General features: G+C 65.3%; 59 protein-coding genes and 1 pseudogene (2 of these 60 running past the window's edge). 41 read left to right on the forward strand and 19 right to left on the reverse strand.

Annotation, left to right across the window (positions count from 1 at the left end):
- Positions 1-418: the 3' portion of a response regulator gene (locus ACI48D_RS01845; protein WP_435569503.1), read on the forward strand. 1,184 nt of this gene lie to the left of the window's left edge; the window shows 418 of its 1,602 coding nt (coding positions 1,185-1,602); the start codon falls outside the window, past its left edge; its stop codon occupies positions 416-418.
- Between the two features lie 3 nt (positions 419-421).
- Here the strand turns inward: ACI48D_RS01845 and ACI48D_RS01850 are convergent, their stop codons facing one another.
- Together ACI48D_RS01850 and ACI48D_RS01855 are read right to left on the reverse strand one after the other, a co-directional pair.
- On the reverse strand, positions 422-880 hold the full coding sequence (locus ACI48D_RS01850; protein WP_435569504.1) for a response regulator: 459 nt from the start codon (positions 878-880) through the stop codon (positions 422-424).
- Positions 873-3,137 (reverse strand): ATP-binding protein, encoded by a 2,265-nt coding sequence (locus ACI48D_RS01855; RefSeq protein WP_435569505.1) that lies wholly within the window; start codon positions 3,135-3,137, stop codon positions 873-875. Before ACI48D_RS01855 ends, ACI48D_RS01850 begins: the two co-directional genes overlap by 8 nt.
- 230 nt (positions 3,138-3,367) lie before the next feature.
- Here ACI48D_RS01855 and ACI48D_RS01860 point away from each other — a divergent pair, with 230 nt between their 5' ends.
- Both ACI48D_RS01860 and ACI48D_RS01865 read left to right on the forward strand, forming a co-directional pair.
- The gene (locus ACI48D_RS01860; protein WP_435569506.1) at positions 3,368-5,287 is read left to right on the forward strand and encodes a PAS domain S-box protein; all 1,920 of its coding nucleotides are present in this window, start codon (positions 3,368-3,370) and stop codon (positions 5,285-5,287) included.
- Positions 5,288-5,297: 10 nt separating this feature from the next.
- Complete coding sequence (locus tag ACI48D_RS01865; RefSeq protein WP_435569507.1) at positions 5,298-6,218, forward strand: pyridoxal-phosphate dependent enzyme; 921 nt, start codon at positions 5,298-5,300, stop codon at positions 6,216-6,218.
- Between the two features lie 44 nt (positions 6,219-6,262).
- Here ACI48D_RS01865 and ACI48D_RS01870 read toward each other — a convergent pair whose 3' ends face one another.
- Entirely contained in the window at positions 6,263-7,462 is a 1,200-nt protein-coding gene (locus tag ACI48D_RS01870) for an esterase/lipase family protein (RefSeq protein WP_435569508.1), read from the reverse strand.
- Between the two features lie 107 nt (positions 7,463-7,569).
- Complete coding sequence (locus ACI48D_RS01875) at positions 7,570-8,814, reverse strand: dienelactone hydrolase family protein (RefSeq protein WP_435569509.1); 1,245 nt, start codon at positions 8,812-8,814, stop codon at positions 7,570-7,572.
- A 193-nt stretch (positions 8,815-9,007) separates the two neighbouring features.
- Here ACI48D_RS01875 and ACI48D_RS01880 point away from each other — a divergent pair, with 193 nt between their 5' ends.
- The 10 genes from ACI48D_RS01880 to ACI48D_RS01925 all read left to right on the forward strand — a co-directional run bounded on the left by ACI48D_RS01880 (position 9,008) and on the right by ACI48D_RS01925 (position 19,164).
- Positions 9,008-9,475 (forward strand): MarR family winged helix-turn-helix transcriptional regulator, encoded by a 468-nt coding sequence (locus tag ACI48D_RS01880; RefSeq protein ID WP_435569510.1) that lies wholly within the window; start codon positions 9,008-9,010, stop codon positions 9,473-9,475.
- Positions 9,472-11,238, forward strand: coding sequence for an MFS transporter (locus ACI48D_RS01885; RefSeq protein ID WP_435569511.1), 1,767 nt, complete (start codon positions 9,472-9,474; stop codon positions 11,236-11,238). Before ACI48D_RS01880 ends, ACI48D_RS01885 begins: the two co-directional genes overlap by 4 nt.
- A 28-nt stretch (positions 11,239-11,266) precedes the next feature.
- Positions 11,267-12,361, forward strand: a complete 1,095-nt coding sequence (locus ACI48D_RS01890) for an HlyD family secretion protein (protein WP_435569512.1) — start codon at positions 11,267-11,269, stop codon at positions 12,359-12,361.
- 8 nt (positions 12,362-12,369) lie between these two features.
- On the forward strand, positions 12,370-13,761 hold the full coding sequence (locus tag ACI48D_RS01895) for an efflux transporter outer membrane subunit (protein WP_435569513.1): 1,392 nt from the start codon (positions 12,370-12,372) through the stop codon (positions 13,759-13,761).
- Positions 13,762-13,835: 74 nt separating this feature from the next.
- Positions 13,836-14,459, forward strand: a complete 624-nt coding sequence (locus tag ACI48D_RS01900; RefSeq protein ID WP_435569514.1) for an NADPH-dependent FMN reductase — start codon at positions 13,836-13,838, stop codon at positions 14,457-14,459.
- 37 nt (positions 14,460-14,496) lie between these two features.
- Entirely contained in the window at positions 14,497-15,117 is a 621-nt protein-coding gene (locus tag ACI48D_RS01905) for a tRNA-uridine aminocarboxypropyltransferase (RefSeq protein WP_435569515.1), read from the forward strand.
- Between the two features lie 110 nt (positions 15,118-15,227).
- Positions 15,228-16,442 (forward strand): PA0069 family radical SAM protein, encoded by a 1,215-nt coding sequence (locus ACI48D_RS01910; protein ID WP_435569516.1) that lies wholly within the window; start codon positions 15,228-15,230, stop codon positions 16,440-16,442.
- Positions 16,443-16,593: 151 nt separating this feature from the next.
- Entirely contained in the window at positions 16,594-17,148 is a 555-nt protein-coding gene (locus ACI48D_RS01915) for an AAA family ATPase (protein ID WP_435569517.1), read from the forward strand.
- A 6-nt stretch (positions 17,149-17,154) separates the two neighbouring features.
- On the forward strand, positions 17,155-17,721 hold the full coding sequence (locus ACI48D_RS01920; RefSeq protein ID WP_435569518.1) for an RNA 2'-phosphotransferase: 567 nt from the start codon (positions 17,155-17,157) through the stop codon (positions 17,719-17,721).
- A gap of 123 nt (positions 17,722-17,844) precedes the next feature.
- Positions 17,845-19,164 carry a diguanylate cyclase gene (locus ACI48D_RS01925; protein ID WP_435569519.1) on the forward strand — a complete coding sequence of 440 codons (1,320 nt, stop codon included), beginning with the start codon at positions 17,845-17,847 and terminating at the stop codon, positions 19,162-19,164.
- Between the two features lie 4 nt (positions 19,165-19,168).
- Here the strand turns inward: ACI48D_RS01925 and ACI48D_RS01930 are convergent, their stop codons facing one another.
- The 3 genes from ACI48D_RS01930 to ACI48D_RS01940 all read right to left on the reverse strand — a co-directional run bounded on the left by ACI48D_RS01930 (position 19,169) and on the right by ACI48D_RS01940 (position 21,269).
- Entirely contained in the window at positions 19,169-19,708 is a 540-nt protein-coding gene (locus tag ACI48D_RS01930; RefSeq protein WP_435569520.1) for an ankyrin repeat domain-containing protein, read from the reverse strand.
- 75 nt (positions 19,709-19,783) lie between these two features.
- Positions 19,784-20,350 carry a gamma-glutamylcyclotransferase gene (locus ACI48D_RS01935; RefSeq protein ID WP_435569521.1) on the reverse strand — a complete coding sequence of 189 codons (567 nt, stop codon included), beginning with the start codon at positions 20,348-20,350 and terminating at the stop codon, positions 19,784-19,786.
- Positions 20,351-20,354: 4 nt separating this feature from the next.
- Complete coding sequence (locus ACI48D_RS01940) at positions 20,355-21,269, reverse strand: LysR family transcriptional regulator (protein ID WP_435569522.1); 915 nt, start codon at positions 21,267-21,269, stop codon at positions 20,355-20,357.
- 93 nt (positions 21,270-21,362) lie between these two features.
- On the opposite strand from ACI48D_RS01940, the gene ACI48D_RS01945 reads away from it, so the two are divergent.
- The gene (locus ACI48D_RS01945) at positions 21,363-22,388 is read left to right on the forward strand and encodes a fumarylacetoacetate hydrolase family protein (RefSeq protein WP_435569523.1); all 1,026 of its coding nucleotides are present in this window, start codon (positions 21,363-21,365) and stop codon (positions 22,386-22,388) included.
- On the forward strand, positions 22,385-23,029 hold the full coding sequence (maiA, locus tag ACI48D_RS01950) for a maleylacetoacetate isomerase (protein WP_435569524.1): 645 nt from the start codon (positions 22,385-22,387) through the stop codon (positions 23,027-23,029). Before ACI48D_RS01945 ends, maiA begins: the two co-directional genes overlap by 4 nt.
- 26 nt (positions 23,030-23,055) lie before the next feature.
- On the opposite strand, the gene ACI48D_RS01955 is transcribed toward maiA, so the two are convergent.
- A complete protein-coding gene (locus tag ACI48D_RS01955) occupies positions 23,056-23,751 on the reverse strand; it encodes a PEP-CTERM sorting domain-containing protein (RefSeq protein WP_435569525.1) in 696 nt (231 codons plus the stop codon).
- A gap of 210 nt (positions 23,752-23,961) precedes the next feature.
- Positions 23,962-24,420: a CBS domain-containing protein gene (locus tag ACI48D_RS01960; RefSeq protein ID WP_435569526.1), complete on the reverse strand. Its 459-nt coding sequence runs from the start codon at positions 24,418-24,420 to the stop codon at positions 23,962-23,964.
- Between the two features lie 185 nt (positions 24,421-24,605).
- Between ACI48D_RS01960 and ACI48D_RS01965 the strand changes: the two genes are divergently transcribed.
- The 12 genes from ACI48D_RS01965 (at position 24,606) to ACI48D_RS02020 (ending at position 33,929) form a co-directional block, all read left to right on the forward strand.
- Positions 24,606-25,376 (forward strand): uracil-DNA glycosylase, encoded by a 771-nt coding sequence (locus tag ACI48D_RS01965; RefSeq protein ID WP_435569527.1) that lies wholly within the window; start codon positions 24,606-24,608, stop codon positions 25,374-25,376.
- A 259-nt stretch (positions 25,377-25,635) separates the two neighbouring features.
- Positions 25,636-26,151, forward strand: coding sequence for a Fe-S cluster assembly transcriptional regulator IscR (gene iscR, locus ACI48D_RS01970; protein ID WP_435569528.1), 516 nt, complete (start codon positions 25,636-25,638; stop codon positions 26,149-26,151).
- A complete protein-coding gene (locus ACI48D_RS01975) occupies positions 26,151-27,407 on the forward strand; it encodes an IscS subfamily cysteine desulfurase (RefSeq protein ID WP_435569529.1) in 1,257 nt (418 codons plus the stop codon). The genes iscR and ACI48D_RS01975 overlap by 1 nt, the downstream gene beginning before the upstream one ends.
- A gap of 45 nt (positions 27,408-27,452) precedes the next feature.
- Positions 27,453-27,845: a Fe-S cluster assembly scaffold IscU gene (iscU, locus tag ACI48D_RS01980; protein WP_435569530.1), complete on the forward strand. Its 393-nt coding sequence runs from the start codon at positions 27,453-27,455 to the stop codon at positions 27,843-27,845.
- A 5-nt stretch (positions 27,846-27,850) separates the two neighbouring features.
- On the forward strand, positions 27,851-28,174 hold the full coding sequence (gene iscA, locus ACI48D_RS01985; RefSeq protein WP_435569531.1) for an iron-sulfur cluster assembly protein IscA: 324 nt from the start codon (positions 27,851-27,853) through the stop codon (positions 28,172-28,174).
- Positions 28,175-28,192: 18 nt separating this feature from the next.
- Complete coding sequence (gene hscB, locus ACI48D_RS01990) at positions 28,193-28,708, forward strand: Fe-S protein assembly co-chaperone HscB (RefSeq protein ID WP_435569532.1); 516 nt, start codon at positions 28,193-28,195, stop codon at positions 28,706-28,708.
- A 35-nt stretch (positions 28,709-28,743) separates the two neighbouring features.
- Complete coding sequence (gene hscA / locus ACI48D_RS01995; RefSeq protein ID WP_435569533.1) at positions 28,744-30,648, forward strand: Fe-S protein assembly chaperone HscA; 1,905 nt, start codon at positions 28,744-28,746, stop codon at positions 30,646-30,648.
- A 105-nt stretch (positions 30,649-30,753) separates the two neighbouring features.
- Positions 30,754-31,092, forward strand: coding sequence for an ISC system 2Fe-2S type ferredoxin (gene fdx / locus ACI48D_RS02000; RefSeq protein WP_435569534.1), 339 nt, complete (start codon positions 30,754-30,756; stop codon positions 31,090-31,092).
- A 29-nt stretch (positions 31,093-31,121) separates the two neighbouring features.
- Positions 31,122-31,316: a Fe-S cluster assembly protein IscX gene (gene iscX, locus ACI48D_RS02005; RefSeq protein WP_435569535.1), complete on the forward strand. Its 195-nt coding sequence runs from the start codon at positions 31,122-31,124 to the stop codon at positions 31,314-31,316.
- Positions 31,303-32,196 carry a class I SAM-dependent methyltransferase gene (locus ACI48D_RS02010; RefSeq protein WP_435569536.1) on the forward strand — a complete coding sequence of 298 codons (894 nt, stop codon included), beginning with the start codon at positions 31,303-31,305 and terminating at the stop codon, positions 32,194-32,196. The genes iscX and ACI48D_RS02010 overlap by 14 nt, the downstream gene beginning before the upstream one ends.
- A 12-nt stretch (positions 32,197-32,208) precedes the next feature.
- Complete coding sequence (gene ltaE / locus ACI48D_RS02015; protein WP_435569537.1) at positions 32,209-33,231, forward strand: low-specificity L-threonine aldolase; 1,023 nt, start codon at positions 32,209-32,211, stop codon at positions 33,229-33,231.
- A complete protein-coding gene (locus tag ACI48D_RS02020; RefSeq protein ID WP_435569538.1) occupies positions 33,228-33,929 on the forward strand; it encodes an RNA pseudouridine synthase in 702 nt (233 codons plus the stop codon). Before ltaE ends, ACI48D_RS02020 begins: the two co-directional genes overlap by 4 nt.
- 15 nt (positions 33,930-33,944) lie before the next feature.
- On the opposite strand, the gene ACI48D_RS02025 is transcribed toward ACI48D_RS02020, so the two are convergent.
- The 4 genes from ACI48D_RS02025 to ACI48D_RS02040 are packed head-to-tail and all read right to left on the reverse strand — an operon-like array spanning position 33,945 to position 36,298.
- On the reverse strand, positions 33,945-34,499 hold the full coding sequence (locus ACI48D_RS02025; protein WP_435569539.1) for an RDD family protein: 555 nt from the start codon (positions 34,497-34,499) through the stop codon (positions 33,945-33,947).
- Between the two features lie 16 nt (positions 34,500-34,515).
- Positions 34,516-35,307, reverse strand: coding sequence for a DUF3106 domain-containing protein (locus ACI48D_RS02030; RefSeq protein WP_435569540.1), 792 nt, complete (start codon positions 35,305-35,307; stop codon positions 34,516-34,518).
- Positions 35,308-35,318: 11 nt separating this feature from the next.
- On the reverse strand, positions 35,319-35,732 hold the full coding sequence (locus tag ACI48D_RS02035; protein WP_435569541.1) for a DUF3619 family protein: 414 nt from the start codon (positions 35,730-35,732) through the stop codon (positions 35,319-35,321).
- A complete protein-coding gene (locus ACI48D_RS02040; protein WP_435569542.1) occupies positions 35,729-36,298 on the reverse strand; it encodes an RNA polymerase sigma factor in 570 nt (189 codons plus the stop codon). The genes ACI48D_RS02035 and ACI48D_RS02040 overlap by 4 nt, the downstream gene beginning before the upstream one ends.
- 122 nt (positions 36,299-36,420) lie before the next feature.
- On the opposite strand from ACI48D_RS02040, the gene ACI48D_RS02045 reads away from it, so the two are divergent.
- The 7 genes from ACI48D_RS02045 (at position 36,421) to ACI48D_RS02075 (ending at position 43,096) form a co-directional block, all read left to right on the forward strand.
- The gene (locus tag ACI48D_RS02045) at positions 36,421-37,023 is read left to right on the forward strand and encodes a glutathione S-transferase family protein (protein ID WP_435569543.1); all 603 of its coding nucleotides are present in this window, start codon (positions 36,421-36,423) and stop codon (positions 37,021-37,023) included.
- 483 nt (positions 37,024-37,506) lie between these two features.
- Entirely contained in the window at positions 37,507-39,249 is a 1,743-nt protein-coding gene (locus ACI48D_RS02050) for an acetolactate synthase 3 catalytic subunit (RefSeq protein WP_435569544.1), read from the forward strand.
- Positions 39,249-39,740 carry an acetolactate synthase small subunit gene (gene ilvN / locus ACI48D_RS02055; protein ID WP_435569545.1) on the forward strand — a complete coding sequence of 164 codons (492 nt, stop codon included), beginning with the start codon at positions 39,249-39,251 and terminating at the stop codon, positions 39,738-39,740. Before ACI48D_RS02050 ends, ilvN begins: the two co-directional genes overlap by 1 nt.
- 99 nt (positions 39,741-39,839) lie before the next feature.
- Positions 39,840-40,856: a ketol-acid reductoisomerase gene (ilvC, locus tag ACI48D_RS02060; protein ID WP_435569546.1), complete on the forward strand. Its 1,017-nt coding sequence runs from the start codon at positions 39,840-39,842 to the stop codon at positions 40,854-40,856.
- Between the two features lie 117 nt (positions 40,857-40,973).
- The gene (locus ACI48D_RS02065) at positions 40,974-41,756 is read left to right on the forward strand and encodes an SIMPL domain-containing protein (protein WP_435569547.1); all 783 of its coding nucleotides are present in this window, start codon (positions 40,974-40,976) and stop codon (positions 41,754-41,756) included.
- An 85-nt stretch (positions 41,757-41,841) separates the two neighbouring features.
- A complete protein-coding gene (pssA, locus tag ACI48D_RS02070) occupies positions 41,842-42,720 on the forward strand; it encodes a CDP-diacylglycerol--serine O-phosphatidyltransferase (RefSeq protein ID WP_435569548.1) in 879 nt (292 codons plus the stop codon).
- 28 nt (positions 42,721-42,748) lie between these two features.
- Positions 42,749-43,096 carry a hypothetical protein gene (locus ACI48D_RS02075; protein ID WP_435569549.1) on the forward strand — a complete coding sequence of 116 codons (348 nt, stop codon included), beginning with the start codon at positions 42,749-42,751 and terminating at the stop codon, positions 43,094-43,096.
- Positions 43,097-43,100: 4 nt separating this feature from the next.
- On the opposite strand, the gene ACI48D_RS02080 is transcribed toward ACI48D_RS02075, so the two are convergent.
- Positions 43,101-43,862, reverse strand: a complete 762-nt coding sequence (locus ACI48D_RS02080; protein WP_435569550.1) for a hypothetical protein — start codon at positions 43,860-43,862, stop codon at positions 43,101-43,103.
- A 124-nt stretch (positions 43,863-43,986) separates the two neighbouring features.
- Here ACI48D_RS02080 and ACI48D_RS02085 point away from each other — a divergent pair.
- A pseudogene (locus ACI48D_RS02085) lies at positions 43,987-45,137 on the forward strand (IS5 family transposase).
- Positions 45,138-45,263: 126 nt separating this feature from the next.
- On the opposite strand, the gene ACI48D_RS02090 reads toward ACI48D_RS02085, so the two are convergent.
- The 3 genes from ACI48D_RS02090 to ACI48D_RS02100 all read right to left on the reverse strand — a co-directional run bounded on the left by ACI48D_RS02090 (position 45,264) and on the right by ACI48D_RS02100 (position 48,173).
- Complete coding sequence (locus ACI48D_RS02090) at positions 45,264-46,178, reverse strand: MBL fold metallo-hydrolase (protein WP_435569551.1); 915 nt, start codon at positions 46,176-46,178, stop codon at positions 45,264-45,266.
- Between the two features lie 956 nt (positions 46,179-47,134).
- Entirely contained in the window at positions 47,135-47,653 is a 519-nt protein-coding gene (locus tag ACI48D_RS02095) for a hypothetical protein (RefSeq protein ID WP_435569552.1), read from the reverse strand.
- 4 nt (positions 47,654-47,657) lie between these two features.
- A complete protein-coding gene (locus ACI48D_RS02100; protein ID WP_435569553.1) occupies positions 47,658-48,173 on the reverse strand; it encodes a hypothetical protein in 516 nt (171 codons plus the stop codon).
- Between the two features lie 186 nt (positions 48,174-48,359).
- Between ACI48D_RS02100 and rpsO the strand changes: the two genes are divergently transcribed.
- Entirely contained in the window at positions 48,360-48,629 is a 270-nt protein-coding gene (rpsO, locus tag ACI48D_RS02105; protein ID WP_435569554.1) for a 30S ribosomal protein S15, read from the forward strand.
- A gap of 203 nt (positions 48,630-48,832) precedes the next feature.
- Entirely contained in the window at positions 48,833-50,944 is a 2,112-nt protein-coding gene (gene pnp / locus ACI48D_RS02110) for a polyribonucleotide nucleotidyltransferase (RefSeq protein ID WP_435569555.1), read from the forward strand.
- Positions 50,945-51,035: 91 nt separating this feature from the next.
- Here pnp and ACI48D_RS02115 read toward each other — a convergent pair whose 3' ends face one another.
- Entirely contained in the window at positions 51,036-51,230 is a 195-nt protein-coding gene (locus ACI48D_RS02115; protein WP_435569556.1) for a hypothetical protein, read from the reverse strand.
- Between the two features lie 170 nt (positions 51,231-51,400).
- Positions 51,401-51,841, reverse strand: a complete 441-nt coding sequence (locus tag ACI48D_RS02120) for a DNA-binding protein (protein WP_435569557.1) — start codon at positions 51,839-51,841, stop codon at positions 51,401-51,403.
- Between the two features lie 172 nt (positions 51,842-52,013).
- Here ACI48D_RS02120 and ACI48D_RS02125 point away from each other — a divergent pair, with 172 nt between their 5' ends.
- The 4 genes in view from ACI48D_RS02125 to ACI48D_RS02140 are tightly spaced (at most 7 nt apart) and all read left to right on the forward strand, a layout consistent with a single transcriptional unit that may run on beyond the window.
- Entirely contained in the window at positions 52,014-52,874 is an 861-nt protein-coding gene (locus ACI48D_RS02125; RefSeq protein WP_435569558.1) for an STAS domain-containing protein, read from the forward strand.
- Between the two features lie 7 nt (positions 52,875-52,881).
- The gene (locus ACI48D_RS02130; protein WP_230029853.1) at positions 52,882-53,238 is read left to right on the forward strand and encodes an STAS domain-containing protein; all 357 of its coding nucleotides are present in this window, start codon (positions 52,882-52,884) and stop codon (positions 53,236-53,238) included.
- Complete coding sequence (locus ACI48D_RS02135; RefSeq protein WP_435569559.1) at positions 53,238-53,705, forward strand: anti-sigma regulatory factor; 468 nt, start codon at positions 53,238-53,240, stop codon at positions 53,703-53,705. The genes ACI48D_RS02130 and ACI48D_RS02135 overlap by 1 nt, the downstream gene beginning before the upstream one ends.
- Positions 53,693-54,073, forward strand: partial view of a SpoIIE family protein phosphatase gene (locus tag ACI48D_RS02140; RefSeq protein ID WP_435569560.1) — the start only. Its footprint extends 654 nt past the window's final position; 381 of the gene's 1,035 nt are visible here — the first part of the coding sequence; its start codon is at positions 53,693-53,695; its stop codon lies off the right edge, out of view. The genes ACI48D_RS02135 and ACI48D_RS02140 overlap by 13 nt, the downstream gene beginning before the upstream one ends.

The raw sequence follows: 54,073 nt of genomic DNA on the forward strand, positions 1-54,073 counted from the left end.
GGCCGCCTTTGACGACGTGGCGGCGGCGCCGCTGCTGGGCGGGCCGGAAACCATCCTGGTGATCGAGGACGAAGAGGACGTGCGCAGCGCCACCTGCGGGATCCTGTCGGCGCTCGGCTACCGGGTACTGGAGGCGCCGGATGCGGCAGTGGCGAAGTCGATCGTGGAAAGCGGCGAGCAGGTCGACCTGGTGTTCAGCGACGTCATCATGCCGGGACCGGTCAGCAGCCTGCAACTGGGGGAGACGGTGCGCGCGCGGCTGCCGCGGGCGCAAATCCTGTACACCTCGGGCTATGCCGAAGGCGTGCTGGCGCACGAAGGCAAGGTGGAGGCGAACATCAACCTGCTGCAGAAACCCTACCATCCGGATGCGCTCAGTGCGCGCATCCGGCACCTGCTGCGGCGCCGGTCGGCGTAACGCTTACTTGTTGGGTTTGATGTAGCGCTGCGAGCCTGGCGGCGGTTCGTTCAGCACCGCCCAGAAGATGCCCAGATCGGCGATCGCGCGCACGAATTCCGTGAAGTCCACCGGCTTGACCACGTAGGCGTTCACGCCCAGCTCGTAGCTGCGGACCAGGTCCTGTTCTTCCTTCGACGAGGTCAGCATCACCACCGGCACCGCCCGGGTCGGGTCGCTTTCGCGGATGTCCTTCAGCACTTCGAGGCCGTCGACCTTCGGCAGCTTGAGGTCGAGCAGGACCACGGCCGGGTTGCCGGCCGGGCGCTCGGCGTAGTCGCCGCGGCGGTGCAGGTAGTCGAGCGCTTCGGCACCGTCGCGAACGACGATGACCTGGTTGGCGAGCTGGCTCTTCGACAGCGCGATCAAGGTCAGCTCCAGGTCGTTGGGATTGTCTTCGACGAGCAGGATGGGCTTAAGCATGCGTACTTTCGGAATTGGATTTCGGGATTGCAAAGGAGAAGGTCGCGCCTTCGCCCTGGACTGACTCGGCCCACACGCGGCCGTTGTGGCGCTCGACGATGCGGCGCACGTTGGCAAGGCCGATGCCGGTGCCCTGGAAGTCTTCCATGCGATGCAGGCGCTGGAATACGCCGAACAGCTTGTGCACGTAATCCATGTTGAAGCCGGCGCCATTGTCGGCCACGTGGAACACGAATTCGTCGGGTTTGTCCTCGACGCTGACGCGGATGATGGCCGGGTCGCGCTGGCCGGTGAACTTCACGGCATTCGACAGCAGGTTGAACATCGCCAGGTGCAGGAAGTTCGGGTCGGCGTAGACCGTCGGCAGCGGGGCGATGTCCCATTCGATGCGGCGGCCGCGCGTTTCCAGCGCCAGCTTGTCGATGCAGGCGGCCACCAGGTCGCCCATGTCGACCGTGGTCGGGCGCAGCGAGGCGCGGCCCATCTGCGAGAACGACAGCAGGTCGTCGACCAGCTTGCCGGCCAGGCGCGCGGCATCCTTGATGTTCTTGAGGAAGCGCATGCGCTGCTCGCCGTCCTCGCTGCCGCTCGATTCGATCAGCAGGTCGGCGAATCCGACGATGTGGCGCAGCGGCGCGCGCAGGTCGTGCGACACCGAGTAGGAGAAGGCTTCCAGTTCCTTGTTAGAACGGGTCAGCTCTTCGGCCAATTCGGCCATCTGCTCGGCGCGCTCGAGGGCGATGCCCAGCAGCGCGGTGCGGAATTCCAGCGCCAGCTCGATCTCGCCGGCGTGCCAGGGCAGGCTGGTGCCGTGGATGGTCTCGCGCCAGGCGGCGAAGCTGGTGCGCGGTGTCAGCTGGGTTGGCGCGTTCGGATCGGGCGCCTTGTCATGCGGATTGCCCGCCCACTCGATCGTGTGCACGTACTCGGGCCGGAACCACAGCAGGTAGTGCTTGTGGATGCGCGAGATCGGCATCGCCAGCAGGCCGCTGGCGTTGCGGATGATCTTCGCCGCCTCCGGCCAGGCATCGGACAGCTTGTCGGTGTGGTAGATGTCGCCATGGTCGTGCACCGCCAGCCAGTCGACCAGGGCCAGGATGTCGTCCTTGCCGGGAGCGTCGCCGAAGGGCAGCACGCGGTCGTCGACCACGATCGCGGCCCCGGATGCGCGTGCGAAGCGCAGCAGCTCGGGGAACACGCTCGACAGGTTCTCGATGAAGTCGCTGCCCTGGGTCAGGCCGGCCAGCATCGACACCATGATGCGGCGCACATCAAGGCGGAACTGCAGCTCCTGCGCATCTTCGCGCGATTCGATGCACAGCGCCAGGATCTGGCCCAGCTGCTCGCAGGCGGTGCGCTTCTCGAACGAGACCACGGCCGGATCGGCGTTGTGGCAGGAGATCAGCCCCCACAGCTTGCCCTTGACCATCAGCGACACCGACATCGAGGCCAGCGTGTGCATGTTGCGCATGTACTGCAGGTGCACCGGCGAGACGCTGCGCAGGGCTGCGAACGACAGGTCGTTCGGCTTGGCCGTAAGCGGGTTCAGGGCCGGGACCAGCGGCGCCGGCGTGTAGTTGGCGTCCTGGATCAGGCGGATGCGCGACAGCGCGTACAGCTCGCGCGCCTGGGCCGGGATGTCGGAAGCCGGGAAGTGCTGCCCGAGGTAGGAATGGTAGCCCTCGTCCTTCGATTCCGCCCTCACGTGGCCGTGGCCGTCGGCGTCGAACTGGTAGACCATCACGCGGCCGAAGCCGGTCACCGAGCGGATGTGCTGGCAGGCCAGCTGGGCCAGCGCCTCGATGCCGGTGGCGTCGTTGACCTTCAGCAGGAAGTCGCCGAGCAGTGGGTACAGGTGGCGGAAGTCGGCCGGCTCGGCCCGCGCCACGCCCTCGAATTCGAGGATGGTCAGGCCGTCCCACAGGTGTCCGAGCACGTCGAAATGGCGGCCGGGAGCGAGCGTGACGGTGCCGACGTAATACGGACGGCCGCCCAGTTTCGACCCCGGTCCCGGCGCCAGTTCGGGCCCCAGGCGCAGGGCGGCCGCTTCGCCGATCACCTCGGCGAGCGGGCGCCCGACCGCGGCCTGGGCCGGGCAGCCGGTCCAGTCGCCGAGGTTGGCGCTGGCCTGCACGACTTCCAGCCCGGCCGAGAGGGTCAGCAGGAAGCCGTGCGGCTGGATGCTCCCGGGTGTGCGGATCGGCTCCCTGTCGCAAGCCGACAGGTCGAGAACGGGAACGGAGGAGGCCGAAGTCATGTAGCGGTCAATGGCAAACGTGAATTGCAAGTCCTCCATTTTACAATGAAAGGAAGCTGGCGCTTTCATTAGGGATTTTGGCAAGATTGCCGGTGCGGCGATAACACAACGGTATTTACAATGCATGTTTGGCCCCATTGGCGCGTGCGCGGGCGTGGCGGGCGGCGTGGGTGTATCATTAAGTGGATTTGAATCAATGAATTCGTGCATCTGGACACGAGTGCTTAGCCATGAGCGAACACATGCAGCAGAAAAAAGTCCTGTCGGATGAACGGCGCTACCAATACCTGATCTCCGGCATCAACGACTACGCGATCTACATGCTCGATCCGCAGGGTCACGTCAGCAGCTGGAACGCGGGCGCCAACCGTTTCAAGGGCTACGTGGCGCAGGAGATCCTGGGCGAGCATTTTTCGCGCTTCTATACCGACGAAGACCGCGTCACCGGCCTGCCGGCGCGCGCGCTCGCGACCGCCCTCCGCGAAGGCAAGTACGAGTCCGAAGGCTGGCGCGTGCGCAAGGACGGCACCCGCTTCTGGGCCCACGTGGTGATCGACCCGATCTACAACGAGGACGGGGTCCTGCTCGGCTTTGCCAAGGTGACCCGCGACGTCACCGAGCGCAAAGAGGCCGAGGACAAGCTGCGCGAGAGCGAGCAGCGCTTCCGCCTGCTGGTGCAGGGCGTGACCGACTATGCGATCTACATGTTGTCGCCGGAAGGCACGGTCACGAACTGGAACTCGGGCGCCGAGCGCATCAAGGGCTATTCCCAGGACGAGATCGTCGGCAGCCACTTCTCGCGCTTCTACACCGCCGAGGATCAGGCTGCGGACATGCCCAAGCATGCGCTGTCCACCGCCGCCACGACCGGGCGTTTCGAGGCCGAGAGCTGGCGCGTGCGCAAGGACGGCACGCGGTTCTGGGCCCATGTGATCATCGACGCCATCCGCGACAACGACGGCAAGCTGGTCGGCTTCGCCAAGATCACGCGCGACCTGACCGAGAAGAAACGTGCCGCCGAGGCCCTGGAAGCCGCGAACGCCGCGCTGTACCAGGCCCAGAAGATGGAATCGATCGGCCAGCTCACGGGCGGCGTCGCGCACGACTTCAACAACCTGCTGTCGGTGCTCTCGAGCGGCCTCGAAGTGCTGGCGATGCAGCGCGGCGAAGGCGGAGACAGCCGCGACAGCCGCACCATCGAGAGCATGCGGCGCGCGGTCGACCGCGGCGCGCGCCTGACCCAGCAGCTGCTGGCGTTCGCGCGCCAGCAGCCGCTGCAGGCCGAAACCCGCAACCTGAACCGCATCATCACCAGTTTCGAGCCGGTGCTGCGGCGCGCCGGCAATTCGAATATCGAGTTCGAGATCGATCTCGACCGCAAGGCGCACAGCGCGGTGATCGACAGCGCGCGCCTCGAATCGGCTCTGCTGAACCTGGTGGTGAACGCGCGCGACGCCATGCCGGACGGCGGCGGCATCGTCATCGCCACGCGCAACGTCACGCTCGGCCACCACGAGGCGGGCAGCCTGCCGGCCGGCGACTACGTGCGGATCACGGTCAGCGACACCGGCACCGGCATGCCGCCCGAGGTGGTGTCGCGCGCCTTCGAACCCTTCTTCACGACCAAGGAAGTGGGCAAGGGCACCGGCCTCGGCCTGTCCCAGGTGTACGGCTTCATCAAGCAGTCGGATGGCGAGGTCGTCATCGACAGCAAGGCGGGCGAGGGCACCACGATCTCGATCTACCTGCCGGCGGTGTCGTCCGAGGCGCAGGAAGACCGCCGTTCGCACGTCGAGCGCGTGCTGATCGTCGAGGACGAACCGGACCTGATGGACGTTGCCGCCTCGCTGTTTACCAGCATGGGCTACGACGTGGTGACGGCGTCCAGCGGGCGCGAGGCGATCGACCTGCTGGAGCAGCGCGAGGTCGACATCCTGTTCACCGACGTCGTCATGCCGAACGGGATGGACGGGTTCGAACTGGCCAGCTACACGCGCACCCATTATCCGGACACCAAGATCATGCTGGCCTCCGGCTACCCGCTGCCGGCGCTCAAGCAGCGCCATGGCGGGTCGCTGAGCGAGTTCGCCTTCGTCAACAAGCCCTACCGGCTGTCCGACCTGGCGCGCACGCTACGCTCGACGGCATAGGGGCGGTCCGATGACGCTGCATATCGAGACCCCGCTGCTCGCTTCCGGCGCGATGCCGGTACGCCCGGGCCAATCGGTGTGGCTGAAGATGGAGGCGCTGCAGCCGTCCGGCTCGTTCAAGCTGCGCGGCATCGGCCACGCCTGCGAACAGTATGCGTTGCGCGGCGCCCGTCGCTTCCTCTCGTCCTCGGGCGGGAACGCCGGCATCGCCGCGGCCCACGCCGGCCGCCGCCTGGGGATCCCGGTGACCGTCGTGGTGCCGGAGACTGCAAGCAGCCGGGCGCGCGAGCTGATCGGCCGTGAAGGCGCCGAGATCGTCGTCCACGGCGCCTCGTTCCAGGAAGCGAACGCGCTGGCCCAGTCGATGCTGGGCGAGCACGATGCCTTCATCCACCCCTTCGACGACCCGCTGCTGTGGGAAGGCCACGCCGGCATGATCGACGAGGTGGCGCAAGCGGGGCTCCAGCCCGATGCGGTGGTGTTGTCGGTCGGCGGCGGCGGACTGCTGTGCGGCGTGGTGGAAGGACTGCAGCGCAATGGCTGGGACAGGGTGCCGGTGATCGCGGTCGAAACCGCGGGCGCCGATTCCTATGCGCGCTCGCTGCGGGCCGGTACGCTCCTCGAACTGCCGGCCATTACTAGCATCGCCACCTCGCTGGGCGCGCGCAAGGTGTCGCAGCAGGCTGCCGCATTGGCGCGCCGCCATCCGGTGGTGCCGGTGGTGGTCAGCGACCGCGAGGCGGTCGAGGCCTGCCTGCGCTTCATGGATGACCACCGCGTGGTGGTGGAGCCGGCCTGCGGCGCTTCGCTGGCCCTGGCCTACCGTGGCGGCGAGGTGCTGGCCGACTACGCGCGCGTGCTGGTGATCGTCTGCGGCGGCGTGACCGCGACTGTTGAACAGCTCCAGCGGTGGGGAAGGGATCTGCCGTAATGTCGTGGGGTGGGCAGCACGTGCCCGCGCGTGAGGTTTGCACCCTACAGGTCGAAGATGACGTCGCAGATGCGATCGTAGACCGGATCCGCCGACGGCCCCGGGTTCGGCCAGTTCAGGATGTCGAAGTGGTCGTAGCCGTCGTAGGTGCCGAGGAAATTCCAGCTGCCCTGGACGGCGCGGCCGTCGTAGTCGCGCACGGGATGGCCGTCGGGCGCGCGCATGCTGACGGTGTTCACCACGCCGTCGCTGGCGAACCAGCTGCTGTCGATGCGCACCCGCCCCGGGGCCGACTGGGTGTACGAACCCATGCCCGGCTGCGCCAGCGAACCCGCGATGAATTCCCCCGCGAACAGCTTGAAGTAGGGGATCATGTCGTCGCGCGGATACTGGAACCGGCTGCTCTGGATGGGTGCCAGCACGCGGTCGCTGCCGTTGCAGCACCAGGCGCCGGCCACCGTCGCCCGCGTCGCCACCGAAAAATAGTAAACCGAGGGCGAGGTGAGCGCCCAGCGGTTGAACTCGCGTGCGCCGTCCGGCGCCAGTTCCCAATGCGCCAGGCGCTGGTCGAGGATGTCGCGCAGCGGGCTGCGTGAATTCGGCAGCACATCCAGCACGGCGTCGCGCAGGGTGGTGCCATTGTGCGGCGCCGAGATCGTCACCACGCTCCTGACCCAGCCGGTCTTGCCGCCGCGGTAGAGCTCGCCGCCGCCCTCGTCGCCGTCGGGCGAGCCGTGTTCCAGCAGCTGGATCAGGGCGCGGATCGTGGTGCCGCCCTGGCTGTGGCCGACCAGGTGGATCGGATGAGCGGCATCCCACTGCGGATAGAAGGCGAGGGGATAGCCGTGCGGATTGTTGTGTGGATCGGCGGCCCAGCACTTGCCGGCGGGCTTCTGCGGCTGGCCGGGATAACCGTAGCGGGCGACGTGGGTGGCGCCGTAGTCGACGCAGGTGCCCTTGATCTGGGCGTACAGCTCGGCGGCGCGGTCCCAGTTGGAGCTGATCGCGCCGACCCCGGCCGTATAGACGGCATGCGGGCCCTTGTAGCGCTGCATGCGGGCGGCGATGTCGTGGTAGCCACCCCAGTACAGGAAGCTGCTGCCGGGATAGGTGTCCGGCCCGAAGCCGAGGAAGCCATGCACCAGCACGACCGGATAGTTATTGGCGGCCCCGGCCGTTGCAGTGCCCAGCAGGAAGGCCAGGGCCAGCAGCGCTCGGGCGCAAGGTTTTTTTATTGATGACATGCAGCTTTCCCGTTGAGAGTGGCGGACGCTACATTGTCGAATTGGTATGGGGAAGAGGGTTTGAGCTGGGTCGGGTAAGCGCGGTAAAGCGTGGATGGCGATTAGATCTAGTTGGTTATTGCAGCCGTTCCACCCAGCTGCGAAGTACCCGCGCCATCGGTCGCCGGCGCCGGCGTGTTCGACGCCGTCACCGCCGCCTTCTCGGCCAGGTCCGGATTCCACACCACGCTCTCGTCGACCGAGTACAGGCGGCACGGCTTGTCGCTCTTGGCCGAGCAGGTCGCCAGGGCGCGCGCTTCCGGAGCTTCGCCTTCCTCGGCCCAGCACCAGGCGCCGCTGGGCGACACGGCGAAGGCGCGCGGGGTCATCTTGGTCAGGTATTCCGCATAGGCGCGCTTGCCATTTTCGCTGAGGAAAGGAACGGATCCCACGTCATCGACCTTGGCGAAATTGGTCGCCTGCGGCATCGGCGGTTCCGGCACCTTGTAGACCACCTTGGTCGGCATGCCGACCTGGTCCAGGAAGCGCATGGTGTCGGCGAGCCAGACCTTTTCGCCGTCGCGGCTGGCCAGCATGCCGTGCGCATCGCGCTTGAACGCCGCGTACTCGACCAGCTGGGCCTTGCCGCCGGCCTGTTCGAAGGCGTCGTGCATGCGCGCCACCAGTTCCGGGCCGAACAGCGAATCGTTCTCGCCGTACATCCACAGGCTCGGGATCTTGTTCTGCGCGCCGTATTCGGCAAAGGCCGAGACCAGCGCCGAACGCCAGCCGCAGCCGTTGCTGTCGTCGCGCAGGCCGCCGGCGAAATTGATCAGGGCGCGTACACCCTGCAGTTCCTGGGTGCCCAGCGCCATCGTCGCCAGGCCGCCATAGGATTGGCCGGCAACCACGATGTGGTCGGCGTCGACCCATTTCTGCCCGCGGGCGTATTCCAGGGTATCGCGGATGTCCTCGGCCTGGGTATAGCCGTTGGCGGTCATGTCGCAGCCGTGGTCGCGGTAGCGGCCGGTCGAGTTGGCGAAGCCCTGACGCATCGGCACCATCACCGCATAGCCGCGTGACACGAAGGCGTGGGCCATGTGATAGAAGCGGTCGCGCGGCTGCAAGTTCGGATGGCCGGGGTCCTTGCCGTGGTTGATGATGATGAGCGGGAACGGCCCCTGCCCATTCGGCTGGAACACCGTCGTCTCCAGGCGGGCCTGGTGGTCATTGCCGGCCGGAATCAGCACGATGTGCTCGTTGATCCTGTAGTCGAGTTGCAATTCCTGCTCGACGGACAGGCCCGGCAGCATGGCCAGACCGATGATCAGCGCGGAGGTAAGTTTGCGAACAGATGCGCGTGCTCTAAACATGGAAAACTCTGGAACGGCTGGCCTCACGGTTGTGTCCGTCAGGAACCAATTGCTTAGGGGAATGAGTTGATTCTAAGCACGGTGATTTGCCAGAGCAATATCTGTTTAACCAATTCGCGCATTAAATCTTCGCGTGTGGCCACATTTTCCAGAACAGGCAGATAATCGGCAGGTCCAACGATTTGGTGGCCCCATGGTTGTTTTCAATGAACAGCTCAGCGAACGCTTCGCCCAGGCACTGCAAGCCGGCGGGCGCGCCTGGCGCCAGGCGCTCGAACGTCAGCTGAAAGAGGTCGGGCTGACTTCGGCCGGCTGGAGCGCCATCGCCGCGCTGGCCGAGATGCAGCGTGCCGCCGGCGAAGACAACGCGCGCCCGCCTTCGCAGACCGAACTGGCCCAGCAGCTGGGCGTGGACGGCGCAACCCTGGTCGCCACCATCGACCGCCTGGCGGCACCGGGCCTGATCGAGCGGATGCCGAGCCGGCGCGACCGCCGCGTCAAGCTGATCGTGCTCACGCCGCGCGGCCAGGCGCTCGAAGAAAAGGTGAGGGCGCAGGCGGAAAGCCTGCGGCACGAGGTGCTGGCCCGCCTCGATCCCGCCCAGGTCGCGGCCGCCGCCGCGGTGCTGGAAAGCCTGCAGCAGGCGCTGGAGAACGCATGAGCGACAAGTACGCTCCGCGCGATTGGCATCCGGACGAACGGCCGACCCTGCCGGGCAGTCCCTCCTTTCCCCAGCACACACCGGAGCGCCGCGTCGCCTATTTCCTGGTCGGGACCCTGGTCACGCTGACCGGCGGCCTGGGGAATGCGCTGGTGACGGTGAACCTGGTCAACCTGCAGGGCACGCTGGGTGCCTTTGCCGCCGAGACCAGCTGGCTGCCGGCTGCCTACGTGATGACCAACGCGTCCATGAACCTGCTGCTGGTGAAGTTCCGCCAGCAGTTCGGCCTGCGCGCCTTTACCGAATTTTTCCTGGTGCTGTACGCGCTGGTGACCTTCGCTCACCTGTTCGTTAACGACCTCGGCTCGGCGATCGCGGTGCGTGCAGTCCACGGGATGGCAGGCGCGGCCCTGTCCACGCTGGGCCTGTACTACACGCTGCAAGCCGCGCCGCGCAGGGAGGTGCGGCCGAAATTCATCGTGATATCGCTCGGCGTCTCGCAACTGCCGCAGCCGATCGCCTACCTGTTCTCGACCCGGCTGCTGGAACTTGCCGAGTGGCGCGGCCTCTACCTGTTCGAGCTGGGCCTTACCCTGGTCACCCTCGGCTGCGTGCTGTGGCTCAAGCTGCCGCCGGGGGACCGCTTCCGGGCGTTTCGCGTGACCGACTTCGTCACCTTCGCGCTGTTCGCGCCGGGCGTGGCGCTGCTGTGCGCAGCGCTGACCTTCGGCCGCGTGCTGTGGTGGACTTCGCAGCCGTGGGTCGGCGTGGCGCTGGCGGCATCGGTGTTCCTGATCGTGGCAGCGGTCGCCGTGGAGCACAACCGCAAGAATCCGCTGCTGAACCTCCGCTGGCTTACCAACGGCATGATCGCGCGCCTGTTCCTGGCGATGATGCTGGTGCGCGTCGTGCTGTCCGAGCAGAGCGTGGGAGCGGTCGGCTTCCTGCGGCTGGTGGGCCTGAACAACGACCAGATGGCGACCCTGTTCCTGGTGGTGCTGGGCGCCACCGTCGCCGGCATCGTGGTCTCGGTGTTGGTCACGCGCCCGCCGCATCTGATGGGCCCGCAGGTGATCGCGCTGCTGATCATGGCGCTGGGAGCGTGGATCGATTCGCATGCGACCAACCAGGTCCGGCCGGAAGAGATGTACGTGAGCCAGGCCATGCTGGCGTTCGGCGGAGTGCTGTTCCTCGGGCCCCTGCTGTTGACCCTGATGGGCACCGTGGTCACGAATCCGGGCAACCTGATCACCTTCTCGGTGCTGTTCAGCCTGACGCAGAACATGGGTGGCCTGATCGGTTCCTCCTTGCTGGGCACCTGGCAGGTGATGCGCGAAAAGTTCCACTCGTCGAACCTGGCCGACCAGCTGAGCAGCCTCGATCCGCTGGTCGCCGCCCGCATCCAGCAGGGCGGGGCGGCCTATGGACGGGTGCTGACGGATCCGTCGGCGCGGACCAGGCAGGGCATTTCGCTGCTGTCGCAGGCGGCAAGCCGCGAAGCGAACATTCTTGCCTACAACGACGTGTTCCTGGCCATCTCGATCATGGCGACCCTGCTCGCGCTCTGGATCTTCGGCCGGGCGCTGTGGATTAATTATGTGGCGCCGCTGCCGGGCGCCCCGCCCGCCGGCCCGCCGCCGGCCCGCCACACGGCGCTCGAGGAAGGACCGGCCGAGCCGCCGACCGATTCGCCGATCGCGACGCCGGAAGGCACGCCGCCGCTGCCGGTACCACGATCCCCGTCCGGCAGCCTGCCGGAATGACGACAACCAGACAAGAGACCCAAGACTCATGGCCGAGACCACGACCAACCAGCAGAAATCGAACCGCCACGTGATCGCCAGCGGCGCGCTGTTTGCGCTGATCGCGCTGATCGGCGTCCTGATCGTCCTGTACGCCTGGGACCTGCCGCCTTTCCGCAGCACGGTCCAGAGCACCGAGAACGCGACGGTGCGCGGCCAGGTGACGATCATCAGTCCGCAGCTGTCCGGCTACATCGTCGAGGTCGACGTCCAGGACTTCCAGACGGTCCACCAGGGCCAGCTCCTGATGCGCATCGACGACCGCATCTACCAGCAGCGCCTGGAGCAGGCGCGCGCCCAGCTGGCGACCCAGCGCGCGGCGCTCGCCAACTTCGCCCAGAGCCAGAAGAGCGCGAGCGCCACCATCGCCCAGAACCAGGCGGCGGTGGCGAACGCCGGCGCCCAGGCCCAGCGTGCCCAGGCCGACCTGCGCCGGGTCGAGGAACTGGCCGCCGACGGTTCGCTGTCGGCGCGCGAGCGCGACGCCGCGCGCGCCGCGCATGCCCAGGCGGTGGCGCAGACGGCGCAGGCCAGCGCCGCTCTGGAAATCTCGCGCCAGAACCTGCGCACGGTGGACGTCAACCGCGCCTCGCTGGAAGCGGCGGTGGCCAACGCCGAAGCAGCGGTGCGCCTGGCCGAGATCGACCTGGCGAATACGCGCATTGTCGCGCCGCGCGACGGCCAGCTGGGCCAGGTGACGGTGCGGCTGGGCGCCTTCGTCAACGCCGGCGCCCAGCTGACCGCGCTGGTGCCGCAGGCCATGTGGGTGGTCGCCAACATGAAGGAAACCCAGATGGCCAACGTGCGCCTGGGCCAGCCCGTCGCCTTCACGGTCGACGCCCTGAACCACGCGAAGTTGCGCGGCCACGTCGAGCAGATCTCGCCGGCCACCGGTTCCGAGTTTTCGGTGATCACGCCCGACAACGCGACCGGCAACTTCGTCAAGATAGCCCAGCGCATCCCGGTGCGGATCAGCATCGATCCGAACCAGGAGCTGGCCGCGCGCCTGCGGCCGGGCATGTCGGTGGTGGCCAGCATCGACACCGGAGCGCCGGCGGCCGCTGCGAAGGGACAGCAGCGATGAGGAGGGGTTTGCGCGTTTCGTGTGCGGCGGGCGTGGCGCAGTTGCTATTGCTGCTGCTGGCCGGTTGCAAAATTCCGGTGCAGGACAAGCCGGCGTCCACGCTCGAGGTGCCGGCGGCCTGGCGCGCGCCGCTGCAGGTCGGGCCGAACGCCGCCGTCGAGCAGGAATGGTGGCGCGCCTTCGGCGATCCGGCGCTGGACGCCCTGGTGGCCCAGGCCTTGGCGCGCAACGGCGACCTGCGCACCGCGCGCTCGCGCCTGCAGGAATACCAGGCCCGCATCCGGGTCGCGCAGTCGGCTCAAGAGCCCGGCGTCTCGCTCAGCGCGGGGCCGACCCGGGCGCGCGCGATCGGGCCGTTCGGCACCCCGATCGAGTCGACCACCTTTACCGGCAACGTGCAGGCGGCCTACGAGTTCGACCCCTGGGGCCGGCTGGGCGCCGCGACCGAGGCGGCGCGCTTCGACTATGCCGCCCAGCAGGCGGCGGCGGACGCGGTGGCGCTGTCGGTGGCGGCCAGCACCGCGTCCGGCTACCTGAACCTGCGCGGCCTGGACGCCCAGCTGGCGCTGGCACGCCAGACCCTGGCCTCGCGCCAGCAGTCGCTGGAGCTGGCGCGGCGCCAGTTCGAGGTCGGCTACAGCTCGCGCCTGGAGCTGTCCCAGGCCGAGGCCGAGTACCGCACCACGGCCGCGGTCGTGCCCCAGCTGGAACGGTCGATCACCCAGCAGGAGAATGCCCTGAACCTGCTGGCGGGCGCCAGCCCGGGACCGGTGGCGCGCGGCGCCGAACTGGCTGCCCTGCGGCCGCCCGGGATCGCGCCCGGCCTGCCGTCCGAACTGCTGCGGCGCCGTCCCGACATCGCCCAGGCGGAAGCGGCCCTCGCCGCGGCCGACGCCAGCCTGGCCGCGGCGCGCGACCAGATGCTGCCGTCGCTGCGCCTGACGGCATCGGTGGGCGGCTATGCGCATAGCCTGCCCGACCTGCTGGGCTCCGGCACCATGCTGTGGAGCGTGGGCGGCAGCGTGCTGGCGCCGATCTTCGACGCCGGCCGCCTGCGCGCCCAGGCCGAGATCTCGGCCTCGCTGCGCGACCGCGCCGTGTTCGCCTACGAATCGGTGGTGCGCAACGCCTTCGCCGAAACCGAGAACGGCTTGAGCGGGGTACAGCGCCTGCGCGAGCAGCTCGAACAGGCCGAGGCGCGCCGGGTGGCCGCCGCCGAGGTGCTGCGCATCGCCCACAACCGCTACCGCAACGGTTACTCCTCCTACCTGGAGGAGCTGGACGCCCAGCGCAACGCCTTCAGCGCCGAGACCAATGTGCTGCAGCTGCGCGCCAGCTGGCTGGCGGCCCATGTGGACTTGTACCGGGCGCTGGGCGGCGGCTGGAGGACGGTACCGTGAATCGGGCGCGCCGTTCGGGTGGGCCTGACTAGAATCGGCTGGACAGTGAGTCATTTACCAATATCGGAGCGAGCATGATCAATATCGGAATCATCGTGGGCAGCACCCGCCCCGGACGCAAGGCGCTGGACGTAGCGCGCTGGGTGATGGAATGCGCGGGCACGCGCGGCGATGCGGCCTTCGAACTGGTCGACATCCAGGATTTCAAGCTGCCGTTGCTGGACGAGCCGGTGCCGCCCTCGATGGGTCAGTACGCGCAGCCGCATACCAAAGCCTGGGCCGCGAAAATCGCCGAGTTCGACGGCTTCGTGTTCGTCACGCCCGAATACAACCACGGGACCTCCGGCGCGCTGAAGAACGCCATCGACTACCTGTACAAGGAATGGAACAACAAGGCCGCCGGCTTCGTCGGCTACGGCAGCGCGGGCGGCGCGCGCGCGATCGAGAACCTGCGCCTGGTCATGGGCGAACTGATGGTGGCCGACGTGCGCGCCCAGGTGATGCTGTCGCTGTTCACCGACTTCGAGAATTTCGCCACCTTCAATCCGGCCGAGCACCACGAACGCGCGGTCGAGGCCATGCTCGACCAGGTGGTGCAGTGGAGCGGGGCGCTGAAACCGCTGCGCAAGGACGATCCGCCGGTTCCGGTGCCGGACAACATGCCGCCGCGCGGGGAGCGGGTCGGCGGCAGTTTCTGAATTTTGTGTTGGCCGGGCGGAGGTACAATCGCCGCCCATGACGACGACCAATCCCCGCCGCGCCACCTGTGCCGCCTGCCTGCGGGCGGAAAGCGCCTGCATCTGCCGCTTCGCAACGCCGCTCGCCAGCCGGGTCGAACTGCTGGTGCTGCAGCATCCGCTCGAGGTACACAATGCCAAGAACAGCGCGCGCCTGCTGCACCTGTGCCTGCCGTCGAGCCGCCTGCTGGTGGGCGAGACTTTCCCGGCACCGGAGCTCGACGCGGTCTTGCATGCGGACCGGCGCATGCCACTGCTGCTGTATCCGCAACTGCCGGGCGAGGCGGCGCTCGGCCTGCCTTCGCCGCCCTGTATCGAACCGGCTCTGCTGGAGCGGCCCGACAAGTTGCGCCTGGTGCTGCTGGACGCCACCTGGCGCAAGAGCCGCAAGATGCTCTACGTCAATCCTTCGCTGCAGCGCCTGCCGCGCCTGGCCTTGCAGGACCTGCCGCCCTCCGCTTATCGGATTCGCAAGGCCCATGCGCCGGACCAGTTGTCCTCGCTGGAAGCAGCCGCACATGCGCTGATCCAGCTGGAACACCGGCTCGAACACTACGCACCGCTGTTCGATGCCTTCGACGCGTTTGTGGAACAACAATCCCAACGATTTCGCGCTTGAACCCGCACGAAAGCGGGTGTACGATACTGTATATCCATACAGTACTCGGGAGCGCCATAGTGAATCGCCAACAAGCTTGGGCTGAAGACGTGGAATTGCAAGGGCAGGTCATGATCCCTCCGCGGCCGCTGGTGCCGCGCAAGGGCCGTGGCGCCGTGTCGAACCTCCAGGGCCGCTATGAAGTCCACGGCCGCGAACATTTCGACGACGGCTGGACGGTCCCGGGGCTGAAGGAAGAGGCGCCGGCGGCGCCGAAGACCGTTGTTACGGATGAGTTCGCCAAAACCATCCTGACCCGCAACGCCTCGCCGGACATTCCGTTCAAGGTCTCGCTGAACCCGTACCGGGGCTGCGAGCACGGCTGCATCTACTGCTTCGCCCGGCCCTCGCACAGCTACCTCGGGCTGTCTCCCGGCCTGGACTTCGAAAGCCGCATCTTCGCCAAGGTGAACGCCGCCGACCTGCTGCGGCGCGAACTGGCGCGTCCCGGCTACGTGCCCGAAAGCATCGCCATCGGCGTGAACACCGACGCTTATCAACCCTGCGAGCGCGAACGCGGCATCACGCGCGAGCTGCTGCAGGTGCTGGCCGAGTGCAAGCATCCGTATGGCCTGATCACCAAGTCCGCGCTGATCGAGCGCGACATCGACCTGATCGCGCCGATGGCGGAGAAGGGCCTGGCCGCCGCCGCGATCACGATCACGACCCTGGATGGCGAGATCGCGCGCACGCTCGAGCCGCGCGCGGCCGCGCCCGCGCGCCGCCTGCGCGCGATCCGCACGCTCACGGAAGCCGGCATCCCGGTCAGCGTCAGTGTCGCGCCGATCATCCCGTTCATCACGGAACCGGAGATCGAACGCATCCTCGAGGCCGCCAAGGACGCCGGCGCGGTCGGGGCACACTATGTCGTGCTGCGCATGCCGTGGGAAGTCAATCCGCTGTTCCAGCAATGGTTGTACGCTCATTTTCCAGACCGTGCGCAACGCGTGCTGAACCGCATGAAGGACATGCGCGGCGGCAAGGAGTACGACAGCGACTTCGGCAAGCGCATGAGCGGCGAAGGCGTGTGGGCCGACCTGATCCGCCAGCGCTTCACCAAGGCCGTCAAGCGACTCGGCATGGATGGCTTCAATGGCCGCTTCAGCAAGATGGACGGCGCCCAGTTCCGCCGCCCGCTGATCGTGCCCTCGGCCGCCGCCTGCCAGCGGAGGGACGAGGACGTCACCCAGCTCGACCTGTTCGGCGGCGCGCCGGCGGATGCGGGCGGGGGGCAGACGGCACGCCGCAAGCCGGTCAAGGCAAGCCCCCAGTTGGATCTGTTCTGATTGGCGGGCATTCCCGCGCCGGGCGACCCCGCGGCGGGCGGCCCCGCGGGTGCTCCCGCCGGGGCGCCTTGTGGCAAGCGCCACGGTCGGCTAGGATGGCAGCTCTCGTCTTTCTATAGTGTAATTGGACATTTTCGAACACGGGATTCATATGGAAGAGCAGGGCAGCACATCGGGCCAGATCAAGCGGGTGGTGTTCGTCGGCGCGGAGTCGACCGGCAAATCGACCTTGTGCGAGTACCTCGCGCGCCAGTACGGCAGCGTCGCCGTGCCCGAGATCGGCCGCTACATCTGGGAAGACAAGCAGGGCCAGCTGGCTGCCTCCGACTATGTCGACATCGCCCTGCGCCACCGCGACGCCGAAGACGAGCAGATGCCCTACGCCAGGCGCTACCTGTTCGTCGACACGAATGCCCTGACCACGCTGCTGCTGGGACTGGAATTCGGTCAGGTCACCGAACCGGTACCGCCCGAGTTGCTGCGCTGCGCCGACGATTGCCGCGAACGCTATGCCCATACCTTCGTCTGCGCCGACGACATTCCCTACGAAGAGCAGGCCGCGCGCGAGAACGAAGCCTGGCGCGGGCGCATCCACCAGCTGGTGCTGAAAGACCTCGAAGCACGCGGCATTCCCTACACCCTGGTGAGCGGCAGCGTCGAGGAGCGCGCCCTGCAGGTACGGCGCGTGATCGAAGGCGTCGCCTGAGCGGCCATGGCCCAGGACCCCATCGTCGCCACCAGCAAGCTGCTCAGCTACGTGCTGCGCCACCGCCCCGACAGCATCGGGCTGGCGCTGGATGCCCACGGCTGGGCCGAGGTCGGCGAATTGCTGGCGGGCCTGGAACAGCACGGTCAACCGGTCGACCGCGCGCTGCTCGAACGCACGGTCGCGAACAATGACAAGCAGCGCTTCGCCTTCAATGAAGACCGGACCCGCATCCGCGCCAGCCAGGGCCACTCGATTCCCGTCGACCTTGCTTTGCGCGAAGCGGACCCGCCGGCCGTGCTCTACCACGGCACCGCCAGCCGCTTCCTCAAATCGATCCTGGCGTCCGGCCTGCGCGCCGGCGGCCGCCACCACGTGCACCTGTCCGCCGATGTGCGGACGGCGCTGCAGGTCGGCGCCCGGCATGGCTTCCCGGCGGTGCTTGCCGTCGATGCAAAACGCATGCGGGAGGATGGAATCGCCTTCTACCGATCCGACAACGGCGTCTGGCTGACCGGCGAAGTCAAGCCGAAATACCTCAGCCAGGCAGCAGCGCCAATCCAGGGTGCATAGACTAGTGTTGTTGGCGTGCCATGCACCACGATGCATGTAAAAAAACTTTCTTTTTTTCACACAATATCGGGCGAGTTCGCTGTATGTTTGATATGCAACTCAAGCATACGGATAGCAGACCCCATGGCAGGCAACGTTCCGCTCTACAAATACCGCGCGCTGTTGTTGTCGCAGAATTTCTTCATCAAGGACAACGCGGCCGAGCTGCGCCTGCACGCGCACAAGTACGACTTCGACATGGGCTTCTTCAGCGAAGTCAGCGAATTCGTGGCGGCGGTGGAGAGCGATACCGGCAACGGCCTGTTCGTGATCGACCTCGACGCCCTGCACAATATGCAGTCGGACATGCTGGACAGCCGCAAGACGCTGATGCTGGGCGAGCTGCTGCAGCGCCTGCCGGCCGGGCGCGAATACGTCTACCTGCAAAGCTCGCGCCAGGGCGGCCGCTACCTGCTGCAGCAGAAACTGGTCGACAGCCACTGCCTGGCCTATGCGGAAAAGCCGATCGCCAACGACGTGCTGGTCGATAAACTGTTCAACCTGTTCGTCCAGCAAAAGCGCGGCGAGCTGGTGCGCATCGTCCACCTGGGCGACCCCGCCGGGCTGGACGAGAACTGCCTGCGCCAGGCGCGCATCGAACTGGTCGCGCACGACCAGGCCCAGACCCTGCACCTGCGGGTGCGCGAGCTGCAGCCCGACATGGTGCTGGTCAGCGACCTTGAATTCGCACGTACCGACTCGCTGGCGCGCGTCCTCAAAAAAAACATCGAAGCCGATCCGGTGCGCGAGATCGTGCTGCTGCAGCGCCAGCCGGACGCCATCCTGATGCAATGCGCGCTGGCCAGCGGCTTCGACGCGGTGCTGCCGGCCGCCGACGCCGAACTGCTGTGCGCGCAGCTGGTGAGCCGCGCCAGCAAGATCCGCATCAGCAAGGACCTGATCGCGAAAGACCGTGCGACCGGCCTGCTGAACAAGGTCGGCCTGCAGAAGAGAGCCCGGGAACTGATCCGCCAGGCGGCGCGCGAGGAGCGGCCGCTGGCCTTCGGCGTGATCGACATCGACAAGTTCAAGACCATCAACGATACCTGGGGACATTATTTCGGAGATATCGTGATCAAGCGCCTCGCGGTCTGCCTGGCGTCCCACCTGGGCGAGCGCGACCTGCTCAGCCGCTTCGGCGGCGAGGAATTCGTGGTGGTGTTCTGGGATTGCACGTTGGAACAGGGATGGCGCCGGCTGGACGCCATGCGCCAGGCTTTCGGCGCCTTGCCCTTCGAAATCCGGCCGGGCGACGTGCGACGCTTTTCGTTCAGCGGCGGGATGGCCGCCTATCCAACGTATCAAACGGAAAACGCGCTGTTCGTGCGTGCCGACGCCATGCTGTACGAAGCGAAGCAGGGCGGACGCGACCGCGTCTGCCCCTTGCCTGCCATATCGTCCTGAGCGCCTAGCGCTCGTTGGTCGCCGCGGCCAGAAGTTCCATCGTATCGGCCGCGCCCATCTTGCGCGCCGCGTCGAGCATGGAGTTGCCGTCGGCGTCCAGTCGGAACGGATCGGCACCGCCTGCCAGCAGGAGTCGGGCGATGTCGGCGCGGTTGAACATGGCGGCGAACATCAGCGCCGTCTTGCCGTTCGGGCCGGCGGCGTCGACCCGGGCGCCGTGCTCCAGCAGCAGGGTGGCGACGCGCAGGTCGCCCTTGAAGGCGGCGCCGTGCAGCGGGGCCTGGCCGGCGTCGTTCATGATGTCCGGATCGGCGCCATGCTCCAGCAAGACCCTGGCCGCATCATGCTGGCCGTGGTAGCAGGCCAGCATCAGCAGGCTGTCGCCGCGCTCGTTGCGCAGGTTGGGCGGCAGGCCCTGGCCAAGCAGGGTGGCCAGTTCCGCGGCCTCGCCGGCGCGGGCAAGGCCGAACACCCGGCGCACGAAGGCGAGGGTGTCGTCGTCGAGTTCACTGGCGGAAGGCGGCCGCGTCGGCTCTGCTTGCATGGGATCTCCTGGCTGGTCGATGCATGCCGATTAGACCACAAGCGCTGCAATCGGGTCGCAAGACCGGCTTCAGGATCAGGGTAACAACGCGGCCAGGTGGCGCTCGATCTCGAACACGTGTGCGTCGAATTTGCCCAGCTCTCGCAGGGCCCTGGCCAGCTCCAGCAGGTATTCGCTGTTCGGACCGCTCGGTCCGCAGGCGGCCGCGATCTGGCGCGCGATCTCGCGTTCGCTGGCCGGGCCCAAATAAGCTGCGTTCTCGTGGGTGGCGATGTAGACCAGGCCCTCGGTCGCGCTGCCGTCCTCGAAGTGGATGTCGGTGGCCAGGCGCAGGTAACCGTTCTTCTCGCGGTAGTCGAGGTGGGCGAATTCCTCCGGCGTGACCAGGTAGGCCATGCCGTGGCAGATCGCGCCGGGATCGGGGGCCAGGGTCACGACGCGCCCCGGCGCCGTCTCGGTGCCGCGGTGGTCGTGCGACCCCTGCCAGAAGCGCCGGGTCCAGCCGGCGATGTGGGCCGGACGGCGCTCCAGGAAGGGGAAGTCGGCCTTGAAGATCAGGGAGCCGTAGCCGAACAGCCAGACGCTGGCGTGGCTGTCGAAACGGTCCATGCGCTGGTTGATGGCGATGGTGTTGTGGGACATCTTCCTATTGTAGCGCCTGGCTGCCCGCACCCTGGCCCACGTAGTCGGCAAGGAAGTCGATGAAGGCCTCGGCCGCCGGCGACAGCGAGCGTTGGCCGCGCGTGTAGATGAAGAAGCGGCGCGTCAGCACCGGCTCGATCAGCGGCCGCGTCAGCAGGCCATGGCGCCGCACCAGGGCCGAGGCATACGGCATGCAGACCGTGACCCCGAGGCCGGCCGCCACCATCGCCAGCGCGGTCGTCATGAAGCTCACCTCGTGCTCCGGCTTCAGCGTGGCTTCGCGCGGGGCCCCGCCCATGTCGGCCAGCAGGCGCTCGGTGAACTGGCCGTGCAGCGAGATGAAGGGATAGCCGGCCAGGTCGTTCCAGGCCAGCCGCTCGCGCCCTGCGAGGGCATGGCCGGGCGGGATCACGGCCTCGAAGGGCATCTCGAGCAGCGGGCGGGCGTCCAGTCCCGGGCTGTCGTCACGCTCGGGGCCGATGCCGCAGTCGACCTCGCCGGACAGCACCCGCGCCGTGACGTTTTCGACGGCGCTGTCGGCCAGGTTGACCTTGACTTCAGGGTGGCGTGCGCGCCACGCCGCGATCGCCTGGGGCAGGAGGGTGCAGGCCATCAGCTGGGGCGCGGCGACCCGCACGATACCCTTCCTGAGCTGCGTATGATCCGCAACGTTAGCAAGCGCACTGTCGAGATCGTCGATCATCTGGCTGAATAGGGGATAGAGTTCCTTGCCCATATCGGTCAGCGCAATTCGGCGCGTACTGCGGTCGATCACACGAGCGCCAAGCGTTTGCTCCAGTTCTTTGATCAAACCAGACAAAGCTGACTGTGTGACGTGCAGGTATTGCGCAGCAAGCGTAAAGTTACCGGTCTTGGCAACGGCAACGAAAGCGCGCATCTGGCGCAGGGTGGGATTCATCAGATAATCCGATAAATGAAGCGAAAAATATTGTTTGTATGATAGTGCGGATTAGTCTTTAATGGCGGCAATGTTGAATTGCTAAGGAGCATCATGAAACTCGCCACCCTGAAAGCCGGCGGCCGCGACGGCACCCTCGTCGTGGTCAGCCGCGACCTCGTCACCTGCCAGGCAGTACCCTCCATCGCGCGCACCCTCCAGGCCGCGCTGGACGACTGGGACCGCGCTGCCCCGCAGCTGCGTCAGGTGTACAAACAGCTGAACCAGGGCACGGCCCGCGACGCCGTCTCCTTCCTGGAAGAGGAATGCGCCTCGCCGCTGCCGCGCGCCTACCAGTGGGCCGACGGCTCGGCCTACATCAACCACGTCGAGCTGGTGCGCAAGGCGCGCGGCGCCCAGGTGCCGCCATCCTTCTATAACGATCCGCTGATGTACCAGGGCGGCTCGGATTCCTTCGTCGGCCCGCGCGACCCGATCGCGGTGCTGTCCGAGGAATGGGGCGTCGACCTCGAAGCGGAAGTCGCGGTCATCACCGGCGACCTGCCGATGGGTGCGGGCCTGGAGCAGGCGGCGGGTGCGATCCGCCTGGTGATGCTGGTGAACGACGTCTCGCTGCGCAACCTGATCCCGAAGGAGCTGGAGAAGGGCTTCGGCTTCTTCCAGTCGAAGCCGGCCAGCGCGTTTTCTCCGGTGGCCGTGACGCCGGACGAGCTGGGCGGCGCCTGGCGCGATAGCAAGCTCTGCCTGCCGCTGCAGGTGACGCTGAACGGCCAGCCCTTCGGTCGCCCGAATGCCGGCGACGACATGACCTTCAGTTTTGCGCGGCTGGTCGCGCACGCCGCCAAAACCCGTGAACTGGCGGTCGGCAGCATCGTCGGTTCCGGCACGGTGTCGAACAAGCAGGGCGGCCTGCACGGGTCGAGCATCGCCAACGGCGGCGTCGGCTACTGCTGCCTGGCCGAGCTGCGCATGTACGAAACGATCGAGCAGGGCGCGCCGCAGACGCCATTCCTGCGTTATGGAGACACGGTCCGCATCGAGATGCTGGATGCGGCCGGCGCGAGCATTTTCGGGGCGATCGACCAGGAGGTCGCCCACTATCACGGGAGGAAAGAATGAAGCTCTATACGTATTTTCGCAGCTCGGCCGCCTACAGGGTCCGCATCGCACTGAACCTGAAGGGGCTGCAGTACGACGCCATCCCGGTCCACCTGCTGCGCGGCGGCGGCGAACAGCTGCAGGAGCAGTACCGGTCCATCAACCCGAGCGGGCTGGTGCCGGCCTTCCAGGACGACTACATCACGCTGACGCAGTCGATCGCCATCCTCGAATACCTCGAGGACGCCCATCCGCAGGTGCCGATCATGCCGAAAGAGGCGACCGAGCGCGCCCGCGTGCGCGAGCTGGCCCAGATCATCGCCTGCGATATCCACCCGGTGAACAACCTGCGCGTCCTGCGTTACCTGAAGCACGATCTCGGCTTGTCCGAAGAGCAGAAGAACGCGTGGTACCGCCACTGGCTGGTGAGCGGCCTCGAGGTGCTGGAAAAACACCTGGCGCGCGACCCGAGCGCCGGGCCGCTGTGCCATGGCCGCACGCCGACCATCGCCGACTGCCTGCTGGTGCCGCAAGTCTTCAATGCCCAGCGCCACGGCATCGACGTCTCCGGGTATCCGAACATCTCGCGCATCAACGCGCAGTGCGTGCAGCTGCCCGCCTTCGTGGCGGCCCATCCTTCGAACCAGCCGGACGCGGAATAAACCAGGCCGCGCCGGCGCCTCGTCGATTACTTGCGGCGGCGTGCCAGCGCGATGCCACTCAGGCCGAGGCCGAGCAGGGCGACCGACACCGGTTCCGGGACCGGGTTCGTCGGCGGTTCGTTGGTTACCTGGCCGACCGCGGCCACGCCGCCGGTCTGGCCGCTCTGGACAAAGCCGACATCCGCCGCAAAGCTGTAGCCGCCCGGCTGGCCGTTGTTGCGCGGGCCGCTCATCGTGAAGGCATCCAGCGTGATGCCGGCCTGGGCGACGCTGAAGTTCAGCGGCGCGCCGATGTTGGCCGACAGTCCGCCCTTGACGTCGCTCTTGAACAGCAGGGCGTCCGTGAAGATGCCGTACGGGGTCAGGTTGTAGCCGCCGCCGGTGCCTACCGTGAAGTACTGGGCGGTGCCGGCATCCAGGGTGATGGCGGCATTCGCGAACGCCTGGCCGAGGTTGAAGCCGAACTGCGGACCGACGCCGGTGTTGGCGAACACGAAGCCCTTGGCCAGGCTCACGTTCACATCGACTTCATCCTGCCCTTGGGTCAGCGTGATCGTGCCGTATGGCGCATTGGGCAGCCCGGAGCCCGCCTGCGAAACATCCAGCGTGAAAGTGGCCGTGGTACCGACCGGGGCGGCCAGCACGGCCGGGGTGACGGCAAACATTGCGGTCGCGCCGGCGACGATCATTGCGGTTTTTGCAAGATGTTTCGACAGGTTCATGGTGGGCATCCGTTCTGGTCGGTGAGGGAGAGTACGTACACCCCCTTAGCAATCAGCGTGCCAGTGACTGGAAGTCGTTGTATTTACTAGAGAAAGTTGGTAACGCTGGAAAACCGCCAGTAGCAAGTGTAAAAATCTCTGACGGCACATTCCTATTGTGCATAGGAATTTCTGGCCGGGTGAGCGTGCTCGGCTCGCCCGGCCAGGCTGTCAATGCCGGGTTTCCGACTGGAACCCGGTGCGGTCCGGTTCCGAGGGCGACGATACCTCTTCCAGCGCGCGGTCGACGCCGGCCGAGTGCTTGGTCGCCATGTCGCCCATCGAGACGATGCCGACCACTTCCTGCGAACTCTCGTCGATCACCGGCACGCGGCGGATCTGCACGTCGCCCATCTGGCCGAGCACCTCGTCGACGGTCTGGTTCGGCGAGCAGGTACGCACGTCGGTGCTCATCACGTCACCGACGCGGGTGCTGCCCGGCGCCTGACCGGCGGCGGTGGCGCGCACGGTAATGTCGCGGTCGGTAATCATGCCGACCAGTTTCCGGCCGTCGAGCACGGGGATCGCGCCGACGTTCAGTTCGTCCATCATCTGGGCGGCGCGCTGTATCGTTTCCTGCGGCGAGATGCTTTGCACGTCGCGGGTCATCACATCCTGGATGGTTTGCATGGGGGTCCTCCTGTCGGTTGCGTGATCGTTTGTCGTTTGTCCAATGCGGGCCGATGATGCACCGATTTACGAAACCCGGACGCTAGTTTGACGCGCGGAACAGCGCGCAAAAAAAGGCGCTGCGCGGCCTTGAGGCTGGCGGGGTCGGCTACAATCTGGACCCTTTTCAGCCTGCCAACTCAACCATGCCGGACATGCCCATTCCCGCCGCCATCCTCGATGCCCTGCAACTGGCCGACCCGTCGTGGCGTCCGCACCTGGAAGCCGGCCTGCGCGCGATGATGCAGGCCGATCCGGCCTACCTGCCGGCGCTCGCCGGCGACGACTACCTGCCGACGGGCGGCCGCCTGTTCGCGGCCTTCGCGCTGCCTTTGGCGCAGGTGCGCTACGTGCTGGTGGGGGAGGGACCATATCCGCGCCCGGAAAGCGCGACCGGCGTGTGCTTCATGGACGGCGCCGTCGGCGAGCTGTGGTCGGAGACGGGGCTGTCGAAGCCGGTAAACCGGGCGACCTCGCTGCGCAACTTCATGAAGATGCTGCTGGTCGCCGACGGCCAGCTGAACATCGACGACACCAGCGGCGCGGCGCTGGCGCCGATCGCGAAGGCGGCACGCGAAGGCGGCGCGATCCGGACCCTGGCCGAACTGCAGGACAAGCTGACCCGGCAGGGCTTCCTGCTGTTGAACGCGTCGCTGGTGTTCCGCAAGCATGTCGCCCCGGCCGTCGATGCGCGCGCCTGGCTGCCGTTCCAGCGCGCCGTGTTCGCGGCGCTGGGGCAGTGCGCCCCGAAGCCGACCCTGGTCCTGTGGGGCAAGATCGCCGAGCAATTGAAGAAAGTGCCGGAGACCGAAGGCTTCCCGCAAATCCACGCCGAACACCCCTACAACCTGTCCTTCATCGGCCACGAAGGCATGCACAAGCTGTTCGGCCCAATGCAACTCCTGCACGCAAGCTGAGTGACGAAGATCAAACCGGGGTCAGAGCCCGGTTTTTGGAAATTGCTCGGAAGACCTTGCCAAAATCGGGGCTCTGACCCCGGTTTGTGGCAGATCAGGAATTAGGGCCTCCAAGACAAACCCCGCCAAATACGCTATACTTGACTAAATCAATCAACTAATCAGGTTTTTATTCTGGCCAACGCAGGCAGATGGAACTTGGAGGACGTTGAATAGAAGCAAGAGTTTAACACTGTTTGGAAACCAACCCGGGGTTGTGATGCGTCTGACCACCAAAGGCCGTTTTGCTGTTACCGCGATGATCGATCTTGCCCTGCGCCAGGGCAACGGTCCCGTCACGCTGTCGGGCATCAGCCAGCGCCAGGCGATTTCGCTGTCCTACCTGGAGCAGCTGTTCGGCAAGCTGCGCCGGCATGAGATCGTCGAGTCGGTGCGCGGCCCCGGCGGCGGCTACAGCCTGGCGCGCGGCGCCGACAAGGTGACCGTGGCCGACATCATCATCGCCGTCGACGAACCGCTTGACGCGACCCAGTGCGGCGGCAAGGAAAACTGCCACGGCGCCGATGCCGCCAGCGGCACGCGCTGCATGACCCACGAGCTGTGGGCAACGCTGAACGCGAAGATGGTGGACTATCTCGATTCGGTCACCCTGCACGACCTGGTCGAACAGCAAAAGCAGAAGGAACAGAAGGAACAGAACGTCGTGGTGATGCACCGCCACGCGGCGTCGGACAATACCGAAGCAACGCACAGCATATTGAATGGAGTGAACTGATGAACGCGCCCCTGGACAAAAAAATCGAGCAGAGCTTCCAGACTGCACCGCATTTCCCGATCTACATGGACTACTCGGCGACCACGCCGATCGATCCGCGCGTGGCGGACGCGATGATCCCCTTCCTGCGCGAGCAGTTCGGCAATCCGGCCTCGCGCAGCCACGCCTACGGCTGGAGCGCCGAAGCGGCCGTCGAGGAAGCGCGCGCGAATGTCGCCGCCCTGGTCGGCGCCGATCCGCGCGAGATCATCTGGACCTCGGGTGCGACCGAATCGAACAACCTGGCCCTGAAGGGCGCCGCCAACTTCTATAAAACGAAGGGAAAGCACATCATCACCGTGAAGACCGAGCACAAGTCGGTGCTCGACACGGTGCGCGAACTGGAGCGCGTCGGCTTCGAGGCGACCTACCTGGAACCGCAGGACAACGGCCTGATCTCGCTGGAGCAGCTGGAAGCGGCGATCCGCCCGGACACCATCCTGGTCTCCGTCATGCTGGTGAATAACGAGATCGGCGTGATCCAGCCGATCGCCGAAATCGGCGAACTGTGCCGCAAGAAGGGCGTGATCTTCCACTGCGACGCCGCCCAGGCCACCGGCAAGGTCCACATCAACCTGGAAGCGCTGAAGGTCGACCTGATGACCTTCACCGCGCACAAGACCTACGGCCCGAAAGGCGTCGGCGCCCTGTACGTGCGCCGCAAGCCGCGCGTGCGCCTGGAAGCGCAGATGCACGGCGGCGGCCACGAGCGCGGCCTGCGTTCGGGCACGCTGCCGACCCACCAGATCGTGGGCATGGGCGAAGCCTTCCGCATCGCCAAGGAAGAGATGGACGCCGAGATCGCGAAAGTGAAGGCGCTGCGCGACCGCCTGGCCAAGGGCCTGTTGGAGATCGAAGAGGTCTACATCAACGGCGACATGGAACACCGCGTCCCGCACAACCTGAACGTCTCGTTCAACTTCGTCGAAGGCGAGTCGCTGATCATGGCGGTCAAGGACCTGGCCGTGTCGTCCGGTTCGGCCTGCACCTCGGCGTCGCTGGAGCCGTCGTACGTGCTGCGCGCCCTCGGTCGCAGCGACGAACTGGCGCACAGCTCGATCCGTTTCACCATCGGCCGCTTCACGACCGAGGAAGACATCGACTTCGCCGTCAACCTGTTGAAGGCAAAGGTCGGCAAGCTGCGCGAACTGTCGCCGCTGTGGGACATGCACAAGGAAGGGATCGACCTGAATTCGATCCAATGGGCCGCCCACTGATCGCCACCGAGCAACGAACACTGAACTGAATCTAGGAGCACTACCATGGCATATTCGGACAAAGTACTGGACCACTACGAAAACCCGCGCAACGTCGGCGCCTTCGACAAGAACGCCGACGACGTCGGCACCGGCATGGTCGGCGCCCCGGCCTGCGGCGACGTGATGAAGCTGCAGATCAAGGTGAACGAAGCGGGCGTGATCGAAGACGCGAAGTTCAAGACCTACGGCTGCGGCTCGGCGATCGCCTCGAGCTCGCTGGTGACCGAATGGGTCAAGGGCAAGTCGCTGGACGAAGCGCTGGCCATCAAGAACACCCAGATCGCCGAAGAACTGGCCCTGCCGCCGGTGAAGATCCACTGCTCGATCCTGGCAGAGGACGCGATCAAGGCTGCCGTCGCCGACTACAAGCACAAGCACGCCACCGAACAGGCATAACGACAATGGCAATCACCCTGACCGAAAAAGCCGCGCGTCACATCACCCGTTACCTCGAACGACGGGGCAAGGGTGTCGGCTTGCGTTTCGGTGTGCGCACGACCGGCTGCTCCGGCCTGGCCTACAAGCTGGAGTACGTCGACGAGCCGGCGGCTGAAGACAACATCTTCGAGTCGCACGGCGTGCAGGTTTTCGTCGACCCGAAAAGCCTGCCTTACATCGACGGCACCGAACTGGACTTCGCGCGCGAAGGACTGAACGAAGGCTTCCGCTTCAACAACCCGAACGTCAAGGACAACTGCGGCTGCGGCGAAAGCTTCCGCATCTGACGCAGCAAGCACCGCCCCATGCAGAATCACTTCGAGCTGTTCCAGCTGCCCGCCCGCTTCGACGTCGACATGGACGCGCTGGACTCGGCCTACCGTGAAGTCCAGGGCCGCGTGCATCCGGACCGCTTCGTGAACGCCAGCGACGCCGAAAAGCGCGTCGCGATGCAATGGGCGACCCGCGCCAACGAGGCCTACCAGACCCTGCGCAACCCGATGCTGCGGGCGCGCTACCTGTGCGAGCTGAACGGCGTCGACCTGCAGACCGAGTCCAACACGGCAATGCCGATGGACTTCCTGATGCAGCAGATGGAGCTGCGCGAGGCGCTCGGCGATGCACGCGCATCGAAAGATGCCGAGGCGCTCGGCGAACTCGACGCCCAGGTCCGTGCCGAAAAGAAGAGCAGGCTGGCCCAGGTCGGCAAGCTGCTCGACGCCGGCGACTACGGCCAGGCGGCGCAGGGCGTGCGGGCGCTGATGTTCCTCGATAAGTTCGCGGACGAGCTGCACTACGCGTTCGAGGCGCTGGAATCCTAGCTCGGCAAACACAAGAATAAACAGGTAACACGACCATGGCATTACTGCAGATTTCCGAACCCGGCATGTCGACCGCGCCGCACCAGCACCGGCTGGCGGTGGGCATCGACCTCGGCACCACCAATTCCCTCGTCGCGACCGTCCGTTCCAGTATCCCCGAAGTGCTGAGCGACGAGGATGGCCGCGCGCTGCTGCCATCGATCGTGCGTTACCTGGCGAACGGCCACGCCAGCATCGGCTATAAAGCCCAGGCACACCGCACCACCGACCCGAAGAACACCATCGTCTCCGTCAAGCGCTTCATGGGCCGCGGCCTGAAGGACATCGCGCATGTCGAGAACCTGCCCTATGATTTTGTCGATGGTGACCGCGAGAGCGGTCACGGGATGGTCAAGATTAAAACCGTCGCCGGCGTGAAGAGCCCGGTGGAGGTGTCGGCGCAGATCCTGGCGACCCTGCGCCAGACCGCGGAGGACGCGCTCGGCGACGAGCTGGTCGGCGCCGTGATCACCGTGCCCGCCTACTTCGACGACGCCCAGCGCCAGGCGACCAAGGACGCGGCCCAGCTGGCCGGCCTGAACGTGCTGCGCCTGCTGTCCGAGCCGACCGCGGCCGCCATCGCCTATGGCCTCGACCACGGCAAAGAGGGCGTGTTCGCGGTCTACGACCTGGGCGGCGGCACCTTCGACATCTCGATCCTGAAGCTGTCGAAAGGCGTGTTTGAAGTCTTGTCGACCGGCGGCGACTCGGCCCTGGGCGGTGACGACTTCGATCAGCGCCTGTTCTGCCATATCACCCAGCAGGCCGGCCTCGCGCCGCTGTCGGACGAAGACACGGCCACGCTGATGGTCAAGGCACGCCAGGCCAAGGAACTGCTGTCGACCAATGAAGAGACGCTGGTGGAGGCGATCCTGAAGTCGGGCGAGATCGTGCAGGTGACGGTGAGCGCCCGTACCTTCGCCGAGATCACCCAGCCGCTGGTCGCGAAAACCATGAACGCAGTGCGCAAGGCCATGCGCGACGCCGACGTGAGTGTCGAAGACGTCGACGGCGTGGTGCTGGTCGGCGGCGCGACCCGCATGCCGAACGTGCGCCGCGCGGTGGGCGACTTCTTCAAGACCATCCCGCACGCGAACATCGACCCCGACAAGGTGGTGGCGCTGGGCGCCGCGATCCAGGCGAACCTGTTGGCCGGCAACCGTGCGGCAGGCGACGACTGGCTGCTGCTGGACGTGATCCCGCTGTCGCTGGGCATCGAGACGATGGGCGGCCTGGTCGAGAAGATCATCCCGCGCAACTCGACGATTCCGTGTGCGCGCGCCCAGGAATTCACGACCTTCAAGGACGGCCAGACCGCGCTGGCGGTGCACGTGGTGCAGGGCGAACGCGAGCTGGTGTCCGACTGCCGTTCGCTGGCGCGCTTCGAGCTGCGCGGCATCCCGCCGATGGCGGCCGGCGCCGCGCGCATCCGCGTGACCTACCAGGTCGACGCCGACGGCCTGCTGTCGGTCTCGGCGCGCGAGACGCGCTCCGGCGTCGAAGCCTCGATCACGGTCAAGCCGTCCTACGGCCTGGGCGACGACGAGGTGGCACGCATGCTGCAGGACTCATACAGCGCGGCCCAGGGCGATATGGTCGCGCGCGCGCTGCGCGAAGAGCAGGTCGAGGCCGAGCGGATACTCCTCGCCACGCAGTCGGCGCTGGACGCCGACGCCGAGCTGCTGAGCGATAAGGAACGCGCCTCGATCGCCGCGCTGGAGCAGGGCGTGCGCGATGCGCTGGCCCGCTCGAACGACGACACCATCGGCATCGACGAGCGCCAGAACAAGCTGCACGACGCGGTGCAGCTGCTCGCCCACGGCACCGAGGACTTCGCCGCGCGGCGCATGGACAAGAGCGTGCGCAAGGTGCTGGCTGGAAAAACCCTGGACCAGGTGTGATGCCATGGTGGGCACGGGGTGCCCACCCTACGGCCACCGCAACCGTATCGTAGGGTGGGCACCCCGTGCCCACCAAAACGCCGAAATAACAAACGAGGTAAAGAAGTGCCACAAATCGTCATCCTCCCCCATCCCGTCTTCTGCCCCGAAGGCGCCGTGCTCGAAGGCCAGCCGGGCAAGTCGATCTGCGACACCCTGCTGGAAAACGACATCGAGATCGAGCACGCCTGCGACCGCGTGTGCGCCTGCACGACCTGCCACGTGATCGTGCGCGAAGGCTTCGGCTCGCTGAACGAGCAGGAAGAAAAGGAAGAGGACATGCTGGACAAGGCCTGGGGCCTGGAGCCGAACTCGCGCCTGTCCTGCCAGGCCATCGTCGCCGACGAGGACCTGGTGGTCGAGATCCCGAAATACACGATCAACCACGCAGCCGAAAATCACTGATCACCGATCGCTGATTCCGAGGAGTTGCCATGAAGTGGACCGACGTCACCGCCATCGCCGAGGCGCTGTACGAGAAGTATCCGGATGTCGATCCGGCCACGGTGCGCTTCGTGGACCTGCATAACTGGGTCGTCGAGCTGGACGGCTTCGACGACGACCGCGCGCGCGGCGGCGAACGCGTGCTGGAAGCCATTCAAACGGCCTGGATTGATGAAGCAAGTTAAACACGAAGGTGCGGCGAAAAAGCCGGCGCCGACCATCTACGAACTGGCGCCCGAGATCAAGCCGGGACAGTCGATCGAGCTGCTCAAGGAGCTGCACATCCTGACCCGCGACGGCAAGCTGAACCAGGATAGCCGCCGCAAGCTCAAGCAGGTCTACCACTTGGTCCAGTTCATCGAGCCGCTGGTCCGGGAAGTGCTGGAGCAGCAGGGCGGGAACAGCCAGGGCGTGACCCTGGTCGACCATGGCGCCGGCAAGTCCTACCTCGGCTTCATCCTGTACGACCTGCTGTTCAAGGACAAGGCGGCGGGCGAGGGCGGCCACATCTATGGCATCGAGACCCGCGAAGAGCTGGTGCAGAAGTCGACCGAGCTAGCGGCGAGACTCCAGTTCGGCGGCATGTCCTTCCTGAACCTGTCGGTGGCGGAGTCCACCGAATCGGACAGGCTGCCGCCCACCGTCGACGTGGTCACCGCGCTGCACGCCTGTAACACCGCGACCGACGACGCGATCGACTTCGCGCTGAAGAAGAAGGCCAGGCACATCGTGCTGGTGCCGTGCTGCCAGGCCGAAGTCGCCTCGGTGCTGCGCAAGAACAAGGGCAAGGACCTGGGCCGCAGCGCGCTGACCGAAATCTGGCGCCACCCGATCCACACCCGCGAATTCGGCAGCCAGATCACCAACGTGCTGCGCTGCCTGCAGCTGGAGGCGCACGGCTACCAGGTGACGGTGACGGAACTGGTGGGCTGGGAGCACTCGATGAAGAACGAGCTGATCGTCGCCACCTATAAAAACCTGCCGCGCAAGCGGCCCGCGGAGCGCCTGCAGCAGGTGCTCGCCGAAGTGGGCCTGGAAGAGATGGCCCAGCGCTTCTATATTTAACGATTGAGACCCATGAGCGAACGTCACGAACACTGGATCGACCTGCGCAGCGACACCGTCACCCAACCGGGACCCAGCATGCGCGCCGCCATGGCCGCCGCCCCGGTCGGCGACGACGTGTATGCCGACGACCCGACCGTCAACCGCCTGCAGGACTTCGCCGCCGAGCTGTTCGGCTTCGAAGCCGGCCTGTTCGCGCCCAGCGGCACCCAGACCAACCTGATCGCCCTGATGGGCCACTGCGGCCGCGGCGACGAATACCTGGTCGGCCAGGAAGCGCACACCTACAAGTACGAAGGCGGCGGTGCGGCCGTGCTGGGCAGCATCCAGCCGCAGCCGATCGCGAACCAGCCGGACGGCAGCATCGCCTTGAGCGACATCGCGGCCTACATCAAGCCGGACGACATGCACTTCGCGCGCACGCGCCTGCTGGCGCTGGAAAACACCATCGGCGGCCGCGTGCTGCCGCAGGACTACGTGCAGGCCGCGACCGCGCTGGCACACGACAAGGGCCTGGCGACCCACCTGGACGGTGCGCGCGTCTGCAACGCCGCCGTCAAGCAGGGCTTGAGCCTGCGCGCCGCGGTGGCCGGCTTCGACACCGTGTCGGTCTGCCTGTCGAAGGGCCTGGGCGCGCCGGTCGGCTCGGTGCTGCTCGGCCCGAAGGCCTTCATCGAGCAGGGCAAGCGCTGGCGCAAGATGCTGGGCGGTGGCATGCGCCAGGCCGGCGTGATCGCCGCGGCGGCCCAGTACGCGCTCGAACACAACGTCGAACGCCTGGCGGAAGACCACCAGAACGCGGCCGAGCTCTCGAGCGGGCTGGCGCAGATCGAACAGCTGCGCGTCAGCACGCCGCAGACCAACATCTTCTATGTCGAGATTCCGGAAGCGGCGGTAGCGGCCCTGCGCGAGCACCTGGCCAAGGCCGGCATCCGCGCCTCGATCGGCCCGCACACGCGCCTGGTGACCCACCTGGACGTGAGCCGCGAAGATGTCGCGGCGACCATCGCGGCCTTCAAGGACTTCTTCAAGTGAGCGACGATGGTATCCGCCTGGCCAAGCGCGTGGCCGAGACCGTGCCGTGTTCGCGCGCCGAGGCCGAGCGCTACATCGCCGGCGGCTGGGTCAGCGTCGACGGCGAGGTGATCGACGACCCGGCCACGCGCGTCGCCCCGGAGCAGCGCATCGAACTGCTGCCGGGCGCGACCCCGGTCGAGCCGCCGCCCGTCACCATCCTGCTGCACAAGCCGGCCGGCCTGCATGGCAAGGCGGCGCTCGACTCGCTGCTGCCGGAATCGCTGTTCCAGGACGGGCAGGGCCAGCGCGTGCTGAAGCGCCACCTGTCGAAACTGACGCCGGCGATGCCGCTGGAAGCCATGGCCAGCGGCCTGGTCGTGTTCAGCCAGGACTGGCGCGTGCTGCGCAAGCTGGGCGAGGACGGCGACCGCATCGAGCAGGAATACGTGGCGGAAGTCAGCGGCGCGATCGTCGAGGATGGCCTGGCGCGCCTGAACGCGGGTGGACGGCCGAATGCGCCGATCAAGGCTAGCTGGCAGAGCGAGGCGCGGCTGCGCTTCGCCGGCAAGGGCATCGTGCCGGGACAGATCGAAGCCCTGTGCGCCCAGGTTGGCCTGCAGGTGACGGCACTGCGCCGCCTGCGCATCGGCCGGCTTGCGCTGAGCAGCCTGCCGCTGGGGCAGTGGCGCTTTCTGCGGGACGTCGAGCGTTTCTGAGCTGTCCGGTGGGCGTCAGGCGCCGGCAGCCTGCGCGGCATCCGCGGCCGGCTTGGCCTTCGGGTGCTTCGGCAGCTGCACCAGGCGCGTGCCGGCCAGGCGGTCGTGCAGGAACTGGCGGTCTTTGTCGAGGAAGGCGGACAAGGCCCAGGCGAGCACGCCGACGGCGTAGACGGCCGCGATTTCTGCCTTGCCGTGCAGGTCGAACAGCGTACGCACGGCAAAGGCGGGCACGAACCAGCCCCAGGCGAAGAGATAGCGCAGGGCCGCCGTATGGACGGGCACGCGGGCATGCTCGCCGGCGACCAGGCACAGGCGCCAGGTCTTCATCGCCAGCGTGTGACCGCTGTTGGTCCAGTTGTAGACGAAGTAAGCGCCGATCACCAGGAACAGCGCGGCCATCAGGCCGTAATGGTAGAGGGGACCCTGGCGGTTCTGTGTCGCCAGGATGAATAGCGCCGTCGTCAGGGCACCGACGGCGATCAGCAGGAAGCCTTCGTAGAGCATCGCCAGGATGCGGCGCCGGACTGTCGGGATGCGGGTCGGGATGCGGCTGGCGGTATCGCTCATGGGCAGGCTCTGGAACTCAGGCGTTGTTCGGACTGATACCCCAGTTGGCCGGCACCGGCTTTTCCTGCTGGGGCGGATTGGGCGGCTGGGCCGGTTGGGCGGGCTGCGGCGCCGGTACGGCTGGCGCGGGCTGCTGGGGCGTCGCCGGCACGGTCACGCAGGCCGGCGTGGCGGAGACACTGTTCTTCACGGTGCCGGTGGGACAGGAGGTCGCGCCCTGGCCGAGCGGCGCCACGACCTTGCCGCTGGCCTGGCTCGGCACCACCGAGGTTTTCTTGCGGCCGGCGGCGGACGCGGCCAGTTTCTTCTTCTGTTCTTCGGGCAGCTGCTGGTAGTTCTCCCAGCTCGCGGTTTTCTGGTCGGGCGCGATCTTGCGCACGCGCGCATAGGTTTCGCGCGCCAGCTCGCGCTGCGCCGGGCTGAGCTTGGCCCATTCGCGCATGCGTTCGTGCACGCGCTGCTGTTCTTCCGGCTTCATGCCGGCAAAGCGGTTTGCCAGCTGCAGCCATTTCTGCTTGCGCACGCCGTCCATCTGGTCCCATTCGGCCTGCAGCGGCTGCAGCGCCACCTGCTGGGCCGGAGTGAGCGAGCGCCACAGCGGCTTGTCACCGCCCTTGTGCGCGGACGCCGCGCCGGGCTTGCCGGGATGGGTAACACCGTCGGCGCCGCCTGCCGTGCTGGAAACGGGCGCAGCGCTGCTTGTGCCAGGCAGGCCCAGATGCTCGTGCTGCTGGCTGAACAGAAGCACGATGCCGGCGAACGCGGCGGCGGCGCCGGCGGCAGCGACTTTACCCTTGGTTGCCGTCATCAAGCTGGGCCTTACTGAGTACGTTGCGGCACTTGCTGCTGTTGTTGGGCCAGATAGGCGTTGAAGCCGTGGTCGGTGTAGGCGGTCAGCGGCAGGTCGTCGGACAGCACGGCGGCGTCCAGGTCGGCCAGCTCGGCTACGCGCTGCTCGCGCTGGACCTGGTAGACGCCGGCCAGGCCGATGACCATCGCCAGCAGCGGAGCGGCGACGGCGACGCGCGCCACCCATTGCCTCGAGAACAGGGAGCCGAGATCGAACAGCGGGCGCTTTTCCTGCCTGGTTGCCGGTGCGTCGGCCTTCTTGCGCGACAGGGCAAGCGCGCGCGCGGCCGCCAGCCGATCGGTGGTCGAGGCCGGCAGGCTGTCGAGGTTCTCGTTCAGGGCATGGCGGATCTTGTACGCCAGGTTGATGTCGTCAGTGTTCATAGTTTAATTCCCTTGGCCTCCAGGGCTTTTTGCAGGGTATGCGTAGCGCGAGAGCAATGCGTTTTTACACTACCCTCGGAGCATCCCATCGCTTGGGCCGTTTCGGCCACGTCCATGTCCTGCCAGTAACGCATGAGGAAGGCTTCCCGTTGACGCGCCGGGAGTTTTTGTACTTCCTCGTCGATCAGGCGCAAGGTTTCGGCGCGTTCGACCTGATCTGCGCTCGACTCGGCGGCGGCAGATCCTTCCTCGGCCTCGTAAGAGGCGAGTATATCAAAGTCCTCGTCGTCTTCATCCCGCCGCCCTAAGCCGCCGAACAGGCTGATCCAGGTGTTGCGAACCTTCTCGCGCCGGAAGTAATCGAGGATGGTGTTCTGAAGGATGCGCTGGAACAGCATCGGCAGTTCGGCCAGGGGCTTGTCGCCGTATTTCTCGGCCAGCTTGATCATGGCGTCCTGGACGATGTCCAGCGCTGACTCGTCCTTGCGGACCGCGTACACGGCCTGTTTGAAGGCGCGCCGCTCGACACTCTCGAGGAAGTCGTTTAGTTCTTTGTCAGTGGCCATGCGATGAAGGGTCGGAAAACCTTCGAATCCTAGCAAAAATTACGGATGAGCGCACTGTAAACGGGCGCTGGCGGGGCGGGAGGGGCTTAAAATGTGCCGATTGCCATGGCGAAAGGACGAAGATGCTGCGCATTTTAGGAAAAGCAAGCTCGATCAATGTTCGCAAGGTCTTGTGGACCTGTGCCGAACTCGGCGTCCCTTTCAGCCGCGAGGACTGGAAACCGGACTTCCTGGCACTGAACCCGAACGCGATGGTGCCGGTGCTGGTCGACGGCGACTTCGTCTTATGGGAATCGAACACGATCTGCCGCTACCTGGCGGCGCGTCACGGCGAGGATAGCCTATTGCTGCCGCGCGAGCCGGCCGCGCGGGCGCGTGTGGAGCAGTGGATGGACTGGCAGGCGACCGAGCTGAACAACTCCTGGCGCTACGCCTTCATGGCCCTGGTCCGCAACAGCCCGGCGCACGGCGACCCGGGCCAGGTGGCGGGCAGCATCGCGCAGTGGAACCGGCACATGGGCATCCTCGAGGGGCAGCTCGCGAAAACCGGCGCCTGGGCCGCCGGAGCGGCGTTCTCGCTGGCCGATATCGTGCTGGGGCTGTCGGTGAACCGCTGGCTGGCGACGCCGATGGAGCGGCCGGACTATCCGGCCATCGAGGCGTATGTGGAACGCCTGCTGCTGCGTCCGGGATGCCGCGAATTCGGCATGAATGGCACCGCCTGAGCTATTTTTGCGCCGCAGCGGACCTTTCCCGGCGTGATGGAATTGCGCGATCCCGGCAATATTCGGCGATTTCCGAGCCCGGGGACCGACAATAATTTCGCGCACATCGCCTTGCACCAAAAAGTTATTTCTATATTGGTACTTGACCAGAATGGTGCAACGCAGTAAGGTATCTCACGCTTTGCAACCCCGAAGCCCAATGTCAAGCAGGATCGGCACACAAGGCCGCTCTCGCATGACGCGCTTTCACATGTAGGCAGTTTGCTCCAACCCGCGCCAAAAGCGCGAGAGACACGCATTCCGCACACAGAAACTCACGCCAAACGAGTTTGCGCCCAGCGCCGGTTCGCAAGCTATCTACGGGTAGCTGAAAGACCGCCGTGACCGCAGGAAGAAGGGAAGCCTGAGCACTGTTGCGTGACACGTATCTCGTCAGGAACGAGCATCCGATCAATCTCCCTATGGGTCTTGAAAGGAAATGTAATGAGTCATGACGCAGCAGTTCCCATCACGGGCGCTGAAATAGTTGTCCGTTGCCTGGCCGAGGAGGGCGTGAAACACGTCTTCGGTTATCCCGGCGGCGCGGTCCTCTATATCTACGACGCCATCTTCAAGCAGGACAAATTCCAGCACATCCTGGTACGCCACGAGCAGGCGGCCGTCCACGCGGCCGACGCCTATTCGCGCAGCTCGAACCAGGTCGGCGTGGCCCTCGTCACTTCCGGTCCGGGCGTGACGAATGCCGTCACCGGCCTGTCCACCGCCTACATGGATTCGATTCCGATGGTGGTGATCTCCGGCCAGGTGCCGACCCATGCGATCGGCCAGGATGCCTTCCAGGAATGCGACACGGTCGGCATCACCCGTCCGGTCGTCAAGCACAACTTCCTCGTCAAGGACGTGCGCGATCTCGCCGCGACGATGAAGAAAGCCTTCTATATCGCCCGCACCGGCCGTCCCGGCCCGGTCCTGGTCGATATTCCGAAGGACATCAGCATGCAGAAATGCCAGTACGAGTATCCGCAGGACATCGAGATGCGCTCGTACAAGCCGGTCGACAAGGGCCACGCGGGCCAGATCCGCAAGGCCGTGCAGTTGCTGCTGTCCGCCGAGCGCCCGATGATCTACACGGGCGGCGGCGTGATCCTGGCCAACGCATCGAACGAGCTGAACCGCCTGGTCGACAAGCTCGGCTTCCCGGTCACCAACACGCTGATGGGCCTGGGCGCCTACCGCGCGTCCAGCGGCCACTTCGTCGGCATGCCGGGCATGCACGGCACCTACGAGGCGAACATGGCGATGCAGCACTGCGACGTGCTGGTCGCGATCGGCGCCCGCTTCGACGACCGCGTGATCGGCAACCCGAAGCACTTCGCCAGCAACCCGCGCAAGATCATCCACATCGACATCGACCCCTCGTCGATCTCGAAGCGGGTGAAGGTCGACATCCCGATCGTCGGCAACGTCAAGGACGTGCTGGTGGAACTGCTGTCCCAGCTCGACGCGGCCGAACAGGCACCGGGCGCGGGCCGGCCGAACGAGCCGGCGCTGCAGAAATGGTGGCAGCAGATCGGCGAATGGCGCTCGCGCGACTGCCTGAAATATGCGCCGTCCGATGAAGTGATCAAGCCGCAATCGGTGGTCGAGAGTCTGTGGCAGGTGACCGGCGGCGACGCCTTCATCACCTCGGATGTCGGCCAGCACCAGATGTGGGCCGCGCAGTACTACCCGTTCAACCAGCCGCGCCGCTGGATCAATTCGGGCGGCCTGGGTACGATGGGCGTGGGCCTGCCGTACGCGATGGGCGTGCAGATGGCGAACCCCGGCGCGACGGTTGCCTGCGTCACGGGCGAGGGCTCGATCCAGATGAACATCCAGGAGCTGGCGACCTGCAAGCAGTACCACCTGACGCCGAAGATCATCCTCCTGAACAATCGCTTCCTGGGCATGGTGCGCCAGTGGCAGGAGCTCGACTATAACTCGCGCTATTCCGAGTCCTATATGGATTCGCTGCCCGATTTCGAGAAGCTGGCCGAGTCCTACGGGCACGTCGGCATGCGCATCGAAAAGCCCGGCGACGTCGAGGGAGCCCTGCGCGACGCCTTCGCGATGAAGGACAGGCTGGTGTTCATGAACTTCATCACCGACCGCAGCGAGAACGTCTGGCCGATGGTCAAGACGGGCAAGGGCTTGTCGGAGATGCTGCTGAGCTCGGAGGATCTGTAATGCGCCACATCATTTCCGTCCTGATAGAGAACGAAGCAGGCGCCCTGTCGCGCGTGGTCGGCCTGTTCTCCGCGCGCGCCTACAACATCGAGACCCTGACGGTGGCACCGACCGAGGACCCGACGCTGTCGCGCATGACCATCGTGACCAGCGGCTCGGACGACATCATCGAGCAGATCACGAAGCACCTGAACCGCCTGATCGAAGTAGTGAAGGTGGTCGACCTGACCGAAGGCCAGCACATCGAGCGCGAGCTCATGCTGATCAAGGTGAGGGCGGTCGGCAAGGAGCGCGAAGAGATGAAGCGCACCGCCGACATCTTCCGCGGCCGCGTCATCGACGTGACCGAGAAGACCTACACGATCGAGTTGACCGGCGCCAAATCCAAGCTCGACGCCTTCATCGACGCCATCGACCGCGCTTCCATCCTCGAGACCGTCCGCACGGGCGGCTCCGGCATCGGCCGGGGCGAACGCATTTTGAAAGTTTGAACACGTGACGCGTGGGCACGGGGTGCCCACCCTACGGTAGTGTGGGCGGCCTCCGCCCACGCACCACACACCAAATACACCAAAACACAGGACACAAAAATGAAAGTTTTCTACGATAAAGACTGCGACCTCTCCCTCATCAAAGGCAAGAATGTCGCCATCATCGGCTACGGCTCGCAAGGCCATGCACACGCCCAGAACCTGAACGACTCCGGCGTCAACGTGACCGTCGGCCTGCGCCGCGGCGGCGCGTCGTGGGGCAAGGTCGAGCAGGCCGGCCTGAAGGTCGCCGAAGTCGACGAGGCGGTCAAGGCCGCCGACGTCATCATGATCCTGCTGCCGGACGAGAACATCGCCCAGGTCTACAAGGAAAACATCGAGCCGAACGCCAAGCAGGGCGCGGTGCTGGCCTTCGCGCACGGCTTCAACGTCCACTACGGCCAGGTCGTGCCGCGTGCCGACCTCGACGTCATCATGGTCGCACCGAAGGCCCCGGGCCACACCGTGCGCGGCACTTACGCCCAGGGCGGCGGCGTGCCGCACCTGGTCGCCGTGTACCAGGACAAGTCCGGCGCGGCGCGCGACATCGCGCTGTCGTATGCGATGGCCAACGGCGGCGGCCGTGCCGGCATCATCGAAACCAACTTCCGCGAAGAGACCGAGACCGACCTGTTCGGCGAGCAGGCCGTGCTGTGCGGCGGCGCCGTCGAGCTGATCAAGGCTGGTTTCGAGACCCTGACCGAAGCCGGCTACGCGCCGGAAATGGCCTACTTCGAGTGCCTGCACGAGCTGAAGCTGATCGTCGACCTGATCTACGAAGGCGGCATCGCCAACATGAACTACTCGATCTCGAACAACGCCGAATACGGCGAGTACGTGACCGGCCCGCGCATCGTGACCGAAGACACCAAGAACGCCATGCGCCAGTGCCTGAAGGACATCCAGACCGGCGAGTACGCCAAATCCTTCATCCTCGAGAACAAGGCCGGCGCCCCGACCCTGATCTCGCGCCGCCGCCTGAATGCCGAACACCAGATCGAACAGGTGGGCAGCAAGCTGCGCGCGATGATGCCGTGGATCGCGAAGAACAAGCTGGTCGACCAGTCGAAGAACTAAGCTGAACCGACGGGAAGTTGCACTCGTTTGCAACCGAGTGCAACTTTCCATTACATACATCCCCCGTCCCGCCAAAACACGCTATCGTTCTCCCTGTAACCCAACAGGAGAACCATCATGCGTCCCTCGCACCTCATCCTCGCCGCCAGCTTCGGCCTGGCGCTTGCCCCGGCGCTGAACGCCCAGGCGCAGAACGCATCCGGCGTGGCCACCACCAGCGGCACCCTGGTCATCGTCCCCGCCTTCGGCGAAGTCAAGCATGCCAACGACGAAGCCACGGTCACCTTCTCGGTCGAGGAGCAGGACAAGGACCGCACCGCCGCCACCGCCCGCGTGAACCAGAAGATGAAGCAGGGCACCGAGATCGTGCGCCGCGAAGATCCGCAGGCCGAGCTGAAGACCGTCAATTACTACAGCTACCCGGTGTATCCGGAAGTGCCGGACAACCCGCGCCCGCTGGCCGGCCAGGCCGCGCGCCGCATCCCGATCGGCTGGCGCGTCGGCCAGTACCTCGAACTCAAGACTCGCAAGCTCGACAGCCTGCCGAAGACGGCCGCCGCGGCCCAGCAGGTGCTGGGGATCAGCAACATCGACTATCACCTCAGCCCCGAGCTGACCAGGAAGCTGGACGATGAGCGTATCGCCGCCACCTACCGCAACCTGAACGAGCGCATCGCCTCGATCGCGCGTGCGATGGGGCGCAACGTCAACGACGCCGTGATCGACACCGTCGACTTCGAAGGCTCGGGCCATTACGCGAACCAGGGCGTGCCGGAGGCGATGATGGTGCAGGTCAGCGGGGCGCGCAGGAAGATGGCGGACGAGATGCCCGAGCCGAGCTTCGAGCCGGGCGAAACCCGCTTGCAGATGCGCCTGGTGGGCAAAGTGAAATTCCGCTAACGGTATCGGTTCGCTAAAGCAGGGCGCGGCAATATAATGGCGTGGTCCGCGCCCGCGCGCGCGCTGTTACCGAATAACAATACTTATGCCAACATTCCCACGCCGCAGAAAGAACGGTGCTCCCAAGACGTCCCGCTTTGGCCGGTTCAGCCGCTTCAGCCGCGCCGTAGGCAAAACCCGCAAGATCGATGCCGTCGCGCGCCCGCGCCGCGGCATCTACCTGCTGCCCAACGCCTTCACCACCGCCGCCCTGTTCGGCGGCTTCTACGCAATCGTGATGGCGATGAACCAGCGCTTCGACCATGCTTGCTGGGCCGTGTTCATCGCCATGGTTCTCGACGGCCTGGACGGCCGCGTGGCGCGCCTGACGAACACCCAGTCGGAGTTCGGCGCCCAGTACGACTCGCTGTCCGACATGGTGTCCTTCGGCGCCGCGCCGGCCCTGGTGATCTACGAGTGGTCGCTGCGCGGCCTGGGCAAGCTGGGCTGGATCGCCGCCTTCGTCTACTGCGCCGGCGCCGCGCTGCGCCTGGCGCGCTTCAACACCAATATCGAAGTGGTCGACAAGCGCTTCTTCCAGGGCCTGCCCAGCCCGGCCGCGGCGGCCCTGGTGGTCGGCTTCGTGATGATGATGACCGACCCCGACATCAACGTCAGCGCGCGCAAGGTCGACTGGATCTCGTGGGGCCTGGCCCTGTTCGCCGGCCTGACCATGGTCACCAACGTGCCGTTCTACAGCTTCAAGGACGTCAACTTCCGCAAGTCGGTGCCCTTCATCGTGGTGTTCCTGATCGCGCTGTTCTTTGCCTTGCTGGCGATCGACCCGCCGAAGGTGCTGTGGCCGCTGTTCGTGGTGTACGGCCTGTCCGGCTACGCCGTGTACTTCTGGCGCCTGGCCAAGGGCAAGCCGGTCAGCATCGTGCAGACCGAGGAAGAGCCGCTCGATCCGAGCGAGCGGCGCTGAGCCGTGCGCCAAGTGGTATGCTCAAGCCATGACTACCGATTCCGACATTGAATTGTCCGGCCCGTTCCAGGCCAAGGACAGCAACGGCCGTACCCTCGACGTAAAAGCGATCCGCATTTTCGACGAGGGTTACGGGATCATCGACGTGTACGTGGATTTCGCGGCCAAGCTCGACCCCGGCGCCTACAAGGATGCCGTGCTGGTGCGCCAGATCATCGATCGCCTGCGCGCGCTCGGGTACAAGGGGCCGGACTTCGGCCATAGCGACCCCGGCCTGCAGGAGAGCAAGCTCATCGTGCTCGAGGCGCCCGAGGAATTCGCCGCCTTCGCCAAGAGCCGCGGCTGGAAGAACCTGGCCGAGGAGTTCGACGAGTAAGCAATCAATCCTGCAGCGTGCGCCAGGCCTGCTGCCTGGCCGGCTCTTCGTGCTCGGGGCAGTTCGTGATCCGCAGCTTGCCGTGCTTTTCGATCATGTCGATGCTGGTGGCGGGCGAGCGCTCCGTGACGCAGTAGCTGCCGTTGCCGGTGATGACACGGCCGCGGCGCGCGCCGTCGCCGGTGTTGTTCACCAGTTCCTCCGTCTTCGGCGCCTGGTACCAGGCGTTCGGCGCCATCTCGGCGGCGTGTTCGATGCCCCTGCGCAGGCGCATCTGCGGGCTGTCCAGCGGGGCCGCGATATACGGGCGGTTCTCCTTGCGCAGCGCCTTGTCGATGCCGCCGATGTCGCGCCTGGCCCGTTCCAGGATCTGCCCGGCGTTCGGTTTCGCCGGGGCGGACTGGGAGGACGCGGCCGCAGCCGCAGCGGGGACGGACGCGGCAGAGTCCGCAGGCGCGGGCGTCGGCGCGCGCCTTGGTTCGGCCTGCGGCGTGGGCGGCAGCACGTGGATGCCGGCCGGGTGCCTCTGGGCAGGCTGCGCCGCCGCTTGCTTGCGTGGCGGAGCCGGCGCCCTGTCGCGCAGCACAGGCCGCGGCGCGGGCAGGGGAATCCACAGGATGCGGCTGCGTGCGCCGTCCTGCGCGGACATCGGCGCCGGCAGCGTGCGCACCGCCTGCCAGCCGATCCCCAGCGCCACATGCAGGAGGGCGGTCAGCAGCAGGCCCGGGCGGCGGTCGGTGTCGGGCTGGCGGTAGGCAATGTTCATGTGGAAATAGTATAGGCGCCTGTCGACGCCGCTTTCTCACACATCCTCACCGCCTGCTTAGAGGGTGTAGACAAAATCGGCGACGTAACCGTGGCATGCTATGGGGATGTGGAAGGAGCATGCCATGGCGACGAAACATCCACTCGACGGCTCTGAGCCACCAGTCAACATTGGCGGCAGGCCGCAAGCATTGAAGCCTGAGCATATCGCAGTCTTGCACGAGATCGTGAAGGAGCGCGCGCAGGCCAGTTTGCAAGAGATTGCCGACGAGTTGTATCACCGCTGCGGTGTGTGCGTGTGTGACGCCACCATCCGACGTACCTTGCGTGCGCAAGGCATCGTACGGCTCAAGCCGAAACGCAGAACGTCGATAACAGCGTCCAAAGCGCCCAAGCGCGCTATGGCTACACGGCAGCGCATCGGCGCGAAAATGTTCCCACCTACAGTACCAATCTGACTGACGCCGAATGGAATTTGGTCGCTGACATGTTCGAGCGTGCGCCGGGTCAGCGAGGCATGCCAGTGCGCTACAGCCGCCGCGAGCTGGTCAACGCATGCTCCTATGTATTACGTACGGGCTGCGCCTGGCGCCTACTGCCCACGACGTTCCCGCCTTGGCAAGCAGTGTATAAAGCCTTCGCGCGCTGGGTTGCCGCAGGCGTGTTCGAGCAGATGCAAGGCCGGTTGCGCGAGCAATGGCGTTCACGCACGGGACGCCCGAATGAGCCGACAGCCGCCGTCATTGACGCGCAGTCCAGCCGTAGCTCGCTGCAGGGCGGCGAGAGCGGATTCGATGCAGCCAAGAAGGTCAAAGGTCGAAAGCGTAACCTCGTCGTCGATACGATGGGTGTGGTGATTGCCCTGACCGTGACCGCCGCGAGCGTGCAAGATCGAGATGCCGCCGCCGCTGTGGTCGCCCAAGCGTGTTCGAAGGCTCCTGGACTTGAAAAGCTTTACACCGACGGTGCGTACGGCGGTAAGTGCGCTCGCGACATCGAGCAGCTACACAACATCCGCGTCGAAGTCGTACGGCATCCAGGGAACGGGAGAACGGGAACCCTGCACGACCCCGACCAAACGGCCGTTCCGGCTGCAGCGATTAACGCAGGCTTCGTGGTCCTGCCAAAGCGCTGGGTGGTCGAGCGTACCCACGCGTGGACTGAACGCTGGCGCCGTACGGTCATGCATCACGACCGCAAACTGGATATCTCGGCCGCCTGGGTATGGCTGGCCGAGGCGCGTATGTTACTCAATAGACTTGCTTATCAAGTCTGATAGGTACATGATTGCGCAGCGCTCGCCTCGAAGCGTGCGATTGAATTCACATGGCGTGCGAACAGGGTAAATTGGCTGGCCACTCGATCAGCGTCGCGTGGCCACGATTGCGCAGTCAGCGCCGAGCTACATCGGCAGGACGATCACCTCGCCGACGCCGGGATGATCATGGTGCCCTTTGAACTCCTGTTCGAATTGTGTTTGCCCGAGTTCGCCTGTGCAGTGCCCCGCCGTTATTCGTTCGGCCTTCCACTTGTTCTTCAGGTTGGCCACGGTTTGCGTGACCTCCTGGTCGCTCTTGTCGATAAGATGCAGTCCGCCTACGACGGTGTATATCCGCGTATCGATCTTGGCCGCCTCGGCTAGGATTGTTTCGATTCCCGGATGGGAGCATCCAACGACGACGATCAAACCCCGGGGCGTTTTGATCGCCATGGACAACTCGTTCAATTCAAGTGTCCCCTTATTTTGGGAGACCGTCTTGAACAGGAAAATACCGGGCGCAGCCTCTATCGGTTTGTTGACAAGGGTAATCTTGGCCCCAGGCCAAGGTGAATCAATTTGGTAAGCCTCGGGACGCTGGCCCGCAAAATAATGCAGGTCATCAGGAATACCCTCTACCTTATGTAGGATGGTTTTCCCTGTAGGAGTTTCTGGGTTGACTGTCGGCGTTCCAAACGAGCCTTGCTCCGATGGTGCGAAAATTTTCACGTCAGGGTTTTGCTCCAACACATACGGCATGCCTGAGGTATGGTCGCCGTGGCGGTGAGAAAGCACGACGAAATCTATGGATTTCAGATCGATATGGAGTGCGCGAGCGTTATCCGCAAACGATTTGTATCGACCTCCCGTATCGAACAGGATACGCTTTCCGCCATACTCAACCAGGGCTGAATACCCCCAGCCCCGCTGCAGGCTCGACGGTTTGCCGAAAGCGTCATAAATAATCGTGACACGGGCGGGCTTATCTTCGGCGAGAGCCGGGCCTGACACGCACATAGTGAATAAGATTGCGCTTAGCAATATACGGACAAATTTCATGTTACCCCCTTACATGCTCGGTAGACGCTATTCGATCAAGGCCCGTGCGTTCAGCGCCTGGCGTTGGTATCGCTGGCGCGGGCGACCTACTTTAAGTCGACTTCAGGGTACTGTAACGCCTTAGATAGTTGGTTGATCGGAGGAACGTAGTGGTTTCGCACGATGTTTGACGTATCTCAAAACGTTGTGGCATACGATGTGACTGCCTCTCTTGGCGCGTCCACACTGAATGCATCAGGCGCAACCATGGTCGCCATGCCTGTGAAGCGCTTTGTCTTCGACATAATACGAAGACTGGTCACCTCGGCTGCGTTGACTGGCCGAGGCGCATGCGGCTCAATGGCCTGTTTTATCAGGCTTGTTCTGCCTACACCTTGTAAAAGATGTGAGAGCAATCAAACCTACTAGGGGAGTTTATTGAGTAGCATACGCGCTTTGGCTAGCCATACGCAAGCGACCGAGATGAGCAATTTTGCACAGGTGTGCCTCGGCTGAGCTGGGTCGCGCTCGAACAGGGCAGCGATCAAATCCCATCGGCGCAGTTAAATGCGTACTGTACGAAGGCACGTTTTCGCGCCGCTGCGCGGCGATATAGCCGAAGCATTTGGCTCCTCTGGGCGCAGTTGCATACACCCGTCGTGTGGCTTGATCCGTACGATGCCTTGTGCACGCAGAGCACGACGGATGGTGGCTTCACGCACGCGTACTCCGCAGCGGCGGGACAACTCTCCAGCAATCTGTTGCAAACTGGCCTGCGCGAGCTCTCACGATATCGGGCAAGGCTGCGAGATGCTCAGGCTTTAATGCTGGCAGCCTGCCGCCGAGATTGGCCAACGGCTGAGAATCCGGTAGATGTTTCGGGCCGTAGCATCCTTCCGCAATACCAAGACAGCATGCCACAGTTACGTTATTGATTTCGTCTACACCCTGTTAGTAATGGCTTAAAAACGACTGGCTTAAAAACGCCGGAAGCGGTCGTCGTAGCGCGGGTCCGGTCCGTTCAGCATCTGGCGCACGACGCCCTGCTGGTCGAAGTGCACGTGCATCATCGAATTCCACACGCCGGATTCCTTGTAGCGGTAGGACCAGACCTCGTAGTTGTGGAAGGCCACGGCCGAGATTTCGGCCGGGCGGCCGAAGTTGCGCAGGATGTCGTCCTTGGTCCATTGGCCGATCTTCACCTTGGCGAAATTCTCGCTGGTCAGGACCTGGTCGTAGGACACCAATCGGCCATCCGGGCCGATCCGCGCCATGTACTGGAACTGGCCCATCGGCTGGCCGCCGTACTCCAGCACCTGGCCGCCGCCAGGTTCGGGATAGCTGGCGTTCGGCTGGCCCAGCGCGGCCGTGACCTCGGCCAGCGGCGCGCCCGCGGGCGGCGGCTGGCGAAACAGCGGGGCGCAGGCGGACACGGAAAGCGCGGCCAGCAGCGCCAGGGCCGCGCCCGCCGTTCTGTTGATCGGGTAAGTCATCATGGCCTCATACTCCCTTGAACCGCGTGTCGAGCACCGGGTCCGCGGTATTCTCCAGCCGGCGCACGACGCCGGGCTTGGTGAAGGTAATGTTCATCAGCGAGTCCCATACGCCTTTTTCCTTGTAGCGGTAGGACCAGACTTCGTCGCCGTCCACGCGCTCGCGCGAGACTTCGGCCGGGCGGCCGAAATGGCGCAGGACGTCGTCCTTGTTCCAGCGGCCGATCTCCACACGCGCAAAGTTTTCGCTGGTCAGCACCTGGTCGTAGGACAGCAAGCGCCCGTCCGGCCCGATGCGTGCCATGTGCTGGAACTGGCCCATCGGCTGGCCGCGGTATTCCAGCACCTGGCCGCCGTCCGGAGCCGGATACACGGCGTTCGGCTGGCCGAGCCTGGCCGTCACCTCGGCCAGCGGCGTGCCCACGGCGGGCGTCCTGCGCACCAGCGGGGCGCAGGCGGATAGCGCCAGCGCGAGCGCCAGGATGGCGGCCTTGCTTGTCGTCTTCTTGATCGTTCTGTTCATCGTGTCCGTCCTTGAAGCATGCCGAAGTGGCATTGGCCACCAGTGCATTGTAGCGAAGCTCAGGAAAAACTGGCCTCACTGGACGTTTTACCCTATACTTCCCGGTCTTGGCTTTCAAGGCCAGGCTTTTGATAACTCACGGTGCGCTGGGTTCCGACTCTTGCACCGCATGTGAAAGGTAATATCATGACCGTAGAAAACATCAACAAAGCCGCCATCATTGCGGACAACGCACGTGGCGACAAAGATACCGGTTCGCCGGAAGTTCAGGTTGCACTGCTGACCGCCCGCATCAATGAACTGAACGGCCACTTCAAGGAACACCAGAAGGATCACCACTCCCGCCGCGGCCTGATCATGATGGTCAACCGTCGTAAGAGCCTGCTGGCTTACCTGAAGGGCAAGGACCTGAACCGTTACCGCGACCTGATCGCCAAGCTGGGCCTGCGTAAGTAATCTACGCATTGAGCCAATCGGCTTGATCACGAAATGCCTGCGTCAGCCAGACTGTCGCAGGCATTTTTCGTTTCTTGTTTCTTTAGTCAGTCGGGGTCAGAGCCCACCCGTACGAACCGGGCTCTGACCCCGAATGATTGGGAATTGTGGTGAGGTGAACGACAGCGCCTGAAATTCTGTCGGCAAATAGAAAGGGATTACCCATGTTTAACAAAGTTACGAAAACCTTCCAGTACGGCGACCATACCGTGACCCTGGAGACCGGCGAAATCGCTCGCCAGGCCAGCGGCGCCGTCGTCGTGTCGGTCGAGGACACCGTCGTCCTGGCAACCGTGGTGGCCAGGAAGGACGCCAAGCCGGGCCAGGACTTCTTCCCGCTGACCGTCGACTACATCGAGAAGAGCTATGCCGCCGGCAAGATCCCGGGCGGCTTCTTCAAGCGCGAAGGCCGTCCGTCGGAGAAGGAGACCCTGACGTCGCGCCTGATCGACCGTCCGATCCGCCCGCTGTTCCCGGAAGGCTACCTGAACGAAGTCCAGGTCATCATCCACGTGCTGTCGGTCAATCCTGAAATCGATCCGGACATCCCTGCGATGATCGGTGCCTCGGCCGCCCTGTGCGTGGCCGGCATCCCGTTCAGCGGCCCGATCGGCGCCGCCCGCGTCGGCTACTCGAACGGCCAGTACATCCTGAACCCGAGCACCACCCAGCTGAAGACCTCGCAGATGGACCTGGTCGTCGCCGGTACCGAACACGCCGTGCTGATGGTCGAATCCGAAGCCCAGCAACTGTCCGAAGAAATCATGCTGGGCGCGGTCGTCTACGGCCACGAGCAGATGAAGGCCGTGATCGACGCGATCCACGCCCTGGTCGAAGAAGGCGGCAAGCCGGAAGTCGAGTGGAGCCCGGCACCGAAGAACGAAACCCTGATCGCCCAAGTCGCCCAGTTGGCCGAAGCCAAGGTGCGCGACGCCTACCAGACCCGCGAAAAATCGGCGCGCCAGCAGAAGCTGAAGTCGCTGTCGGGCGAGGTGATGGCCGGCCTGGCCGAGCAGGGTATCGAAGCGGATGCGGCCGAAGTCGGCAACATCCTGTTCGACATGGAAGCCAAGGTCGTGCGTTCGCAGATCCTGGACGGCGAGCCGCGCATCGACGGCCGCGACACCCGCACCGTGCGTCCGATCTCGATCCGCACCAGCGTCCTGCCGCGTACCCACGGCTCGGCCCTGTTCACCCGCGGCGAAACCCAGGCGCTGGTCATCGCCACCCTCGGCACCGGCCGCGACAGCCAGAAGATCGACGCGCTGATGGGCGAGTACACCGACGACTTCATGATGCACTACAACATGCCTCCGTTCGCCACCGGCGAAACCGGCCGTGTGGGCACCCCGAAGCGCCGCGAAATCGGCCACGGCCGCCTGGCCAAGCGCGCGCTGGTCGCCGCGCTGCCGGCACCGGAAGAGTTCAGCTACTCGGTGCGCCTGGTCTCGGAAATCACCGAATCGAACGGTTCGTCGTCGATGGCATCGGTCTGCGGCGGCTGCCTGGCACTGATGGACGCCGGCGTGCCGATGAAGGCGCACGTGGCCGGCATCGCCATGGGCCTGATCAAGGAAGGCGGCAAGTTCGCGGTCCTGACCGACATCCTGGGCGATGAAGACCACCTGGGCGACATGGACTTCAAGGTGGCCGGTACCGCCAACGGCATCACCGCGCTGCAGATGGACATCAAGATCCAGGGCATCACCAAGGAAATCATGCAGGTGGCACTGGCGCAGGCCAAGGAAGGCCGCCAGCACATCCTGGCCGAGATGCAGAAAGCCATGCCGACCGTGAAGACCGAACTGTCGGACTTCGCCCCGCGCCTGATCACCATCAAGATCAACCCGGAAAAGATCCGTGACGTGATCGGCAAGGGCGGCGCCGTGATCCGCGCGCTGACCGAAGAGACCGGCACCCAGATCGACATCACCGACGAAGGCATCGTGACCATCGCGTCGGTCGACGCCGCCGCCGGCCAGGAAGCCAAGCGCCGCATCGAAGAGCTGACCGCATCGGTCGAAGTGGGCAAGACCTACGACGGCACCGTGCTCAAGCTGCTGGACTTCGGCGCCATCGTGCAAGTGATGCCGGGCAAAGACGGCCTGCTGCACATCAGCCAGATCGCCAACGAGCGCGTCAACGCCGTGGCCGACTACCTGAAGGAAGGCCAGCAAGTGCGCGTGAAGGTCCTCGAGACCGACGAGCGCGGCCGCCTGAAGCTGTCGATGAAGGCTGCTGCCGCGGACGACGCGGCGGCGGGTGCGGCGCAGTAATCCTGTCTGCTCCTTGGCCGCTGCGGCGGCCAGTCGGACAAAAAACCGCCAGTGCGTGAGCCTGGCGGTTTTTTTACGTCCTCATTGTCGGTCAGTGCCGGGGCAGATCGGCAATGCCTTTTGACAGCGATGCCGCGCGCTCATTGTTGAGGTCGATCGTGCAGGCCAGCCGGCGCATGTGGAGCGCATTTGCAATAGCGCCCCCGCCCAGCGATGAGATGAATGCGCACTGCGTTTCGCGATAGCGTGCAAAAGCCTGGCGGGAGGCGGCGACAAGGCGCCACATTCATTCAGCGCGCTCTGCTGGTCCGTGGGTGCAGCCGCCGACACCAATGGCAGCAGGGTCGCCGCCAGGACAAGGATCATCCGCATGTCGCTTCCTTTCCATTGGTTACGAAGGTGACAACTCAGGACGATGGCGTAGAAAAGCGCGGCTTGAATTGTTGCTGGATAAACTTAGATTAAGTCGGGATGATGCTTCCCAAGCCAGGCCCTGATATCGGCCAGCAGGGCTGTCGCATGCACCCGCGCATCCTCGACCGACCCAGGGCTGATCGGGTCGCCTTCATAGTCGTCGCAATTGCGCAGCTTGCGCAATTCGTCGAGCTCGACCATGATTGCCTTGTCGAGGCCGATGGTGGTCGGCAGCGACTGGATCGCGGTCTGGTGATGGCCGGGCTTGCGGGTCGAGGTGCGGTAGCCGTGCGCCAGCAGGCCCGCGATCGCGCACTGCATCACGCACTTGTAGGCCGCGTCGAAGCGGTTTTCGTCGCTGATGTCGATAACGCCGGCATCGTTCAGGTTGCGCTCGGCGGCGGCCAGCAGGCGCTGGATGTCGTCGCGCCGCGGTTCAGCCTTGTCGAGGCTGCCGATGTCCAGCAGGTTTTGTAAACTCATCGTCGGTTCCGTAAGCAATTGGCATGCTCGACTGTAAGACAAAATAAGAAGCGCCGTACTCAATCGTGTCGTGTCATGAAGGAAAGGAATGGTATAGTTAGTCATTTAACAGAATGGCCTTGTCATGTGACATAAAAGGCCTTCGCCCGTCCAAGACCTAAAGGAAAAAAAGATGAGCACTCAGGACTACGCTACCCGTATCAGTCAGATCGTCCAGGAGCACGAGGCAGACATCGGTGCCGACTGGATGGCGCAACTGGAAGCGCTGACGGTACGGTCTAACGCGGTGTCCAAGGAGCAGTTGCGCAAGCATTGCCAGCAATTCCTGACGGCCTTCAGCACTGCCACCCGCGGCGGCGAGCTGCAGAACATCGAGCACCGCTCCTGGGATGAGGTGCGCGACCTGCTGGCCGAGATCTCATCGTCGCGCGCGAGGGGCGGTTCGACCCCGGGCGAAACCGCGACCTTCGTGTTTTCCCTCAAGCAACCGCTGTTCACCCGCCTGAACGCTGGCTTCGCCGGCGATCAGGCAGTCCTGGCCAACGCGTCCTGGGTCGTCAGCACGCTGCTCGACAAGCTGGGCCTGTACACCATCGAGGTGTTCCAGCGCGCCCGCGACCAGATCATCGTGCGCCAGCAGCAGGAACTGCTGGAACTCTCGACCCCGGTGGTCAAGCTGTGGAACGGCATACTGGCGCTGCCGCTGATCGGCACCCTCGATTCCGCGCGGACCCAGGTGGTGATGGAAAACATCCTGCAAAAGATCGTCGACACCGGCGCGGCCATCGCGATCATCGACATCACCGGCGTGCCGACCGTCGACACCCTGGTGGCGCAGCACCTGATGAAGACCATCGCCGCCGCCCGCCTGATGGGCGCGGACTGCATCATCAGCGGCATCCGCCCGCAGATCGCCCAGACCATCGTCCACCTCGGCGTCAACCTCGAGGACGTGATGACCAAGGCCACCCTGGCCGACGCTTTCGTGGTCGCGCTCGAGCGTACCGGCACCTCGATCATCAAGAAGGATTGAGCCCGGCATGGAACGTATTCCGATTCTCCGCATGGGCGACCTGCTGCTGGTAACGATCCAGGTCGACATGCATGACCGCCTGGCGATGACGCTGCAGGACGACCTGACCGAGCGCATCGTGCGCGATAATGCCAAGGGCGTGCTGATCGACATCTCGGCGCTGGACCTGGTCGACTCCTTCATCGGCCGCATGATCAGCAATACCGCCGCGATGGCGCGCGTGCTGGATGCCCAGACCGTGGTGGTCGGCATGCAGCCGGCGGTGGCGATCACGCTGGTGGAGCTGGGCCTGACCCTGCACGGCGTGAAGACGGCACTCAACGTGGAAAAGGGCATGACCCTGTTAGGAAAGACGCACTTTTGATGAGCGCAGCTCTCAACACCGCGGTGGCATTCGACACCGCGCTCCTGGAGCGCAACGGCCGCCTGCGCACCGCGCGCACGACGCTGCCGCTGCGTTCCGACGAGGACGTGGTCGGGCTGCGCAGGCACGTGCGCGAGCGCGCGGTGGCGATCGCCCTGTCGCTGGTCGACCAGACCAAGCTGGTGACCGCGGCCAGTGAACTGGCCCGCAACACGATCAAGTACGGCGGCGGCGGCTTGGTCCATCTCGACGCGCTGGAAGACGGTTTCAAGCGCGGCGTCGGCCTGATCTTCGTGGATAATGGACCGGGCATTCCCGATCTCGAGCAGGCCTTGCGCGACGGTTTCACGACCGGCGGCGGCCTCGGGCTCGGACTGGGCGGCTCCAGGCGCCTGGTCGACGAGTTCGAGATCGATTCCCGTCCGGGGGAAGGCACGGCAGTGTCTGTCGTCAAATGGAAACGCTGATCAGTTCGCTGTTAACGCAGCTCGTGTTCCCGATCATCCACGCCAGCGACATCGCCGCCGCCCGCCGCGCAGGCCAGAAGCTGGCCGACGAGCTCGGGTTCGACGATGTCCAGGCGGGCAGGCTGGCGATCGTGATTACCGAAGCCGGCACCAATATCCTCAAGCACGCCGGGGAGGGCACCCTGTACGTCATGCGCGCGCAGTCGGGCGCATCGATGGCCGGCATCGACGTGCTGGCGATCGATCACGGCCCCGGCATCGCCGACCTCGCGACCAGCATCCGCGACGGCGTCTCCACCGCAGGCACCGCCGGCACCGGCCTGGGCGCGCTGCAGCGCCAGTCCGACGAGTTCGACGTCTGGTCGATG

Origin of the sequence: Massilia sp. LXY-6 (assembly GCF_051233485.1) — a bacterium.
GTDB lineage: Bacteria > Pseudomonadota > Gammaproteobacteria > Burkholderiales > Burkholderiaceae_D > Telluria.

What these genes read in the sequence shown, in the direction of transcription:
- ACI48D_RS01850 (WP_435569504.1), bottom strand. Translation starts at nt 880, where the DNA reads ATGCTTAAGCCCATCCTGCTCGTCGAAGACAATCCCAACGACCTGGAG.
- ACI48D_RS01855 (WP_435569505.1), bottom strand. Translation starts at nt 3,137, where the DNA reads ATGACTTCGGCCTCCTCCGTTCCCGTTCTCGACCTGTCGGCTTGCGAC.
- ACI48D_RS01860 (WP_435569506.1), top strand. Translation starts at nt 3,368, where the DNA reads ATGAGCGAACACATGCAGCAGAAAAAAGTCCTGTCGGATGAACGGCGC.
- ACI48D_RS01865 (WP_435569507.1), top strand. Translation starts at nt 5,298, where the DNA reads ATGACGCTGCATATCGAGACCCCGCTGCTCGCTTCCGGCGCGATGCCG.
- ACI48D_RS01870 (WP_435569508.1), bottom strand. Translation starts at nt 7,462, where the DNA reads ATGTCATCAATAAAAAAACCTTGCGCCCGAGCGCTGCTGGCCCTGGCC.
- ACI48D_RS01875 (WP_435569509.1), bottom strand. Translation starts at nt 8,814, where the DNA reads ATGTTTAGAGCACGCGCATCTGTTCGCAAACTTACCTCCGCGCTGATC.
- ACI48D_RS01880 (WP_435569510.1), top strand. Translation starts at nt 9,008, where the DNA reads ATGGTTGTTTTCAATGAACAGCTCAGCGAACGCTTCGCCCAGGCACTG.
- ACI48D_RS01885 (WP_435569511.1), top strand. Translation starts at nt 9,472, where the DNA reads ATGAGCGACAAGTACGCTCCGCGCGATTGGCATCCGGACGAACGGCCG.
- ACI48D_RS01890 (WP_435569512.1), top strand. Translation starts at nt 11,267, where the DNA reads ATGGCCGAGACCACGACCAACCAGCAGAAATCGAACCGCCACGTGATC.
- ACI48D_RS01900 (WP_435569514.1), top strand. Translation starts at nt 13,836, where the DNA reads ATGATCAATATCGGAATCATCGTGGGCAGCACCCGCCCCGGACGCAAG.
- ACI48D_RS01905 (WP_435569515.1), top strand. Translation starts at nt 14,497, where the DNA reads ATGACGACGACCAATCCCCGCCGCGCCACCTGTGCCGCCTGCCTGCGG.
- ACI48D_RS01910 (WP_435569516.1), top strand. Translation starts at nt 15,228, where the DNA reads ATGATCCCTCCGCGGCCGCTGGTGCCGCGCAAGGGCCGTGGCGCCGTG.
- ACI48D_RS01915 (WP_435569517.1), top strand. Translation starts at nt 16,594, where the DNA reads ATGGAAGAGCAGGGCAGCACATCGGGCCAGATCAAGCGGGTGGTGTTC.
- ACI48D_RS01920 (WP_435569518.1), top strand. Translation starts at nt 17,155, where the DNA reads ATGGCCCAGGACCCCATCGTCGCCACCAGCAAGCTGCTCAGCTACGTG.
- ACI48D_RS01925 (WP_435569519.1), top strand. Translation starts at nt 17,845, where the DNA reads ATGGCAGGCAACGTTCCGCTCTACAAATACCGCGCGCTGTTGTTGTCG.
- ACI48D_RS01930 (WP_435569520.1), bottom strand. Translation starts at nt 19,708, where the DNA reads ATGCAAGCAGAGCCGACGCGGCCGCCTTCCGCCAGTGAACTCGACGAC.
- ACI48D_RS01935 (WP_435569521.1), bottom strand. Translation starts at nt 20,350, where the DNA reads ATGTCCCACAACACCATCGCCATCAACCAGCGCATGGACCGTTTCGAC.
- ACI48D_RS01940 (WP_435569522.1), bottom strand. Translation starts at nt 21,269, where the DNA reads ATGAATCCCACCCTGCGCCAGATGCGCGCTTTCGTTGCCGTTGCCAAG.
- ACI48D_RS01945 (WP_435569523.1), top strand. Translation starts at nt 21,363, where the DNA reads ATGAAACTCGCCACCCTGAAAGCCGGCGGCCGCGACGGCACCCTCGTC.
- maiA (WP_435569524.1), top strand. Translation starts at nt 22,385, where the DNA reads ATGAAGCTCTATACGTATTTTCGCAGCTCGGCCGCCTACAGGGTCCGC.
- ACI48D_RS01955 (WP_435569525.1), bottom strand. Translation starts at nt 23,751, where the DNA reads ATGAACCTGTCGAAACATCTTGCAAAAACCGCAATGATCGTCGCCGGC.
- ACI48D_RS01960 (WP_435569526.1), bottom strand. Translation starts at nt 24,420, where the DNA reads ATGCAAACCATCCAGGATGTGATGACCCGCGACGTGCAAAGCATCTCG.
- ACI48D_RS01965 (WP_435569527.1), top strand. Translation starts at nt 24,606, where the DNA reads ATGCCGGACATGCCCATTCCCGCCGCCATCCTCGATGCCCTGCAACTG.
- iscR (WP_435569528.1), top strand. Translation starts at nt 25,636, where the DNA reads ATGCGTCTGACCACCAAAGGCCGTTTTGCTGTTACCGCGATGATCGAT.
- ACI48D_RS01975 (WP_435569529.1), top strand. Translation starts at nt 26,151, where the DNA reads ATGAACGCGCCCCTGGACAAAAAAATCGAGCAGAGCTTCCAGACTGCA.
- iscU (WP_435569530.1), top strand. Translation starts at nt 27,453, where the DNA reads ATGGCATATTCGGACAAAGTACTGGACCACTACGAAAACCCGCGCAAC.
- iscA (WP_435569531.1), top strand. Translation starts at nt 27,851, where the DNA reads ATGGCAATCACCCTGACCGAAAAAGCCGCGCGTCACATCACCCGTTAC.
- hscB (WP_435569532.1), top strand. Translation starts at nt 28,193, where the DNA reads ATGCAGAATCACTTCGAGCTGTTCCAGCTGCCCGCCCGCTTCGACGTC.
- hscA (WP_435569533.1), top strand. Translation starts at nt 28,744, where the DNA reads ATGGCATTACTGCAGATTTCCGAACCCGGCATGTCGACCGCGCCGCAC.
- iscX (WP_435569535.1), top strand. Translation starts at nt 31,122, where the DNA reads ATGAAGTGGACCGACGTCACCGCCATCGCCGAGGCGCTGTACGAGAAG.
- ACI48D_RS02010 (WP_435569536.1), top strand. Translation starts at nt 31,303, where the DNA reads ATGAAGCAAGTTAAACACGAAGGTGCGGCGAAAAAGCCGGCGCCGACC.
- ltaE (WP_435569537.1), top strand. Translation starts at nt 32,209, where the DNA reads ATGAGCGAACGTCACGAACACTGGATCGACCTGCGCAGCGACACCGTC.
- ACI48D_RS02025 (WP_435569539.1), bottom strand. Translation starts at nt 34,499, where the DNA reads ATGAGCGATACCGCCAGCCGCATCCCGACCCGCATCCCGACAGTCCGG.
- ACI48D_RS02030 (WP_435569540.1), bottom strand. Translation starts at nt 35,307, where the DNA reads ATGACGGCAACCAAGGGTAAAGTCGCTGCCGCCGGCGCCGCCGCCGCG.
- ACI48D_RS02035 (WP_435569541.1), bottom strand. Translation starts at nt 35,732, where the DNA reads ATGAACACTGACGACATCAACCTGGCGTACAAGATCCGCCATGCCCTG.
- ACI48D_RS02040 (WP_435569542.1), bottom strand. Translation starts at nt 36,298, where the DNA reads ATGGCCACTGACAAAGAACTAAACGACTTCCTCGAGAGTGTCGAGCGG.
- ACI48D_RS02045 (WP_435569543.1), top strand. Translation starts at nt 36,421, where the DNA reads ATGCTGCGCATTTTAGGAAAAGCAAGCTCGATCAATGTTCGCAAGGTC.
- ACI48D_RS02050 (WP_435569544.1), top strand. Translation starts at nt 37,507, where the DNA reads ATGAGTCATGACGCAGCAGTTCCCATCACGGGCGCTGAAATAGTTGTC.
- ilvN (WP_435569545.1), top strand. Translation starts at nt 39,249, where the DNA reads ATGCGCCACATCATTTCCGTCCTGATAGAGAACGAAGCAGGCGCCCTG.
- ilvC (WP_435569546.1), top strand. Translation starts at nt 39,840, where the DNA reads ATGAAAGTTTTCTACGATAAAGACTGCGACCTCTCCCTCATCAAAGGC.
- ACI48D_RS02065 (WP_435569547.1), top strand. Translation starts at nt 40,974, where the DNA reads ATGCGTCCCTCGCACCTCATCCTCGCCGCCAGCTTCGGCCTGGCGCTT.
- pssA (WP_435569548.1), top strand. Translation starts at nt 41,842, where the DNA reads ATGCCAACATTCCCACGCCGCAGAAAGAACGGTGCTCCCAAGACGTCC.
- ACI48D_RS02075 (WP_435569549.1), top strand. Translation starts at nt 42,749, where the DNA reads ATGACTACCGATTCCGACATTGAATTGTCCGGCCCGTTCCAGGCCAAG.
- ACI48D_RS02080 (WP_435569550.1), bottom strand. Translation starts at nt 43,862, where the DNA reads ATGAACATTGCCTACCGCCAGCCCGACACCGACCGCCGCCCGGGCCTG.
- ACI48D_RS02090 (WP_435569551.1), bottom strand. Translation starts at nt 46,178, where the DNA reads ATGAAATTTGTCCGTATATTGCTAAGCGCAATCTTATTCACTATGTGC.
- ACI48D_RS02095 (WP_435569552.1), bottom strand. Translation starts at nt 47,653, where the DNA reads ATGATGACTTACCCGATCAACAGAACGGCGGGCGCGGCCCTGGCGCTG.
- ACI48D_RS02100 (WP_435569553.1), bottom strand. Translation starts at nt 48,173, where the DNA reads ATGAACAGAACGATCAAGAAGACGACAAGCAAGGCCGCCATCCTGGCG.
- rpsO (WP_435569554.1), top strand. Translation starts at nt 48,360, where the DNA reads ATGACCGTAGAAAACATCAACAAAGCCGCCATCATTGCGGACAACGCA.
- pnp (WP_435569555.1), top strand. Translation starts at nt 48,833, where the DNA reads ATGTTTAACAAAGTTACGAAAACCTTCCAGTACGGCGACCATACCGTG.
- ACI48D_RS02115 (WP_435569556.1), bottom strand. Translation starts at nt 51,230, where the DNA reads ATGTGGCGCCTTGTCGCCGCCTCCCGCCAGGCTTTTGCACGCTATCGC.
- ACI48D_RS02120 (WP_435569557.1), bottom strand. Translation starts at nt 51,841, where the DNA reads ATGAGTTTACAAAACCTGCTGGACATCGGCAGCCTCGACAAGGCTGAA.
- ACI48D_RS02125 (WP_435569558.1), top strand. Translation starts at nt 52,014, where the DNA reads ATGAGCACTCAGGACTACGCTACCCGTATCAGTCAGATCGTCCAGGAG.
- ACI48D_RS02130 (WP_230029853.1), top strand. Translation starts at nt 52,882, where the DNA reads ATGGAACGTATTCCGATTCTCCGCATGGGCGACCTGCTGCTGGTAACG.
- ACI48D_RS02135 (WP_435569559.1), top strand. Translation starts at nt 53,238, where the DNA reads ATGAGCGCAGCTCTCAACACCGCGGTGGCATTCGACACCGCGCTCCTG.